Consider the following 57,671-nt stretch of genomic DNA (forward strand, 5'->3'; position numbering starts at 1 on the left):
GATATCCCATCCGAGAGGAGTAAGACCCCTTGAAGACTACAAGGAGATAGGCCGGAGGTGGAAGTGCAGCAATGCATGTAGCTGACCGGTACTAATAGGTCGAGGGCTTGTTCAAGGAAGTGAGAGGAAGAACATCGGAACACTGAGTTTGATATGCAGTTTTGAAGGTATAAACATACCTTATTTGGCTCCGTGGTACAGCTGGTTAGTACGTCGGCCTGTCACGCCGAAGGTCACGGGTTCGAGCCCCGTCGGAGTCGTTAGCTTAGAAATAAGCTAAAGGTAACGATACTCTGTATCGATAACCTGTTAAAATGGACGCTTAGCTCAGCTGGGAGAGCGTCTGCCTTACAAGCAGAGGGTCATAGGTTCGAGCCCTATAGCGTCCATTTTTTATCTGTCGAAGAGTTCATTAGAACTTCGTATGATACGCCAACGTGGCTCAATTGGCAGAGCAGCTGACTTGTAATCAGCAGGTTATCGGTTCGAGTCCGATCGTTGGCTTATGGGGGAATTCCCGAGTGGCCAAAGGGGACAGACTGTAAATCTGCTGGCTATGCCTTCGGTGGTTCGAATCCACCTTCCCCCACTCAATAATCTAATAGCTAAGCTATAGGTTATCAATATCGCGGGGTAGAGCAGTTGGTAGCTCGTCGGGCTCATAACCCGAAGGTCGGAGGTTCAAGTCCTCCCTCCGCAACTAAGAAAAGTCGCTTAAACACTGAGTTTGAGCGATTTTTTGTTATTGTAAAAATCGTCCCCATTTGTGGTAAAGACGTATCTGATCATGAAATGCTTTCGTGGGTAGCTGAGAGAGAGCGGAAGCGCGGTCATATATAGAATATATTAGAGTATATATGGATGCATCAGGTCTTGACAAGCAACAGGTCTTTTGTTTTAATGAACAAAGAATATTTTGGACTTATATAAGGAGATAAAACGATGCATTCTGGTTTAACATTAGAAAAACGAATTGCGGCAGAGCTCGCCAGCTATGATGGAATGATGGGCATATATCTGGATGATTTAAAGGGAAATGTAGTTGCGATTCATGAAGATGAGCCCTTTGAGACAGCAAGTACGATCAAGACGTATATATTGGCGGCGTTATATGAGCAGGTTGAGGAAGGAACGCTTTCATTAGAAGATTCATTGATATATAAGAAAGAGCATTTTGTAGAAGGCAGTGGTGTTTTTCGGGAGCTAAGCTATGGAGCTACGTTGACTGTCCGCGATGTTGCAAGATTGATGATGGTCATTAGCGATAATATTGCGACAAATATGATGATTGATTACATAGGATTGGATCAAATCAATGCCTGCATTCAGCGTTTGGGCTGTTTCGATACAATTTTGCATAATCCGATTGATTTTGAACGCTATGAGCGATTAGGTACCTCTACGCCTAAGGATTATGCGAGTCTATTTACTCGTTTGGCAAGGCGGGAGCTCATCAGCCATAGGGCGAGTGAGGAGATGATTGCAATTCTGAAACGGCAGCATTATAATTGTATGATTACCAGAGATTTTCCGCCCTATTTTCTTGACTGCGAGGATACGGGAGAGGAGGAGCTGATTTATGTAGCTTCTAAAAGCGGCTGCATGGACGCCTGTCGTAATGATGGCGGTATTGTGCATACGCCTTATGGCGATTATGTGATTGTGATGATGCATAAAAACTTTTCAGATTCGATCTATCATGACGAGCATCCGGCTTATGTTTTTGGCGCGAAGGTTAGCCGTATGATTTTAGATCAATATTTAGCGCTGGAGGGAAGGTTACGCCTTTAAGACAGAGCTATTGCTTTTTGGGATTTTTTTGTTATAATTTTAAACTGATGGAGATAAATTGACATCAAGTTTGGGTAAGAAATGGAGATTGACATGTTTCGGATTATTCATAAAGAGGTTTTAAATCCAACCGTAACGAAAATGGAGATAGAGGCTCCTCTAATTGCTAAAAAAGCGCAGCCGGGACAATTTATTATCCTGCGCGTGGATGAAAAGGGAGAAAGGATTCCGCTGACGATTGCAGATTATGACCGGCAAAAGGGAACGATTACGATTATTTTTCAGATTGTGGGAGCTACCACGGAGCGGCTCAATCACTTAAATGAGGGAGATGCCCTGCAGGATTTTGTCGGCCCGCTTGGAAAAGCCACAGAAACAGAGGGACTGAAAAAGGTTGCGGTTATCGGCGGAGGCGTAGGCTGCGCGATTGCGTATCCGGTTGCGAAGAAGCTGCACGAGGAAGGCGCCGAGGTGCACAGTGTAATCGGATTTCGCAGTCAGGATTTAGTGATTTTAGAAAGGGAATTTGCAGGTGTCAGTGATGAGCTGCGTATCTGTACCGATGATGGATCTTACGGCAGCAAGGGGCTTGTAACAGATGCTTTAAAAGAGCTGATAGCGGCAGGAAATGTATATGACGAGGTGATTGCCATCGGGCCTCTGATTATGATGAAGTTTATTTGCCAGCTGACAAAGGAGTATGGGATTAAAACAGTCGTTTCTATGAACCCGATCATGATCGACGGAACCGGTATGTGCGGCGGCTGCCGCCTGACAGTAGGAGGAAAAACACAGTTTGCATGCGTGGATGGACCGGATTTTGATGGGCATGAAGTAGATTTTGATGAGGCAATGGCGCGTGCGGCTATGTATAAGCCTTTTGAGAAAAAGGCGCATGAAGAGGCTTGTCATCTTTTTAAGCAGGCAGAGTAAAGCGGAGGCATCAGGAGTAAAATGGCAGATATGAAAATAGAACGGCAGGAAATGCCGGTACAGGATCCGCAGATCCGTTCTGGAAATTTTGAGGAGGTAGCACAGGGCTATACGAAGGAGCAGGCACTTAAGGAAGCCAGCAGATGCCTGCATTGTAAAAATAAGCCGTGTGTGGGGAGCTGCCCGGTGGCAATTGATATTCCGGAGTTCATTCAGAAGATTACAGAAGAGGATTTTGAAGGGGCGTATCAGATCATTCAGAGATCCAGTTCACTGCCGGCTGTGTGCGGCCGTGTGTGCCCGCAGGAGGTGCAGTGCGAGAGCCGCTGTGTGCGCGGCATTAAAGGAGAGCCCGTTGCGATCGGCCGGCTGGAGCGTTTTGTGGCCGATTGGCATAATGCAAACAGCAAAGAGACACCACAGCGCGTGCAAGGAAATGGTCACAGGATAGCCGTGATTGGTTCCGGCCCTGCCGGCCTTAGCTGTGCCGGAGATTTGGCGAAAAAAGGATATGAGGGGACGGTATTTGAGGCTCTGCATGTGGCAGGGGGCGTGCTGATGTACGGGATCCCGGAATTTCGCTTGCCGAAGACGATTGTGCAGCGGGAGATTGAGACGCTGAAGGCGCTTGGAGTCAAGATTGAAACCAATATGGTGATTGGCAGGGTGATGACGGTGGATGAGCTGCTGGAGGAGTTTGAGGCCGTGTTTATTGGGTCGGGCGCAGGGCTGCCGCGTTTTATGAATATCCCCGGCGAGGCGCTGAATGGCGTATATTCGGCGAATGAATTTTTGACGCGTACTAATTTGATGAAGGCGTATCGCAGTGATAGCCAGACGCCGATCCAGAGGGCGCGCAAGGTCGCGGTTGTAGGCGGCGGCAATGTGGCGATGGATGCGGCGCGCTGCGCCAAAAGGCTCGGGGCTGAAGAGGTGTCGATTGTGTATCGCAGATCGGAGACGGAGCTCCCGGCAAGGCGCGAGGAGGTGGAGCATGCGAAGGAGGAGGGGATCCAGTTTTGCATGCTGAGCAATCCGGTGCGTATTTTGAATGATGGACAGGGCTTTGTAGGCGGTATCGAGTGTATCCGCATGGAGCTGGGAGAGCCGGATGCATCCGGGCGGAGAAGGCCGGTGGAGAAAGAAGGGTCGGAGTTTGTACTGGATGCCGACTGTGTGATTATGGCTATTGGTACATCGCCGAATCCGCTGATTAAGCTTACAACGGACGGCCTGGAAACGCAGAAGTGGGGCGGAATTGTGGCAGAGGAGAGTACGGGACAGACATCAAGGCAGGGCGTGTTTGCCGGGGGCGATGCTGTGACAGGAGCGGCCACTGTGATTTTGGCTATGGGAGCTGGCAAGGCGGCGGCAAAGGCGATTGATGAATATATTCAAAATAAGTAGGAGGGAGGGGTGCTTAAGGCACCTCTTCTTTGCTGGGAGAAGAAAATGAAGACAGCAGTTTTGGTTGTCAGCTTTGGGACTATGCAGGAAGCAGCATGGGATAAGACGATTGGGCTCATGGAGGAGGAGATCCGGCAGGAATGGCAGGGGCGCTGTGATGTGTTTACTGCATATACCAGCCGCAGGGTGGTTGAATATTGGCGCGCGCAGGAAAGGAGTCTGCTCGATGAAGAGGAGGCGTTTGTCCTGTTGCGCAATCTAGGCTACGAGGCGGTGGTGGCGCTGCCGACTCATTTGGCGGCCGGGCAGGAGTTTACGAAGCTAAAACAGAAAGCGGAGCAGTATGAGGCGTGCTTTAAAAGGCTGATACTGGGCGTTCCAATCTTGGAGAAGGCTGTCTATAGGGAAAGGCTGGCAAAGGCGTTAAAAGATGAAATTATAGTTAGAGAGCAAGAGGCATTGGTGCTGATGGCGCATGGAGTACGCAAAGGGGATCAGCAGGTTTATCATCAGCTGCAGCGCGTGCTGAATGCGGACGGCAAAGAGCGTGTGATCGTGGTAGCGATGGAGAATAAAGAATTAGAGCCGATGGAGGGGGTCACAGTCCATAATCTGGTGCTGGCGCCGCTGCTTTTGACGGCAGGAAAGCATGTGACGCAGGATATGTGCGGCGCAGGAACCGGAAGCTGGCAGGGCTTTTTAGAATCGAAGGGATATGCTGTGCGGACGGTAAAGAAGGGACTGGCGGAATATCCGAAAGTGAGAGAGGTATATAAGCAGCAGCTAAGGGAGCTGTGCACATCCATATGAGAAAGGATAAAAATGCTTCAAGAGAAACTTTAATTCTTTTCTCTGCATAGAGTTTGTAGTATAATAAGCGCAGCCAGATATATTTTGGCTATTCAAGCGCTTGTGCTGCGCAAAGGCGGCAAGGCAATTTAGGCTAATCAAGTCCCTGAGCCGCCTTATGAGTTTGGCGTAAAACGCCAAACTCCGATATCGTCATGGTATCATATAGACATAAAATGATCGCAAGAATCCCGGAGGGATTTCTTGCCAGGTTCAGCGAAGAATGAGCTGAACTTGTATAATAAGGAGAAGTAGATGGAAAATCAGAGGATTAAGAAGGCAGGCAGGCTAAATGTGAAGCTGCTGGAGAGCCGAAAGGCATTGGGAGAGCTGGCGGCAGCGGAGGCTACCGAGGCGCTGAAGGCTGTGATCAGAGAGAAGGGAAGCTGTCATGTGATCTTTGCAGCAGCACCTTCACAGAATGAGTTTCTAGCAGCGCTGTGCGCGAGTGATGTCGACTGGACAAAGGTATATGCGTATCATATGGATGAATATATCGGACTTGCGGCAGATGCACCGCAGGGGTTTGGGAACTTTTTGCGCCGGAGTATTTTTGAGCGCGTTCCTTTTGCGGGGGTAGAATATTTGAATGGCGGAGCGGCAGATGTGGAGCAGGAGTTGCAGCGCTATGCAGCGCTTTTACAGGAGAATCCGGCCGATATTGTGTTTATGGGAATCGGAGAAAATGGTCATATTGCCTTTAATGATCCGCATGTGGCGCATTTTGATGATGTCGACTTAGTGAAAAAGGTTGCGCTCGATGAGCGATGCCGTCAGCAGCAGGTTAATGACGGATGCTTTGAAAAGCTGGAAGAGGTGCCTACCCATGCGCTTACCTTAACAATTCCGGCATTGATGCAGGCAAAGCAGGTGTTTTGTATGGTGCCAGCGGCCACAAAGGCAGAGGCTGTCGGCAAAACGGTGATGGGAGAAATTCGCGAACAGGTGCCGGCGAGTATTTTGCGACTGCACCTGAATGCTAATTTGTATGTGGATCCAGACAGCGGCAAGGAGCTGCTGACGGCCGGATGGTTATAAAAAGATAGAAGCTTAAAACGGAGGAAATCATGGCACTGGTAGTAGATCAATTATGTAAAACATTTGGGACAAAGGTGGCGGTGGATCATCTGAGCTTTCAGATGGAACGGCCGGGTATATTTGGCCTGATTGGCACCAACGGCGCGGGTAAGACAACCACGATTCGCATGATTCTTGGGATCATGCATGCGGATCAGGGGAGCGCTTCCTGGAATGGGACCGCCATTAGCAGAGATACGCTGAGCTTTGGCTATATGCCGGAGGAACGCGGCATCTATATGAAGAATAAGGTGATGGAGCAGCTGGTTTATTTTGGAATGCTGCGAGGGATGAACCGGACAGATGCCAGAGAGTCTGCGCTGAAATACTTAGAGCGTTTAGGGATGATGGAATATAAGGATATGCTGGTAGAAAAGCTTTCAAAAGGCAATCAGCAGAAGATCCAGCTGATTGCTACGCTGGTGCATAATCCGGAGCTGATCTTTCTCGATGAACCCTTCAGCGGCCTAGATCCGGTCAACACAGAGGTTTTGCGGGGACTTTTAGAGGATTTGATTGAGGAAAAGCGCTACATTGTGATGAGCAGCCATCAGATGGGAACGGTAGAGGAATACTGCGAAAATGTTTTGATTCTGCATCACGGGCAGACAAAGCTGCTGGGCAACCTGCGCGAGATTAAGCGCGGCTATGGGCATACCAACTTAATTGTAAGCTGTGATACAGATGTGGATGAAACGGCTAAGGGTCTGGGGCTGGAGATTTTAGAGAAGCGAGCGAATGAAACAGAGTACAGGATCCAGGGAGACGATATGGCCAATGCGTTGCTTTCACACATGGTTTCACAGGGATTTTATCCCACCAAGTTTGAGATTCGGGAGCCATCGCTGAATGAGATTTTTATTGAGAAAGTAGGAGAGGTTTTACAATGAGGCAGATTTGGACAGTATTCTTATATACACTCAAGGATGCAGTGCGTAAAAAAGCATTCAAAATATCGACGATTTTGCTGATGGTCGTGGTATTAGGAGGGTGCCTGATTCTGAAATTTACGGGAAGCGATTCCGGGGATGAGCCAGAAAAAGCTCCGGAGGCTGCAGTGCAGGAGGAAACACAGGAGGAAGTGGCACTGGAAGGGCGCTGCTATTATATCGATGTACAAAATGCCATTCCCGGCGGCATGCAGGCGCTGCAGGAAGCAATGCCGGAGATTGCTTTTGAACAGGGAGATGTTTCCAAAACGGAAGCCTATCATCAGGAGATTGCAGAAGACGCAGAGCTTTCTATGATTCTGATCGTGCCGGCGGAAAAGGCAAATGAGCCGCCAACGGTATCGATCATGACAAAGGATTTTATGTCCGGAGTATCCGGCAATCAGGCGGGAGATATCCTGACGCGTCAGTACATTGCCAATCAGCTGCAGGAGCAGGGCATTAAAAGCGAGTCAGTGGAGGCTCTCTTAAATGTGCAGCTGCCGGTGACCAGCGGCATTGCCGGCGAGATGGATTTATCCGGCTATATACTGGGAATTGTCATCACCATGCTGATTTTCTTTGCCATTTATTATTACGGATACGGCGTATCGATGTCAATTGCAACCGAGAAGACATCAAGAGTCATGGAAACATTAGTCGTATCGGCAAAGCCTTCTCGGATTTTGGTCGGAAAATGTCTGGCCATGGGCGTGCTGGGCCTGCTGCAGTTCGGCGGGATCATCGCCTTTGCTGCCATTTGCTATCATTATCTGGTGCCGGCTGACTATCTGATTATGGGCATGCCGATGTCGCTTTCCTGCTTTACACTGGAGAGAGCGATTATTATCCTCACGTATTTTGTTTTGGGATATACGCTGTATGCAGTCATGAATGCGGTATGCGGTGCATCCGTCAGCAAAATCGAGGATCTTAATTCGGCTATGATGCCGGTAATGCTGATTGCCATGATTTCATTCTATATTGGGTATTTTGCTGCTATCTCAGGATCAGGAGCAGATTCTATGCTGCAGAAGGTTGCCATATATATTCCCTTCTGTTCGCCGTTTATTGTCCCCTTTAAGATCCTGAACGGCGATGTGCCTGCCATGGATATTTTGCTTTCCATTGCGGCGCTGCTGGTAGCGATCGTGGCGATCGCAGCGGTTTCGATCCGCATTTATACGGCCTCGGTTTTGCATTATGGAAACCGGTTAAAACTCAAGGATATGTTTAGGATGAAGGTATGACAAACGAGCAGGTATTAACAATATTACGAGAGCCCAATGGTTCAGAGAAGCTCATGGCGAAGGCAGAAGAGGCCTTCGCCCCTTCTCTTTCCCTGCTGGCGCAGGAAGAAGCTGCTGCGGCAGCTTTTTTGGTACGGATTGCCAAACAGAAAAAATACCGGCAGGAGATTAACGAGTGGCTGGGTGACCGAAGTCTGCTCTACCGGCTGCTGCAGAGCGAGGACGCCAAGATGCGAAAAAACATTGCCAGACTCATGGGAAGACTCCTGGTGGTGAAAGATGCCAGACCGCTGATGATCGCACTGGAGCATGAACCCAAACGTCTGGCCAGACCCTCGATGATCTTGGCGCTTGGCGCGTTGAAAACGCCGCAGGCAGTTCAGTTTTTGAGCCGATATGAGGTGGAACCGGCTAAGGAGCCGGCAGAAGAAAAGCATGAAAGGGAGGAGCGGGAGGCCTTGGAAAAGGCGCTTTCGGGTGTTCAAAGAGGACCCGCGCATACCTTTGAGGATTTTTCGGAGCCGGCGGTGTTGGAGCTGCGGTGCGCGCGCGGGCTTGAGAAGAGACTGGCGGAGGAGCTAAGGAATGTGCGCCGCGTATTTCCGGGCGGCGTGACAGTGGAGGTAGCTTCCTGGAAGGCACTGCAGAAATCACGTTTGTGGAGAGAGGCGCTGCTTCCGCTGGCTGCAGGGACAGCGCGTCGTGCGGAGGCGATTGCAGAGGCAGCGGCTCAGAAGATGACCGCAGCGCTGCAGGCAGTGTATGGCGGAGAGGCTCCCTATGCGTTTCGCGTGGAGATTGCGGGCAGAGCGAATCCGAAGGCAGAGGTTTCTCGGGCGGATCTGGCAAAGGCGACCGCGCAGGCCGTTGTGAAGGCTGGCGGCGGCATGCTGGTCAATGCGCCGGCAAACTATGAAGCGGAGCTTAGGGTAGAGCCGCACAGCAAAAACCAGGAGCTGGTAAACCTGTATCTAAAATTATTTTTGCCTCCTGATCAGCGCTTTGCATACCGAAAGGGGACGATTCCGGCATCGATTCATCCGGCCAATGCGGCTGGAGTAATGCGGCTGGCAGGTGCTTATTTAAAGCCGGGCGCGGTCGTGCTGGATCCCTGCTGCGGAAGCGGTACGCTGCTGATTGAGCGGGCCATTTATGGAAAGGCGCAGGACAAGGCCTGCGAGCGCCTTGTTGGCGTAGATATCTATGGCAAGGCTCTGAAAATTGCCGAAGAAAACATAAAAGCGGCGCGCCTGGGAAGGCAGACGGCCGTGCGTCTTGTGAAGAGTGATTTTTTGGAATGGGATATGAAGGAACCCGTGGATGAGGTCATTGCCAATCTGCCGTTTGGCAACCGAGTGGGGAGCCACAGGGAGAACCTGCGCTTATATCAGGGATTGGCAGAAAAGCTGCCATGCTGGATCAAGCCCGGCGGCATTGCCATACTGTATACGATGGAAGGCCGGCTGCTGGACCGCTGCCTGGCCGATCAGCCCCGCCTTCAGGTTCTGGAGCGCAGCCGGGTCGAAGCAGGCGGCTTGGAGCCAAAGGTGTTTATCATCAGAGTTTTATAAATCGCGTATTAGGAGGAGTCTACATGCGTACCAGCGGTATTTTGCTGCCGATCACAGCGCTTCCGTCCCCTTATGGGATCGGAACGATGGGGCGCAGCGCCTATGAGTTTATCGATTTTCTGGCAGAGAGCGGCCAAACCTATTGGCAGATTTTGCCGCTAGGGCCAACAGGGTACGGCGATTCGCCGTATCAGTCCTTCTCCACCTTTGCCGGCAATCCCTATTTGATCGATTTGGAGCAGTTAATAGAGGAAGGGCTGCTTACGGAGGAGGAGTGTGAGCAGTTTATCTACGGAGAAGATCCGCAGCAGATCGATTATGGGCGTTTATATGGCTGCCGTCTGCGAGTGCTGCATATCGCATTTATGCGCGCACGGCGCGAAGAGGACGACGCATATCGGGCTTATCTGCAGCAGAATGCAGATTGGCTGCCAGATTATGCACTATTTAGAGCCGTCAAGGATCATTTTGCAGGTCAGTTCTGGCAGGAATGGGAGGACGATATCCGGCTGAGAACAGCGGAAGGGCTGGAAAAGTACCGGGCGCTCTTAAAAGAAGAAATCCAGTTTTATTGTTTTTTGGAATATACATTTTTTAAACAATATAAAAAGCTAAAAGCATACGCCAATGAAAAAGGCATTCAGATTTTAGGGGATCTTCCGATCTATGTGGCGATTGACAGCGCGGATGCGTGGGCACAGCCAGAGCTTTTTTATTTCGATGAGGAGATGGTGCCGATTAAGGTAGCCGGAGTGCCGCCGGATGCATTTTCAGAGACAGGGCAGCTATGGGGCAATCCGCTGTATGACTGGGCGGCGCATAAAAAGACGGGGTATCGTTGGTGGATCCGCCGGGTGCAGCACAGTATGGCGCTGTATGATAGAATCCGAATCGATCATTTCCGCGGTTTTGATGAGTATTATGCCATTCCTTACGGAGAGGAGACGGCGCTGACGGGAGCCTGGGAAAAGGGTCCGGGCTATGAGCTGTTTGCTGCTTTGCAGCAGGCGCTCGGCGAAATTCCGATTGTAGCGGAGGATCTGGGCGTGCTGACGCCGAGTGTGTATGCGCTTCTGGAGCAGACAGGATATCCGGGGATGAAGGTGCTGCAGTTTGCCTTTGAAGGCGGAGCGATGAATGATTATCTGCCGTATCGGCATGGCCAAAATAGTGTGGTCTATACGGGAACACATGATAATGATACGCTGATGGGCTGGCAGGCGCATATGCATCCTGGCCTGAAAGAGCATATTATGGACTTTTTGGGTATGAAGGAGGAAGCGGATTGGAATCAGACGCTGATTCGGACGGCGCTGATGAGCCGGGCGGATACGGCGATTATACCGCTGCAGGATTATTTGGAACTGGGAAGCGAGGCGCGCATTAACGAACCGGCGACGCTGGGGAGCAACTGGCGCTGGCGGCTGAGCGCGGATTGGCAGGAGCAGTATCCGGATTTAGCATGTCGGATCCGGCATATGACAGAGCTGTATGGACGGTGCTAGCAATAAAAAAGAAGGTTACATGAAGGGAAAGATCCCATCATGTAACCTTTTTTTATAAAAAGTCTGCACATCGTATCGTGTATCAGCCGCCGGTATTCTCGCCGTTAGGGCTGGAGCTGTTGCTGCCAGAATTGTTTCCGCTGTTATTGCTCGAAGAGGATTGATTGCCGCCGGGACGAGAAGAATTGTTGTTAGGCGGCAGGATGGAAGATTCCTGCGTCTTCTCATTGTGAATGTCACACTCTACGCCCTTATAAGGATTGATGCCGATATTGCTGGAGTTATTGTTGCTGGGGGTCGTGTTGGCAGAGCCATATACACAGTAATCGTGATCGGCAATTTTGGCGAGGTTAGCTTCACCGATTTCGGCAATTTCATCTGCATTTCGAGTAATAAAAACACTGGTTTTGGTAGACGGACAGTATTTATTCGCCAGTTTGCCGCTTTCAGAGCAGATCGTGACCTCTACATGCCGGTCACAGTACTGAGTCGGTTCATTTCCGATTTCACACCAGTCAGTCGTGACGCGATTACCACGCGCATCCTGAGAGCAGAGCGAGGTAGCGATTTTACCGCTGTCCTTACACAGCGTTACGGTAGTGAGTCCCTCGGGACGGACAAAATCGGTATACTCAAGCGGCTGGTGGATGGCGCTCATAACAGCGGTCCACAGCGTCTTGTGAGCGCCGGAATCAAGCATATAGGAGCCGTCAGGATCCAGACTGTAAGCGCCGAGACTGTTATAATACTGTTGCGGATATTTGACATAATCAAAGCCGGCCATGACCGTACAGGTATAATAAGGCGTATATCCGACAAAAGCAAAGTCATTAGAATCAGAGGTAGTACCCGTCTTTCCGGCGATGGGCATGGAAGGATCAAAATTACAGGCCGTTCCCGTACCGGAGGTAATTACGTCGCGCATCATATCTGTCAGCATAAAGGCTGTTGTTTCTTTAATGACACGGCGCGTTTCGGGAGAACGCTCAAACAGAAGATTTCCTTTGCGGTCGGTGATTTTGGTGTACAGTGTGGGTTCGATGTACTGTCCGCCATTGGCAATGGTGGCATAGGCGCCGCAAAGCTCGATATTGGTTACGCTGCCGGAGCCAAGGCACAGGGAGCCGACCATATCGGTGTTGCCATTTTCATCAGGCGTTTCACGAAGTGTGCTGATGCCAAAATTCTTTACGTACTGGAAGTTGACATCCACACCCACATCGCGCATGGCGCGAGCCGTGACGATGTTCATGGAATCACGGATGCCTTCGCGGATCGTACTAAAACCATAGTAGTAATCGCCCCACCAGTTATTGGGCGACCAGTCGCCCCAATACATGGGAGCGTCATCCTCGGAGCTGCCGGGACTCATACCGCCGACATCAAGAGCGGCCGCATAGCTGGCTAAAACTTTGAAGGTAGAGCCGGGCTGTCTTGTGGAGTCGATAGCACGGTTGACACCGAGGTTGGCCTGCTTTTCACCGCGGCCGCCGGCCAGAGCGACGACATGCCCTGTGGATTGCTCAATAACGGTCATGGAATACTGCGGCTCCTCTGTGATGGTAGTGCTCTCTACATAATGCACTCCCTCCACCATATCTTCGGTAATATACTGAGCCCTGAACTCATTTGCCGCTGCGCGGGCCTGATCCGGAGAATAAAAAAGTCCATAGGTGCCGAAGTTATCGGTAATATTGGGGTCCTTTTGATCATAGAGCGTCAGGCGGTAGTCCAGCTGGTAGTAGGTATATTCTTGAAAGTTGGACGGATCGGAGAAGGCGGCATCAACAATATTTTGAATCCGCGCGTCTTGTGTGATATAAACGGTGAGTCCGCCATAAAATAGAGTGTTAAAGGCTTCTAGCTCTGTGTAGCCAAGCTGCTTTTGGAGATCGGTCTGCACCTGTGAGATTACGCTGTCGACAAAATAGGAATAGAGTACGCTGTCATTGTTATGCTCATAGGTTTCGTTCCAAGCGGCGATGCGGCCAAAGACATCATCAGCCTTGGCTTCGTCATACTCAGCCTGCGTGATGTAGGATTGCTTAAGCATGGCGTCCAGTACTTGGAGCTGCCGCTCGCGGGAATGGTTTTCGTGGTTGATGATGGGATCATAAGAATAAGGGGCGTTAAAGAGGCCGGCAATGAGCGCGCACTCCGCGAGGTTCATTTCGCTGGCGTGCTTGCCGAAATAGCGCTGGGAGGCGGCTTCTACGCCGTAGGCGCTGTTTCCCAAATAGTTGTAATTAAGATAGGATTCTAAGATGAGATTTTTGGTACGCTCTTTGCCGTATTCTTCATTCATTTTGTATTCAAGCTGGAGAGCGAGATACCACTCCTGAATCTTTCGTTTCCATGTCTGATCGGAGGTAAGGACCAGCTTTTTGATCATCTGCTGCGTGAGGGTGCTGCCGCCCTCGGAGGTGCCGCCGGCTTTTAGGTTGGCGATACCGGCACGGAGGATACCTTCCAGATCGATACCGCTATGCTGATAAAAACGCGCATCTTCGATGGCGACAACGGCGTTGAGAAGATGCTGAGGCATTTCGTCGATAGAAATGGAGGTTCGCTGCTCGGCAGTCTGGATATCGGTGATTTTAGTGCCGTTTTGATCTACGATGGTGGAGGTCTGGCGATCGATGGTAAGTGAATTTAAAGAGACCTCGGGAACGCCGTCGAGCATGCCCATGAAGGTGCCGAGAAGGATGCCGGCTACGGCGAAGGTAGCGATGAGTACGGCAACGCAAATGACGCGGAGGCCGTACAGCCAAATACGGGAATAAAGCTTTTCATGATAATTGCCCTTGGCAATCTGTTTATTTTGGTTTTTCTGTTTGCTATAATCCATAAAGTTCTCCTTTTATTATATATCCATAACCATCTGGATTGTGTTTATTCATTATAGCAAGAAATCCCTACGGGATTCTTGCGGGATAAGCGCAGCATAATTGCTTGATTAGATGAAATATATCTATACTATGACGATATCGGAGTTTGCTGCTTCGCAGCAAACTCATAAGGCGGCAAAAGTTCGGCTCGTACCTCACCGAACTTAGCAAGAATCCCTACGGGATTCTTGCGGAATAAGCGCAGCATAAGCACTTGATTAGCCGAAATATATCTAGCTGCGCTTATTATATCATAGCGGCACGGGGATTTTCAAGCCAAATAGGAAAGCTAAGGAGGCCGACAGGCCGAAGCATATAAAATATAGAAAAGAGGAAAAGATGAAAAGAAAACGGAAAATAAAATGGATTTTTCTGATTCTGCTAGTATTGATAGGATTTTTTACAGTGCAAACGGTGAGTAAGATGCATCCGATTTTAAAGGCAATGGCAAAGATGAAGGCAGAAGCGCTTGCCACGGATATTCTGGCGGATACGATGCGGGATGTGCTGGAGGAGAGCGGTATAAAAAGCGAGGATCTGATCCATTATTATTATACGCCTGCAGGCGAAGCATTTGCCTATTCGGTTGATACGGTCACAATTGAGCGCCTGGCGGCGCTTGCCAATGCGAGAATGGGAGAATATCTGGAGCAAAAGAATGACTTTGTGTTAGACATTCCGATGGGACAATTAACGCATAATCCGCTGCTTGCAGCGCTCGGGCCGGACATTCCGATCCATGTACGCGTAGTCGGAAATCCGGGGGTAGACTATGGGCGCAGCTTTGAGTCAGTTGGCATCAATGAAATCAATCATCGGATCTGGATTAAAATGGAAGTGGTGATCCAGGTGGCAACTCCGCTTTTAACAGATGTACTAAACGCCAATATGGAGTTCACCCTTGTAGACCAAACCACATCTGGCAAGGTTCCGCTTACCTATATGGGACTTGATAAGGACTCCTAGATTCAGTATAATAAACATAGTATGAGTTTAACTGTGTTAAACTCATACTATGTTCCAAGTTTGCTTTCAGCAAACTTGAGACCAAGATGGGTTTACGTTTAAAATGGAGGAAATTTTGGTGAAGTACAAAACCGTTTGGGAACATGGTATAGACGAACATATTGAAAAAAAGTCTCGTTTTATCGGGCAGGCATGGCCGGTCCGCACAGAAGAAGAGGCCAGAGAAATCATCGAGCAAACGCGTAAAGAATACTGGAATGCCAGCCATAATGTGTTTGCCTATCGGACCGGAGACATTCAGCGCTTTACCGATGACGGAGAGCCATCCGGCACAGCCGGAAAACCGATGCTGGATGTGCTGCTGGGACGTGAACTGCAAAATGTTTTAGTCATTGTGACGAGGTATTTCGGTGGAACGCTGCTCGGCACCGGCGGACTTGTGAGGGCATACACCAAGGGAGCGCAGATTGCTGTAGATGCCGCCGGCATCATTGAGAAGGCTGTTTATTACCGGTATGAGATTCCGATGGAGTATACCTGGCTCGGCAAGATGCAGTATGTGATGAATCAAGAGAAATTTCCTGTTTTAGATATTGAATATACCGATCAGGTTACCATGAGAATGTTAATTGAGCATGATCAGAATGCAAAATTTTTGCAAACGGTAACGGAGGCCGGCGAAGGAAAGCTAGCGCCGGTAAAGGAAGAGGCCGTGTGGGCGGCAAAAAGGGGTGGGACGTTTGTCTTCTTCGAGGAGACAGTGAGTGAAACATAAGGAGCAAAAGCCGCGTTATGGGTATTTGATTTTCTTGTTTTTAACGTGCTTTTTTCTGATTTTGTAAGTTGAGCATCCATGATAGCTGTAAACTTAACGGAGATTTTCTCTGTTAAATTTGCGGGCAAAGCCCTGATATAACGTGCAAAAATGAAAAAAGGTACGTTAAATGCCATGGCAGAAAGAAATGGCAACGTGGACACGGTATTCCAAAAGTCAGTCAACTTTCCTATTGACAATTTTCGACCTTCGTTATATGATTGTAAAAACCATTTGAGGTGGAGAAAATGTTTCGAGGAAAACAGCGTAAGCATATTGCATGGATGGATAAAAAACGAACGTGAACATATAGGATAGCCATCCCTTCCGGAAGGAAGGAGTGGCTATCTTTTTGTGTGTAAGAAAGGGAGGAGACAATGTTTGAACTGCTAAACAATACAGTACTTGAGCCGGAATTTTCTGATCAGGGAGTGGATTGCTACCGGTTAAGCGGAAAGCAAATGCTGAATCAGTATTATATCGTTTCGGAGGAGGGAACGCGCAAGCTTTTGAATCAGCCGGAGGTTGTGGGCTATGAGGTATATCAATGTCTCTTAAATGCGACAACGCGGATGATGCAGCACTTTCATGAAAAGGGGATGGTGAGTTCAGCCAATATCCTTTCTATTTTGAGAGGCGCGCTGAACTATCCGATGGAAGAAAGCTGCTATCGCAGCGGTATCTGCGTGCATGATATCAGCTTCCTTTCTAGCGAAAGGGTATTTGAGGAGGATGAGATCGCCGGACTCGAAATTAAATACAGCAAGCTGGCGGCGGTGCCGGACAGCACGCTCCTGATCGGAGATATCATTGCAACGGGCGATACGCTTGTGCACTGTCTGCATTATGTGATGGACTATTATAAAAAACATCATGTGAGCCTGCGCAACATCATTGCCTTTACAATTGGGGGCAACACAGGCATCGAGATTATGGAGAAGCTTACGAAGGAGATTCGAAAGTTCTGGCCGGAGTTTGAAGGCTTTATCTGTGTTTATTATGAAGGCATTTTTAATACATATAAAGACAAGGGAGTTTCCGGCATCAACCTGCCGTATGTGGATTTCTACTGGAAGGATGGCGTTGTAGCACCGGCGTATCGCCGTCAGACGCTGCAGACAAGAAATACGCTTTTTGAAAAATGCATCATTTATGACGGAGGCGCCAGGCGGTATGAGATACAGGATCATATTCATGAGGTGCTAGAATACTGGGAGGGTATTTTAGCGCGTGCAGATCAGATTGATCTGAAGGCACTGACCGATGAAAAGCTGGGATATCAGACGCCGATTGATTTTGCAGAGTGGAAGCGGCTGAATCATTATGAAAAGCTGGCTGATGCAGAGCTGAAAGCGCTTTATCAGCAGGAACAGGCCTATTTAACAGGGCTGACAGGAGTAAGCGTACGAGAGATCGCTGAGCAGCGCATTGCGGAGTTTACAGCAGCGCTTAAGCAATATATTCTATAATTAAAAGAGGGGATAGATTGAAAAATAAGCTTGATAGCTTATTTTCAATCGGCTATTTGTGCCGGAGCGTCACAAATAAGCTGGGATGGCATACCCCGTCGCATACGCTTCGGAATGGAGGAATAAGATGAAGAACAACAAGCAAACAGTCGATGTAGATTATGCAGCATCCGCCGTGCCGCAGAGCGGACGCAGAAGCCTGATCACTATGTTTATGATCATGCTGGGTTTTACCTTTTTCTCAGCCAGCATGTGGGTTGGCCAAGAGCTGGCGGAAGGGCTCGATTTCGGCGGCTTTGTCGGAGCACTGATTGTCGGCGGCATTATCCTGGGCGTATATACCGGGCTGCTGGGCTATGTAGGCGCCAAAACGGGATTAAGCATGGACCTGCTTGCACAGCGTTCATTCGGTACAAAGGGTTCCTATTTATCCTCTGCGATGATCAGCTTTACGCAGATCGGCTGGTTTGGTGTGGGCATTGCCATGTTTGCCATCCCGATTGCTAATCAGCTGCTGGGCGGTAGCGTGGCGGCTGAGTGGATTCTGGTCATTGTGGCAGGCGTATGCATGACGGCCTCGGCCTATTTTGGCATTAAATCACTGACCATCATCAGCTATGTGGCGGTGCCACTGGTAGCGATTCTGGGCACAGTTGCCATGGTGATGGCAATTCAAAAGGGAGAAGGCACCATCATCGATCAATTTGCCGCCTCCAGCGGCTCGCTGAGCGTAATTGGCGGCGCCGGCCTGGTGGTGGGATCGTTTGTCTCAGGCGGTACGGCTACGCCGAACTTTTCGCGGTTTGCCAAATCGGGCAAAGCGGGGCTGGTCACGACGGTGGTTGCATTCTTTATTGGCAATTCGCTGATGTTCTGCTTTGGCGCGGTGTCCTCGATCTTTGTGGGCGGCAATGATATTTTTGACGTGATGATCCGGCTGAATCTTTTCTATCTGGCAGTGCTGGTGCTGGGGCTGAACATCTGGACGACCAATGATAATGCGCTGTATTCGGCGGGCCTTGGCCTGGCCAATATCTTCCATCAGAAGAAGAAGCCGATGGTGCTAATCTCTGGCATTATCGGTACGACTGCTTCGGTGTGGCTGTACTGGAATTTCTGTTCCTGGCTGAATGTGCTGAACTGCACGCTGCCGCCGGTGGGTATCATTCTGGTGCTGGGATATTTTATGCATAAGGATGAGTATGCAGAGGGCGCACAAAACACGAAAGTGGTGGATTGGTTTGCTGTGGCCGGCGTTGTTTTGGGCGCGGTGGTGGCCAATGTGGTAAGCTGGGGCATTGCCTCGCTGAACGGTATGGCGATTGCGGCCATTTGCTATGTCGCCGGCCAGCTGATCATGAAAAAGAAGGCATAAAACCGTTGCATGAAGCGGCATTTAGTGATAAAATATTGCGGTATTGATATTGATAAAAGGGGTTGTTAAGTTATGTCCGGACATTCAAAATTTGCAAATATTAAGCATAAAAAAGAAAAGACCGATGCGCAGCGCGGCAAGATTTTTACCAAGCTGGGGCGCGAGCTGATGGTGGCCATCAAGGAAGGCGGCCCGGATCCCGAGAATAACAGTAAACTGCGGGATGTGATTGCTAAGTGCAAAAGCAACAACATGCCTAACGATACGATTCAGCGCAGTATCAAAAAGGCCTCCGGCGAGGACAGCAGTATTGTGTATGAATCCATTACCTATGAGGGCTATGGTCCCGGCGGTGTGGCCGTGATTGTGGAGTGCCTGACGGAAAATAAGAACCGCACAGCGGCAAATGTGAGGCATGCGTTCTCTAAGAACGGTGGCAATCTGGGCACGACCGGATGCGTGTCGTTCATGTTTGACCAGAAAGGCCAGATCATTGTAGAGCTGCCGGAGGGCATGGACGAGGAAGAGCTGATGATGACGGCGCTGGATGCCGGCGCAGAGGATTTTGAAGCCGAGGACGGCACCTGTGAGATCATCACGGATCCGGCCAGCTTTTCAGAGGTGTATGCGGCGCTGGAGGCGGCCGGCATCGAGATTGCCAGCGGCGAGGTGACGATGCTGCCGCAGACAATGGCAGAGAGCGATGATCCTGCTGTTGCCGAGAGCATGGAGAAGCTGATCGACATGCTGGAGGACGACGATGATGTGCAGAACGTATGGCACAACTGGGAATAATCAGATAGTCAGCAGAGGATCTTTCCGGGGCTTCGGAAAGGTCCTTTTTGTATTGAAGGATAATATTATCTAAAAGTACTTGATTCACGGGCAAAGACAATGCTATCCTAATAGAAAATGAAAGGCATGGAGGGTCCAGATGATTGTTGCACGGGAGTTGACAAAGGTATATAAAATTGCGCAGCCGCAGGAAGGGCGGTTTGGCATGCTGCGCAGCCTGATAAAGCCGCAGTACACAGAAAAGCGCGCAGTGGATGGGATCGACTTTACGATAGAGGACGGCGAGATCGTGGGATACATCGGACAGAACGGCGCGGGAAAATCGACGACTATTAAAATGCTTTCCGGTATTTTAGTGCCAACGAGCGGACAGGTAGAGGTAAGTGGTCTGGTGCCTCACAAAGACCGCAAGCAGCATCTGCGCAATATTGGCGTGGTGTTTGGCCAGAAAACCTCGCTGTGGTGGGATGTGCCAGTGATCGACAGCCTGCGTATTCTGAAAGAAATGTATCAGATAGAGGACCGGCAGTTCAAGCATAATTTGGAGCTTTTTACAGATCTGCTGGAGCTGGGAAGCTTTATTCAGCAGCCGGTGAGGCAGCTTAGCCTAGGGCAGCGGGTCAGGGCCGATTTGGCAGCTGCGCTGCTGCATAATCCGAAGACGCTTTTTCTCGACGAGCCGACCATTGGCGTCGATGTGATTGCGAAGGAGAGGCTGAGAGAGTTCATTCAGGAGGTGAACCATACCCAGGGCGTGACGGTGCTTTTAACGACGCATGATGTGGTGGATATGGAAAAGCTGGTCAAGCGTGTGATTGTGATCCATACGGGGCAGATCATTTATGACGGAGATTTGCAGGGACTGCGCCAGCGATACGGCCAGGAGCGGCGCATGGAGGTTCAGTTTGGCGGGCAGTGCCCGCAGATTGAGCTGCCGGATGTAAAGACAGAGAGGATATCGGACACCCGGCTTGCAGTTACATTTAACCAGCAGCAGCTGAGCGTGAATGAGGTGCTTGCTTATATGCGGCAGACGGAGCAGACGGTAGAGGACATAGTGATACAAAATGCGGATATCGAACAGATTGTGCGGGATATTTATCGGGAGGGCGGCGGTAAAAAATGAGATGCTTCTTGGCCTTTTTGAAAATGGAGCGGCGCTCCAACGGGTTGTATCGCGCAGAATTTCTTTTAAAGCTGCTCTATAGCATGATCGCGATGTACGGCGTGCGGAGCCTGTGGGTGATTTTATATGCACAGGATCCGGCACTGGTGGGGCGGCCGCTGCCGTCGATGATTACGTATGCGATGCTGGCGGTGGCGCTGGATGTGATTTTTTATCCTTCTGCACTTGCCAGTGCGCCGCAGAATTATATTGCGCAGCAGGTGCGGACGGGCCGGATTGATACAGACCTTTTAAAGCCCATGAACCTGCAGCGGCAGCTTTTGCAGCGAAATGCTAGTGCAGCCGTTTTCGGCGCATTGTGGCTGGTACTGCCGGCGGGCCTGTTAGCAGTACTTTTTTTAGGCATGCAGCTGCCGGCATCCTTTTTAAGCAGCGGATTGTTTTTGGTCAGCGGCGTGCTGAGCTATGTGATCCTGTTCTCTCTTAATTTTCTGCTGGGAATGCTATGTTTTGTTACTACGAATATCCAGCAGATCAACATGGCGTATAGCGGGATGATTACGATTTTATCGGGAAAGCTGATTCCAAACTGGTTATATCCGGGATGGATGCAGCAGCTGATCAAAATGCTGCCGTTTCGCTGCATTTTTGAGACGCCGTTAAATATTTATACAGGCGCATATGAGGGCGCTCAGCTTGTTAATGAGCTTTTAGTGCAGGGGATATGGGCCTGCGCGCTGCTGCTGTTGGGGCAGGCGGCATGGGTAAAGCTGCACAGGCATTTAACAGTGCAGGGCGGATGAATCGGAGAGGAGGGGATGCATTTGAGACGGAATATCCATATGTATTTTTCGTTGCTTAAAATGACCATGCGCGGCATTTTACAGTACCGGGTAGATTTTTTGATGAGTCTGGTGAGTGTTGTCGTACTGAATGGAGCCAATATTGTGCAGCTTTCCGTGATTTCATGGAGATTTCACAGGCTGGGGAGCTGGGAGATTGGCGATCTTTTGGTGCTGTATGGGATTTATATGATTTCGTGGAGCATTTTTTCGGTTTTTTTCCGGAAGCTTTTGCGGATTGGCGATGAAATTCTTTCCGGAAGCTTTGATGTGTATTTGCTAAGGCCTGTGAGCCCCTTCCTGCAGCTTGTCGGCGGCGATATCAACTATACAGGGCTGTGCGATACGCTTATGGGAATTGCGCTGCTGGTGACAGGCTTATCGATGTCACAGGTCGTATGGGGAGCGGCGCAGATCCTCTGGTTTCTGATTTTTGTGGTTTCAGGCGGAGTGATCGTAGTGTGTATTCGGTTTATGATCGCCTGCGTAAGCTTTTGGACGCTGAAGGCGGGTGCACTAAACTCAGTTTTTACTCAGATTTATCTGCTTACACAAAAATATCCAATTACGATCTTTGGCACGATATTTAAGGTGCTGGTAACGGGAATCGTGCCGATCGCGTTTTTAAATTTTTACCCCACGGTTTTTCTGATGGGAAAGCCAGATGCTCCCGCGTGGCTTTGTATGCTGTCGCCGGTAGTTGCGCTGCTGCTGAGCGGCATAGCCGCCTGTATGTGGCACCGGGGACTGCGCCGCTACAATAGCAGCGGAGGGTAAGCCAGATGCATGTGATTGTATGCTTAGATGAGCAAAATGGAATGCTGTTTAACGGGAGACGGCAAAGCCGGGACAGAGCTGTGACAGAGGATATAATCAAAATGGCAGGAGGCGCGCTTTGGGCAGCTGAATATGCAAAAGAGCTGTTTGCAGAGGGAGCCGCGCATTTTGATGAGCAGATGCTGGAAAAGGCAGGGGCAGAGGCGTATTGCTTTGTGGAAAAGCAGGCTCTGAGGTCCTATGAGGACAGGATCAGTTCCGTCACGGTGTACCGCTGGCATCGGCGCTACCCGGCAGATCAAAGGCTCGATATTGCACTGGAAGATTGGAGACTGGAGAGTCAGACGGAGCTTGCGGGGTTCTCGCATGAGAGGATCAGCAAAGAGGTGTATCGAAGATGAGATGGAGTAGAAAAAGGCTGTTGATCGGCAGCTTAGCGCTTGGATTTGTGCTTGGTCTTATGGGCTGCATGCAGGCGCCAGCACCAGCAGAGCCGCAGCCGCAGAGCCTGGAGAGGGCCGCGGAGCGGCAAATCCCGGACTATACCGGAGAGCCCTATGTCGTGCTTGCGGAGAACGAGCCGGATTTTTCAGATGAGGAAAAAGTCACGGAGTCCTTTGAAGAGTATGGGGAGCTGGATGCTCTTGCGCGCTGCCGCGCGGCGTATGCTTGCCTGGGAAAGGATCTGATGCCGACGGAGCCGAGAGGGGAGATTGGCTCGGTGAGGCCAAGCGGCTGGCATACGGTGAAATATGATCATGTGGATGGAAAGTATTTGTATAATCGCTGTCATTTGATTGGGTTTCAGCTGGCGGGAGAGAATGCGAATGAGCGCAATCTGATTACGGGGACGCGGTATATGAATACAGAGGGGATGCTGCCGTTTGAGAATATGGTGGCGGATTATATTAAGGAGACGGAAAATCATGTGCTGTACCGGGTAACGCCGGTTTTTGAGGGGGATAACCTGCTGGCCGGCGGCGTGCAGATGGAGGCGTATTCGGTGGAGGATGAGGGCGCGGGCATCTGTTTTAACGTGTATGTGTATAACGTGCAGCCGGGCGTGGAGCTGGACTATGCGACGGGAGAGAGCCGACTGGCGGAGGAAGGGGCTCCGCTGAGTTTGGCAGAAGAGGGGACATACATACTGAACCGCAGTACGAGAAAATTTCATTTGCCGTCATGCGCGTCGGCGCTGGATATAGCGGAGACAAACCGTGAGGAGTACGAGGGCCCGCGCGAGGTGCTGCTAAGGGAGGGGTATGAGCCGTGTAAGCGGTGTAAGCCATAGGGTAATGCATATAAAAAAGGTGCGGCCTCGTATGTGAGGCTGCACCTTTTGAGATTGATGAAAGAAGTTATGCAAAGAAATCCTTGAGCGGCGGCTCATTGCTTGCCGGGACATAAGTAAGCGGATCGTATGCATAGTACCGCGGCAGGACAGAGATCTTTTGTTCAGGGTCAGGGTTTCGGTAATAATGCCACCGTATGCCGTAGAAATGGAATAAATCAGGAGAAATCTTCCAGTACCTACGGGCGCAGTAGGCAAGCATAAAAGCGACCATCTCATCGGATGACTGGAGATCGCGGTAGCCATAGTTTTTGAATAGAAAGGAAGGGCCGCCGCCATTTGTATAGCCTTCGGAATCGGAGTCCTTTTCGTAGCTGATGCCCCAGCGGCAGATGGCGGGATTGATGCAGGAGGGGAATTTCTCATGCTTTTCAATCTCGTTCATCAGTGGCAGTGCATAAAATTTCTTGGCCAAAGGAATAAAGCTGTTGAACCAGGTATGCATCTCATGGACACGCGTCATCAGAGCAGATTTTTTCAGCGTTTCGTAATCGGGTATAGAGATATATACAGATACATATTTGGACCAGTATCGGATCTGATAGGTAAAGCCATTTTTTTGGCAATATGCTTTGAGCTGGTCCTCTTCTACGGTTGTCTTGTTTAAAAGAAGGAATCCTGAATGCTGAACGTCATAGGTACAGGAAAGTGAAATATAAGGAAAAGAAGATGCTGACAGCGACGTGTCGAAGGCATCCGCACGGTAGTGTACTTTATAATTGATCTTGGGACTTCCGTCCATCCACCACAAAATAAAAACATCCTCGAGTTCGTGGATCATGCCGCGAAATCCGGGATATGTATTGCCGGTCATTCCTACCGCCTCCTTATTTGCGATTTTTGGGACTAAGTCCATCTACTATCTTATCAAAAAAGTAAATAAAAGTCTACTCTTTTTTTTTATTTTTGATACAATAATGAAAAAGGCTGCGGCTGGCCTGTTTCACGCGTTGCAAAGGTAAGCGAAAGGAGAAAGAATGAAACCGATTGAAAGAGACGAGCACAAGCACTTACAAGAAAGTTTGGCCATTATTCAGAGCAATATTGAGCGCTACCAGAAAAGGACGGAGGAGGTAAAAAGAGAGACCGAGGAGCTAAACGACAAGATCACACCCCGGGACAGGGAGCTGAACAGCCAGATGTTTATTCAGCTTTCGATTAGCAGCGCCATTTTGGAGCATGTGGAAAATTCGCTTAGAAAAAATAAAGCGGCTGCCGATAAGCCCTATTTTGGGCGGATTGATTATCAGGAAACAAAGAGCGGGCTTGAGGAGAGCCTGTATATTGGTAAAAACGGGATTCAGACGGCGGAGGATGATATCGTAGTCGTGGACTGGCGCGCGCCGGTGGCCACCGTATATTATGAAAATGAAAAGGGGCTGGGAGCCTATCAGGTGCCGGAAGCTGCGCAGGTTGAGATTGATCTGGCCTTAAAAAGGACCTTTGATATTGAGGGCGGACAGCTAAACGGATATTATGACAGCGATATTGCCTCTAACGATCAGCTTTTGGTTAAATATCTGGCTAAGAATAAGGATGTGGTGCTGGGCGATATCATTGCGACGATTCAAAAGGAACAGAATCAGATTATCCGCGATACGCCGTTTAAGAGCATGATTGTACAGGGCGTAGCCGGGAGCGGCAAGACAACGGTTGCGATGCACCGTATTTCTCATATTTTGTATAACTATGAAAAAAGGTATGCGCCGGAGGATTTCTGCATTATTGGCAGCAATGATATGCTGCTGTCATACATTACCAGCGGACTGCCAGAGCTGGACGTCCGCAATGTGAAGCAGCGCCGGATGGATGAATTTCTGCGGGATCAGCTATACGAGGACTGGAAGAAAAAATACAGGCTCATTCCGGCTCTGCCGGAGCACTCTTGGAAATGCCGCATGCACTATGTGCTGGTGCTGGACCAATATCTGCGGCAGGTGTGGCATAAGCTTCTGAAGCCGCGCAGTGTGCGCGATCCGGAGCTGGGGGAGATTTTGAGCCGTGAGCAGATGTATGAGCTGCTGCACTACCGGCGCGACTGGTCGCTGCAGCGCGTAGAGGTGCTGCTGAATGAGACAATTCAGCGTCGGATTCGTTTTTTGACGGATTATACGACCGATGATGATGAATATCAGTATTGGCGCGCGCTGCGCAAGAAAAAGCTGAAGGAGTATAAGCAGTATTTTAAGCCGACTAAGGAATGGTTTGGCGTGCTGGAGACCTATCAGCGCTTTGTGGGGCTGTATGCGCAGAAGCAGGGGATCGATGCCTCGGCGGTGCTGGCCAATCTGGAGAGGGGGCGGCTGGATGTGTATGATTTGGCAGCGCTGACTGTGGTGCGGCGCTGGATCAGCGAGGATATGCTGCCCAACACGTTTGGACAGATCATTGTGGATGAGGCGCAGGATTTTGGCGAGATGATATATTATGTACTTAAGCGCCTGCAGCCGGGCTGCTATTTTACGATCATGGGGGATGTTTCGCAGAACATTCATTATGAAATGGGCATGAATGAGTGGGAGGCGCTGCGAGAATATGTTTTCAATGAAAAGGCTGACAGCTTTCAGATTTTGGCCAAAAGCTACCGAAATACGATCGAGATATCGGAATATGCGGGGCGCGTGCTCGAAAAGGCTTCGGCTGGCGCCTATAAAATCGATCCAGTGATCCGCCACGGAAGTCCGGTAGCCACATATCAGCTGAAAGAAGAGGAATTATTGCCGCAGGCGGCAAAATTGATCGAGGAGATCCGCAGCCGGGGATATCGTACAATTGCGGTTGTATGCCGGCTGCAGGAGGAGGCGGATGCGCTGCATAAGGCGCTGGCTAAAAGTATTGGCGATGAGGGGGAGGGCTTTCAGCAGGGGCTGATGGTCCTGCCGATAGAGCTGACGAAGGGTCTGGAGTTTGATGCGGTTATTTTGTGGAAGCCTGACGAGGCACATTATGGCAATACGCCGAAGGAGGCTAAGCTCCTTTATGTTGCGATCACGCGGGCGCTGCATGAGCTGCATCTGCTGAGCAGCGAGCCATTTACGAGTCTGTTAGAATAAGAGGGTAATAAAAGGAGAGCGGCCTTCTCTGGGTTTGAGAGGGCCGCTCCGGAGGTAAATTGTCAGGAATTTCATTTGATTTTTTTTGACGGTCGCATATAATATAAGCAAGTAGGGAAATTCCTACTTGCTTATATTTTAGGAGGTGAAAGACATGTTAGCAAACACTTTTGTTGATAATGCAAAGGTTATGGCCAAAGGGCAGGTTACAATCCCAAAAGATGTCCGCGAAGTACTTGGTGTGGCAAGCGGAGACCGGATTTCTTTTATTGTGGAGGGTAGCAATGTTCGCATTGTTAATTCGGCTGTTTATGCCATGCAGATGCTCCAGAGAGAAATGGCAGGTGAAGCAGAGCGGGCGGGTCTTGCATCTGACGAGGATATTATGGCGCTTGTAAAAGAATCGAGGAATGAGGATGAAGACGCGTGAGAGTGCTGATTGATACGAATGTCCTTATATCTGCGGCGCTCCGTGCAAATAGTGTCCCATATCAGGCCTATGTGAAAGTAGCCTCTTACCCTAACCATGGGTTGATCTGTGAGCAGAATGTAGATGAAATGAAACGGATATTCAATAAAAAATTTCCTAAAACGTCTGGCAGCATTAGATAAATTTCTTTCAATGGCTTTACTGACGCTGGAATTAGTATCCATACCAACAGATGAAAATATGTCGGAATTACAGGTTAGGGATGCAGATGATCGCCCTATTTTAAGAGCAGCCATTGCGGCAAGGGCAGAGATTCTGCTGACCGGGGATAAAGATTTTTTGGAATCAGGCTTGAAGAATCCAAGGATTATGACACCAGCTGAATTTCTCAATATGAGTTAAAATAGCTTTGTATTGTAAAGGACCGGAAATTGTAATAGTTTCCGGTCCTTTATTTATCTACCGTAATCGATAAGCACTAAAATGCTCCCTTCGTTATTTAGATACAAATACTTTAGGATTTGTTTACTGGATTTTTCGGAAGAAGAGAGGTATAATAATCATCAGTTAGTGTAAATGAAACTAAATGTGAAAAACAAGAAAGAGGAATGGGAATTGAAAAACACAGAAACATTGGCAGACAAGTGGAATGAGATGGAATGTGAAGCGAATGATGCGATTGCCCTATATGACATGGGGTATCGCGATGATCAGCGGGTAATCCTGCAAAAGATATGGAATACCTTTAAAAGAGAGTTTGAAGTTTATGAGAAGCGGCAGGTGATCGGGGATTCCTATCAGCAAACGATGGATATGATGCTTAACCGGTTATATCTGGACATAGATGACCGGGGAAATCAGCAGGAGCTATGGGACTTTTGCTGGGAGGTGTGCCGAATTTTCAGCCCGAATGAGCTGTGGCTGGAGGATTATGTAGGCTGTATTGGGATGTTAATGGAGAAAAAGGGCTGGCATACGGATTGCGACGAGTGGTTCAGCCGGTATCATGCCTTGGAACCGGAGCAGCCGGTTTATATGGCGCGATGGGCCATGTGCCTCTTTCACCGCGGCAATGCAGAGAAAGCCGGCAGCCTGCTGGATGAAATTCTGGACCAAGATCCCGATTGTGACGCTGTTTATCTCAATTTCTATTTTATTGCATGGAAATTATATGAGATGATGGGCGAAGCATCCAAAGCACAAATTTGTAAGCAAAAAATCATTGATCTGGATGAGTATATGCTAGAGGATGCGGATGTGATCTTTAGTGACGGACATCTCCTGTAACAAGGTAGTCAATGGTAACATTAAAAAAGGCAGCCAGCGCTTTTAGCATGGAGCAGTCCGGATTGCGCATATCCTGTTCGTAGGACGCATATGTGGTGCGGGCAATATGCAGCTCATCAGCGACCTGCTGCTGCGTTAGTTTGCGGTCGTGACGGAGCTTTGCCAGCCTTCCGCCCAAAGTATTTTTTAGGGGTTTCATAGGGGAACCCTCTCTTTCCTGTATAATTTTAACGGAACGTTTCAATCATTTTAGCATAAAACAAAGTAAAAGACAGGAAATGACACAAAACGAGTAAAATAAAAATATTGTGATTTTTTTAGCGGCGGCGGTGGCAGCGATCGGAAGCGCAGCGGGGTGGCTTACGGCAGGCGGGCCTTTGCTTTAGCTTAAAGGCACCATACAAAAGGGTGAGGGCAGCGCTGCATAGTAGAGCGGAAATCCAGGCATAGCAGATCAAAACAGAGATGAAAAAGAGCACAATGCCTGCGCACAGGAGGAGCGGCCAAATGCGGTTGGAAAAAAGAGATTCGGCCCGGCTGACAAAAGGCTCGCATACAATCACTACAGAAAAACAGATTACACTGAAAAAAATCCCCTGAAAATACATTTCATCCTCCATTTCGAAGCGTTTTAACGCTGAGGCCGCGGCGCAAATATCGAATTTGCGCCTGTGATAAAAGCTATTAATAGGATATGCGGCCCGGAGAGGAAAAGTACTTCAAAAGCTTTACACAATGCGGGCTGCATGATATAATTTGGAATGCAAATGATGAACGAGACTAAGCGGATGGCTTGGATTAAAAATGAGGAGGTACAGCATGTCTGTCAGACGGGTATATGTGGAGAAAAAGCCTGGGTTTCGGGTGGAGGCCACAGGATTATTAAAGGACTTAAAAGATAATCTGTATATGAAGCAGCTGGAGGAAGTACGCATTCTGCATCGATATGATGTAGAGAATCTCTCGGAGGAGGTCTATAGGCAGGCAATCGAGCGGATTCTGTCAGAGGCTCCGGTAGACGAGGTCTATGAGGAGGCCATGCCGGAGGATGTGAAGGGATGTTTTGTTTTTGCCGTAGAGTATTTGCCCGGTCAGTATGATCAGCGGGCTGATTCAGCAGAGCAGTGTATCCGTATTTTAAAGGCAAGCGAAGAGCCGGCGGTCGCCTGTGCAAAGGTATATGTGCTAAAAGGCACCTTATCAGAAGAAGAACAGCAAAAAATTAAAAGCTACTGCATCAATGCGGTAGATTCGAGAGAAGCTATGCTGGAGAAGCCGGCTACGCTCAAAATGGAATATGCCCTGCCGGATCACGTTGAGGTGCTGGAGGGATTTACTGCTAAGAGCGAGCAGCAGATAGAGGAACTGCTCAAAACGCTGGGGCTTGCTATGAGCAAGGCCGATCTTTTACATACGCAAAGCTATTTTCGCGATGTAGAAAAGAGAGAGCCCACTATCACAGAAATCCGCGTGCTGGACACCTATTGGTCGGATCATTGCCGGCATACGACCTTTGCCACAGTGATCGAAAACGTACAGATCGAGAACAGCCCTTTGACGCAGCCGATCCGGCAGGCGTATGAGCAGTATAAGGCAGGCAAAAAGGCACTGGGCCGCGAGGATAAGCCCGAATGCCTGATGGATATCGCCCTGATGGCTATGCGGGAGCTCAAGGCAGCCGGCAAGCTTGAGGATCAGGAAAAGTCAGACGAGATCAATGCCTGCAGCATCGTAATTCCCGTGGATGTCAATGGCTATGAGGAAGAATGGCTGCTCATGTTTAAAAATGAGACGCATAATCACCCGACTGAGATCGAGCCGTTTGGCGGCGCAGCGACCTGTCTGGGCGGCGCGATCCGCGATCCGCTGAGCGGTCGCTCCTATGTGTATCAGGCAATGAGAATTACAGGCGGTGCAGATCCTACGGCCGCAGTGAAGGATACAATCAGCGGCAAGCTGCCACAGCGTAAGATCGGCCGCGAAGCGGCAAAAGGATACAGCTCCTATGGAAATCAGATTGGCCTTTCCACCGGATATGTAAAGGAAATCTATCATCCCGGCTATACGGCGAAGCATATGGAGCTGGGAGCGGTGATGGCGGCAGCGCCAAGAAGCAATGTGATCCGTGAAAAAGCGGAGCCCGGGGATATTATTATCCTTTTGGGCGGACGTACAGGCCGAGATGGCTGCGGCGGTGCAACGGGATCCTCCAAAGCGCACACCGAGGAATCGATTCATACCTGCGGTGCTGAGGTGCAGAAGGGAAATCCTCCGACCGAAAGAAAGCTGCAGCGCTTATTTAGAAATCCCAAAGCAAGTCATTTGATCAAAATCTGTAACGACTTTGGCGCCGGCGGCGTATGCGTGGCAATCGGAGAGCTTGCGCCCGGCCTGAATATCAATTTGGATCTGGTGCCTAAGAAATACGCAGGTCTGGACGGTACAGAGCTGGCTATTTCTGAATCGCAGGAGCGCATGGCCGTAGTAGTGGAAGCGAAGGATGAGGCCGAGTTTATGCGCTATGCAGCGGAGGAAAATCTGGAAGCGACGGTAGTGGCCAAGGTGACAGAGCAGGCCAGACTGGTGCTGCACTGGCATGGACAAACGATTGTGGATATGAGCCGTGAATTTTTAGATACCAATGGTGCGCCCAGCTATACAGAGGTGATTGCGGAGGCGCCGGCAGAGACGATGCCGGAAAGCCTGCCAGAGGCGGCCGCTCAGAAAGAAGGCTTTGCCGAGCAGGTCAAGACCGTGATGTCAGATTTGGCTGTATGCAGTCAGAAGGGGCTGGTGGAGATGTTTGATTCCTCCATCGGTTCTTCGACTGTGCTGATGCCGTTTGGCGGAAAAAGACAGATGACGCCTATTCAGACAATGGCGGCGAAGATTCCTGTGGAAAATGGGGAAACCAAAACAGCTTCTCTCATGGCATATGGATATGATCCCTATGTGTCTTCCTGGAGTCCTTTCCATGGCGCGATGTATGCGGTTGCAGAGTCCGTTGCGAAGATTGTAGCTGTGGGCGGAGATTATAAAAAGATTCGGTTTACCTTCCAGGAATTTTTTGAGCGGATGACCAATGATTATACTAGGTGGGGAAAGCCCTTTGCTGCTCTTTTGGGAGCCTATAAAGCGCAAATGGATTTAGGCCTTCCGTCTATCGGCGGAAAGGATTCGATGTCGGGCAGCTTCAATGAAATTGACGTGCCGCCCACCTTGGTATCGCTGGCTGTCGACACGATCACCACAGATGAAGTTATCAGCCCTGAATTTAAAGAGGCCGGTCATCCAGTGGTGCTCTTAAGCGCGGAGCTTGATGAGGATAAAACAATTCGATTTGATCAGCTTACAGGCCTGTATGATCAGGTGCTTGCCGCTATGAAACGCGGGCAGGTGTATGCTGCGTATGCGGTGACGGCCGGAGGCGTGATCGAGGCCGCTGCGAAGATGGCGATGGGCAATGGCTTTGGCTTTACCTTCCGTGAGGAAGCTGCGGATATTCTGGCGCAGGCGCCGACATATGGAAGTCTGGTGGTTGAAACCACAGATGAGGCATTGTTAAAAGAAGGAACGGTGCTTGGAACGGTGACGGAAGAGGCTGTATTTGCGCTGGGCGCGGAGACCATCAGCCTGACAGAGGTAGAGCAGGCTTATACAGCGCCGCTGGAAAAGGTATATAAAACGCAGGTGCCGGCTGCTGAAGGAGCCGGAGACGCGCAGCTGTTTACGGTGCAGGATAAGAAAGTATATGCCGGTAATAAACAGGCGGCAAAGCCGAGAGTATTTATTCCGGTATTTCCGGGAACTAACTGCGAATATGATACGGCAAGAGCCTTTACGCTGGCCGGAGCTGAGCCCGATGTATTTGTATTTCGCAATCTGACGCCGCAGGATATTGAAGAGTCTATTCAGCAGATGGTGCAGCGGCTTAAGCAGGCGCAGATTCTGATGCTGAGCGGCGGATTCTCCGCGGGGGATGAGCCCGAGGGTTCCGGCAAGTTTATCGCTACGGTATTTTCTAATGAAAAGGTGCGGCAGGCTACGATGGAGATGCTGCAGCAGCGTGATGGTCTGGCGCTGGGAATTTGTAATGGCTTCCAAGCGCTGATCAAGCTGGGGCTGGTGCCGTATGGTGAAATCAGACCATTAACAGCAGAGGCGCCTACGCTTACCTACAATACGATTGGCCGCCATGCTTCCTGCATGGTGCGTACGCGTGTGACTTCTAATCTGTCGCCATGGCTGAGCAGCAGTGAGGCGGGCGATGTGCATACGATTGCCATCTCTCATGGAGAAGGCCGTTTTGTAGCTTCTGAGGAGATGCTGCGGCAGCTGGCGCAGCAGGGACAGATTGCTACGCAGTATGTGGATGCGCAGGGGCAACCGACGATGGACATTGCTCATAATCCGAATGGTTCCATGTGGGCCATTGAGGGTATTACATCGCTGGATGGCAGAGTGCTGGGCAAGATGGGCCATTCCGAGAGAATCGGCAACAATGTGGCAAAAAATATACCCGGTAGGAAGGATCAGCAGATCTTCCAAAACGGAGTTCGGTATTTCTTATAAATCAGGAGGGATTGTATGACAGTCGCAGAAAAAATAGCCTGCCTTCGTCAGATCATGGCAGAGAAAAATGTGGATACCTATATTGTGCTGTCTTCTGATGCACATCAGAGCGAATATGTGGGCGGATATTGGAAGGCCAGAGCCTATATCAGCGGTTTTACCGGGTCAGCCGGCACGGTAGTCATCACGAAGGACAAGGCTGCATGCTGGGTGGACGGCCGTTATTTCCTGCAGGGGGCAGAGCAGCTTTCCGGTACGGAAATTGAGATGATGAAAATGGGCGAGCCGGGCGTACCGACTTATGAGGAATGGGCGATCGAAGAGACGCCGGAGCACGGCGTGATCGGCATTGATGGCCGTACGATCGGATGCGCGCAGGTGGAGGCGCTGCGGCCCCGCTTGGAAAAGAAGCAGCTTACGCTGTCCTGTCAGGACGATTTGATCGGCATGGTATGGACGGACCGTCCCAGCTTGCCGATGGATCCGATTTTTGATTTGCCGGTAGCGTTTACCGGCGAGAGCCGGAAGGAAAAATTGGCGCGTCTGCAAAAGCATATGGTGGAGCTGGAAGCGGATTATTATCTGCTGGCATCGCTGGAGGATTCGGCTTGGCTGCTGAATTTCCGCGGGCATGACATCAGCGGCACACCGGTAGCGTATGCGTATACGCTGGTGGGAATGAAGAAAACGGTTCTGTTTATAGAGGAGGCGAAGGTGCCGGAGGAGATGCGGCAGCTGTTTGCGCAGGATCAGATTGAGGTGCGCCCTTACGGTGAGCTGCCGGCATATTTGCAGAGCCTTCCGCAGAGCACGGTGGCCTGCGATCCGAAGCTGATTAACCAACTGCTGATGGAGAGCATTCCGGGTGAATGGAAGATCGTAAAAGAGAATGATGCCGTGATTCAGATGAAGGCGGTCAAAAATGAAACGGAGCGCGAGAATATCCGCAAGGCGCATGTAAAGGATGGCGCAGTGATGGTGCGCATGCTGAAATGGCTGAAGGAGACCGTGCAAAAAGAAACGATTGATGAGGTAGAGGCGGCGGAGCATCTGGATCAGATGCGCTGCGAGCAGGAGAACGGTCTGGGAATCAGCTTTGGCACGATCGCAGGGTATGGACCCAATGGGGCGATTGTGCATTATGGACCGCAGAAGGAGACCTGCGCTAAGCTAAAGCCGGAGGGATTTTTGCTTCTGGATTCGGGCGCACAGTATAAAGAGGGAACGACGGATATTACGCGCACGATTGCACTGGGACCGCTTACGGAAGCGATGAAGCGCGCGTACACGCTGGTGCTGAAGGGTCATTTGGCGCTGGGGCATGCGGTATTTCATGAGGGAGTCACCGGTACGCATCTGGATGTGCTGGCGAGGACGCCTCTGTGGGAGCACGGCATGGACTATAAGCATGGAACGGGGCATGGCGTTGGCTTTGTGCTGGGCGTACATGAAGGGCCGCATAGTATTTCTTCTGGAATCAATACGACCAAGCTGGTGCCGGGAATGCTGGTGTCTAATGAGCCGGGCTATTATGAAACGGATCAGTTTGGCGTGCGGATCGAAAATCTGGTTATGGTAAAAGAGAAGGAAAAGACGCAGTGGGGGCAGTTTTATGAGATGGAGACAGTAACGCTGTGTCCCTATGAGAGAGAGGCCATTGATAAGAGTCTGCTTACTGAAAAGGAGATTCAGCAGATCAATGCTTATCATGAGCGTGTATATCAGACCATAGCGCCGCTGCTTGATGAGGAGACAAAAGACTTCTTGAAGGAGCAGACGAAGGCCATTTAAGGAGCAGGAGGACGGGCATGAAACGGGTGCGGTATTTGCTGCGCGTGATACACGAGTGCAGAATGCAGCAGTTTTGGCAGGCTGTAGGCAAGGTCTGCAGGAGAACGGGCAGATCAAAGCTTAGAGTGGCCGGCGATATGTTTCGCTGTGCGCTTCGGTATGGAGCCGGGTATCATGATTATCTGATCTATGAGTTTGAGCATATTAACCGGCAGGGCCGCAGAACGTATTTGACAAGGATTCAAAATAAAAAACTGATCAGCTTGGTTAACAACCCGAAGTATGTGATGGTTTTTGAGGATAAAGCAAGGTTTTCGCGGTGTTTTTCGGAGTATTTAGGCAGGGAGTATCTGCTGATGGAGGATGCATCGGAGGAAGAGATCGAGGCTTTTCTGCAGAAGCAGGAGGTTGTATTTGCAAAATCCAGAGAAGGCGGCCGGTATATGGAGCGTCTGGTGGTGAGCGAATTTGAAACCGTGCATAAGCTGGTGCATTATGTGATGAATCCGATTAAAAATTTTACGGTACTGGAAGCGCAGGTGCAGCAGCATGAAGCCGTTGCAGGTTTGTATCCCTGTGGAGTGAACTGTCTGCGTATGGTAACGCTGATCGATGATAATGGAGCGCCGCAGTGCTTATATGCCGTACTCAAAATGGGCAATGCCGGACGCTGGACGGATAGCCGCCGGGAGGATAGCCTGGTGTGTCCCGTGGATCTGGAGACCGGGCGTTTAAAAGGAAGGGCATATACGCCGGATATGCAGAGCTATGAACAGCATCCATATACGGGGGCTGTCTTTAAAGACTATGAACTTCCTTATGTTTCCGAGGCCATCAAGCTAGTGAAGGAGGTAAGCCTGATTGTGCCGCAGATGCGGTATATGGGCTGGAATATTGCGCTGACGCAAACAGGACCCGTTTTGATGGAGGGCGTGCCGTATCCCGAATATGATTATGGACAGCTTCCTGAATTTACGCAGGAGCGCAAGGGGCTTTTGCCTCAGATTCAAAAGTATGTAAAAGGTATGTAGAAGGTATGTAGAAGAAAAGGAATGGCGGAAGGATTTCCACTATACACAGGTTCTGGGAACCGGGTGGTGAGAATCCTTCCGCCTTTTTATCGTCCATTTCCGCCGGTGGCGGCTGGAAAGCCTATACACAAAGAGAAATATCGAGAGATCCAAATCCCCACTGTTCGTTGGGATAGCGCATATCCAGACGGCGGGTCGCGCAGCGGATGAGCTCTGCCTGCAGGGTAAGGGTGTTGGTCTCCAGCTGATTGCCCTGTACAATATTGCGCTGCAGGATAAGTGCGGCAGCGCCGGAGGTAAGGGCTGCGGCCGCACTGGTGCCGGAGATGGCGCGGTAGGAATCGCCGGCTGGACCGTAGATGCCAACGGCCGGGGCTACGATGGTGGGACGGGGGCTGCCATAGCGGTTAGGACCGCGGCCGGAGTTTTCATAGATGCTGTTATTGAGCGGCTGATATCCGCCGATGCTGAGAATGCTTGGCTGCGTCCCCGGGCTTGTAATGGTGCCGTTTGGCTGCGGCCTTAAAAAACGCGTTTCAGGCAGGCTGAAGTTTTGGATGGGGAGCCAGATGTTATAATTGCCGGTGATCACGGCATCTCCGTACACGTGGAGCTTCCAAATGCCGGCCGTGGGGGCGTCAATGCGCACATAGGCAGAAGGACAGCCCTGATTGTAATAGCGAATGGAGACGCGCGAGGTTTCGCGCGGCAGCTGGTACTGGTTGAGCCGGACAGCAGAGCGCGGCAGGCGTTCAACAATGCCGCCAACCGGTGAGTCAAGGGAAAGGCTGAAAAGATCAGGACTGTATCCCCAAATATTCAGCAGAACCGAGGACTCTCCTTCTGCGACAAAAAATTCAACGGTATCATCATCAGAAAGACGGCCGGAATAATGCTTACCGGCGCTGGCCTCATTGCCGGCGGGGGCAACAACGCACACACCGGTTGCATACGCGAGACGGCCAAGATAGGAAGAAAGCGGGTCATTGATTTCATGGGATCCCAGATTGGTGGCGAATGGCAAAAGGATCACGAGGGGGCGGTTAAGCTCACCGGCCCTTTTAAGCAGATATTGAATCCCCAGCGTGATATCTGCCGAGCTGTAAGCCTCGGCAGACGCAGGGATTCCATAAAACTGCCGCAGATTGTTTTTGGCCGGCCGCAGCTTAACGCAGAGCAGGTCGCTGCCGTAAGCAGCGCCGGAGAAGCCATTTTCCGGATCCGGCTGCCCGGCGGCAATGCCGGCCACATAGGTGCCGTGTCCATTGGTATCGGTAAGAGGCAGCGGGGTATCGCTGTCCAAGGCCTCCTGAATTTCGTCACGTGTATAGATGCGGTCCTGCGTTTGATCCCAAACGCCTTCCAAAATGGTCTGATTGCCGGTGCGAAGAAAGGCTGGATGCCGATATTCGATGCCTGTGTCGAGGATGCCGATCAGGACACCGGAGCCATCCAGCGGATTAAGGGGCCGCCTAGTCACAGGACCGATGCCCGTGACTTCCAGCGCAAGCTGGTTGGAAAATACCTGGTTCATATTGGCAGCGGCCAGTCCATATACAACTGGGATCTGGCGCTGGCCAAAAAAGGAATAGCTGCTGGCAGGGTCGCTCCCAGGCGGCAGGCGGTAAAAGTTCAGATACTGATCGGTGCCGAGATTGATGCGGCACTGGTTTTCAAGGCCGGGCGTGTTGGCGTCGGTGATCAGATCCAGATAGTTTTCATCGGTGACGAGGTCAGCGCAGGATTCGGGAGCCTGCGCAAAGACGGGAATAGCGGCGGATGGTTCGTTATAGCTCTGGACAGCGGCCTCAAAAGCGCGTGCGAAGCAAAGCGTTCCATATCCAAAATCTGGATTGGGGTACGAACGGGCCGGGCTCCTTTGCGCGCCCTTGAGCAGATAGGCCTTGAGGCGCTGGCCATAAAGAAAGAGATCATGACCGCGTATAATCCCCCATTCCATAAGGAGTGCGGCACAGCCGCAAACAAAAGGGGCGGCCATGCTGGTGCCGGAAAGATTTTGATATCCGCCGCCGGGCCAGCAGGAGGTAATATTGACGCCGGGAGCGGCTAAATCGGGTTTGATAGCGTTGTCTGTGCGTGTGTATCCCCGGCCGGAAAAATCGGCGATGGCATTGGTGGCGGCATTATAAGCGGCCACACTGATAGGACGGATGGTAGTGGAGGGCAGGGTAATGGTGACGGATTCCTCGGGAGTAAGAAAGTAGGTTTGGCCGCGCTGAGCCTCGGAAGCGGTCATCCATATATTGCAGCGGCCGTCTACGATCTGGCCGGTCTGCAGCGTGAGCGTCCAGATGCCGGAGTTCATGGGAGCTCCGGTGAGCTCAACCAAAATGGAAGAAGAAGCGGTATAGGGGGAGGGAGGACTGTTGTAGACTGCGATTTCTGTCCCCTGCAGGCGGCCGTGGAATACATAGCCGCCGGTGAAGATTTGTCCGGTGGTGCTGCCGTTTGGAGAGGTAATACCGATGGTAAGCTCATCGGAGAAATTTTTCCAAAGCTGAAGGGAGAGGGAGGACTGCAGGGGGCCAACGCGAAACTCCAAAGTCTGTGTTTGTTGAGCGGTCAGAGAAGGTGCTGCGTGAAAGCGGGCATTGCCCTGATTGCCGGCAGCTACGATGATGCTGGTAAGCCCTCTGGTAGCCATATCGTCTATGTAGGTTTCAAAGAGAGAAAAACCATCGTGGCCGCCGTCGTTGGTGCCGAGGCTCATGTTGATGGCCAGAGGACGGCCGGCAGCGGAAGCGGTCTGAATGACAAATTGCAGGGCGCGCATCAGGGAGGTGGTTTTGGAAAATCCATAGCCGTCGCTGTTAGCCAGTTTGACGATTAAAAGCTCTGCCTGAGGAGCAGCGCCGACATAGCGGCCGTTGGATGCCCGGCCGTTTCCGGCGGCAATGCCGGCCACATGGGTGCCGTGGCCTAGCGTATCGCGTGAAGGGACGAGCAAAGGATCGGTGAGCGCTTCATTGATCATCTGCTGCGTATACAGACTTCCAGTGCGAAAACCAGGAGGAGGCGGCTGTGTGCCACCGGTTTGATCCCATAGATACAGGATGCGGCTGCTTCCATCGGGAGAAATAAAATCGGGATGCGTATAATCGATACCGGAGTCAAGAATAGCGATGAGCGTGCCCTCGCCGTAAAGCTCGATGCCAGAGAGGCTGCGCGTAGGCTCGATACAGGTATCCAGCAGCTGTGCCTCTGAATTTAGGATCAATCCCTTTGGTTTTTCGAGATATTCGATTTCTATAAAATGAAGAGCGGCATCAATCTGAGCGGCGCTAAGCTCCATGATGGCGTATTGCTCTGTTAAAATTTCTGGTGGCGGAGCGCCGAGCTGATCAGCAACGCGGAAGAGATCGCCATGATATCGGACGATGATTTCCCATAGCTTGGCAGAGGGATCATATCCAACCTTCAGCGTTTGCGATTCATCCAGTTCCGTTTCATTCAGAGAGAGAGCCATGCTTAAATCGGTGTCAAGTTGAGCCATTGCAGCGGCCTCCTTGTAATTATGTTGATAAAGTATATGCGGCAGGGAGAATTTTTTATGAAAAATTCAGGTTGACAGGTGACAAGACAGCTCCTATAATAACACTGAATGGTGACGGACTCACATAGAGAGAGACAGGAGGAAGAGGAGTATGACGCAGCAGGAGCAGCTGCTTTTGGCCGCGGAGCGAGCCAGAAAACGACTGCGCCAAGGGATCGGAACACAGAGCGAGCGTATGGTACATAGTACGGTAAAATATTTTCTGGAACCGGATGAAAGCTGTCATGAGGTAAAAATCGGCTCTTATGTAGCCGATATTTTTCAGAAGGACTGCGGCCGCATCATAGAAATCCAGACAAAGGGGTTTGACCGTCTGAGGAGTAAGCTGGAAAGCTTTTTAGAAGACTTTGAGGTTACGGTCGTTCATCCAGTCATTCGAGAAAAGTATCTGTGCTGGGTTCATCCTGAGACCGGAGAGATTGTCTCCCGGAGGCGTTCACCAAGAAAGGGCAGTGCGGCGGATATTTTACCGGAAATTTACTGTCTGCCTAAGCTGCAGAACCATCCCAATCTAAGCTTTATGGCATTGATGCTGGATGTAGAGGAATACCGGATGCTGGATGGATGGGATCAGAAGAAAAAAAGAGGCTCGCACCGGATGGAACGTCTGCCGCTGGCAGTTGGCGGAATGGTGCTGCTGAAGGAAACGGAGGATTACGCAGCTCTCCTGCCGGAGCTTTCAGAGGGGTTTACCAGAAAGGAGCTGGCACAGGCGGCGCATTTGTCTGCAGGAGCCGTTGCCCGTGCCGTACGAGTATGGGAACGCGCAGGCGTCATTTCTCAATGCGGAAAAAGAGGCCGGCAGTATATTTATCAGCGAGAGGCATAGGAATGCCATCGCGAATGGAGGAAAACAATGTTTACAGACCAAAATATGACTTTATTGACGGATCTTTATCAGCTGACCATGATGCAGGGCTATTATAAATACGGCAAAAAGGATAAAACGGCCGTATTTGACCTGTTTTTTCGTGAAAACCCGTTTCATGCCGCTTTTTCTGTCACAGCGGGATTGGATCAGCTGATTGACTATATAGAGGGGCTTCATTTTACGGATGAGGATATTGCGTATCTGGAAAGTACGCATATATTTGAAAAGGAATTTCTGGAATACTTAAAGGATTTTCATTTTACAGGAGAGATATATGCCATTCCGGAGGGCAGCATTGTATTTCCGGGAGAGCCGCTTGTGCGCGTAAAGGCGCCGATCATTGAGGCGCAGATGATTGAAACTACGATTTTGTGCTTGATCAATCATCAGAGCCTGATTGCCACAAAGGCAGTGCGTGTTAATTGGGCGGCCAAGGGAGATCCGGTGATGGAATTCGGACTGCGCCGGGCACAGGGACCGGACGCCGGCACGCTGGGAGCCAGAGCGGCAGTCATCGGCGGATGTGTGGGAACCTCCAATGTGCTCTGCGCACAGCTATTTGATGTCGCTCCTAAGGGGACGCATGCGCATAGCTGGGTGATGAGCTTTGATACGGAGATTGAGGCTTTCAGAGCGTATGCAAAGCTGTTTCCGGATATGTGCATTTTATTGGTCGATACGTATGATACGCTGGGCTCTGGTGTGCCGAATGCGATTCAAGTGTTTAAAGAGATGCAGGCGGCCGGAATTTCTTCTAAATTGTATGGAATTCGTTTAGACAGCGGAGATCTGGCTTATCTTTCTAAGGAAGCGCGTAAGATGCTGGATGAGGCTGGGTTCAAGGATGCTATCATCTCAGCATCCAGTGATTTGGATGAATATTTGGTGAGGGATCTTAAGCTGCAGGGAGCACAGATTAGTCTGTGGGGTATTGGTACAAAGCTGATTACAGCGCAGGACAATCCTTCCTTTGGCGGCGTGTATAAGCTTTCGGCAGAGGGAACGGACACAGGAGAGCTAAAAGCAAAAATTAAGCTTTCGGATAATCCGGCCAAGGTGACGAATCCCGGATATAAGAAAATTTTGAGAATTTATGATAAGGCAACTGGAAAGCTGAAGGCAGACTTGATTACGCTGGAGGAAGAAACCTACAGTGAAGACGAAGCGCTGACGATCTTTGATCCAACAAATACATGGAAAAGGATGACATTCAAGGCGGGCAGCTATTGTCTTCGGGAAATGCTGGTGCCGGTATTTATAGATGGAAAGTGCGTATATGAAAGACCGAGTGTCAATGCGATCCGCAGCTATTGCCAGCAGGAGCTGGAAACGCTGTGGCCGGAGAGTAGACGGCTGGTTAATGCACAGACAATTCCGGTGGATTTGTCAAAGCCTTTGTATGATCTGAAGCAGAGCATGCTGCATCAGTACGGAAAAGAATAAGATATAAAAAGAATGCTGCAACGCTGGTATCCATCAGCGCTGCAGCATTCTTTTTAATACGCAGAGTTCTTCGTTTTGCAGAGCTAGCCGTTTTAAATAAGAGGGAATGGGTTATTCTATTCACTGAATCGAGAACATGAAATTAGGAGTGGAAAAAAGTAGCAGGAGGGGTTATAATATAAAAGGGAAAGTAGTTCTTATAGGAGGAATGGTAACAATGTGGATGGATAAGCTGGAACGAAAATTTGGCCGCTTTGCGATTCCAAATTTGATGAAATATATTATCTTCGGCAATGTGCTGGTTTATATTTTAACGCTTTGGCAGCCGAATGCATTGCTGTATATGGCGCTGCTGCCGGATGCTGTTATGCAGGGAGAGGTATGGCGGCTGCTTACCTTTATTTTTATCGCGCCCACAGGCAATGTTTTGCTGACGGCGCTTTCGCTGTATTGTTATTATTGGATCGGCGGCGCACTTGAAAATGCATGGGGCGCTTTCCGGTTTAATTTATATTATTTGATTGGTGTGCTGGCTACGATTATCGTTTCTTTTATTTTTAAGGTACCGGGCGTGCCCACCTATATCAATCAGACAATGTTTTTAGCTTTGGCGTCTTTGTATCCGGAAGCGCCGATCCGTATGTTTTATATTATTCCGATGAAGGCGAAGTGGGCCGGGATTGTAGGTGCTGCCTCTTTGGCCTATGACTTTATTATTGTTGGATCGATTGCGCCCAGCATTCGCTGGCTGATTCTGGCATCCCTGGTCAATTATATGCTGTTTTTCCTGCCGCTTGTTTGGCAGCGGATTAAAAATAAACAGAGAAGAAGAGCCTATGAGAGTCAGATTGCGCGCGGGCGCGCCTCGAAGGCATCATCAGAATACCGGCGGGCCGGACAGAGGCCGGCGGCCCATAAAGAGGAAACGGGAAAGATTATTAAAGGGGTAGCGTTCCACCGGTGTCATGTGTGCGGTATCACCGATGTGGATGATCCGAATATGACATTCCGGTATTGCTCACAGTGTAACGGAAATTATGAGTATTGTGAAAATCATTTGCATAATCATGAGCATGTTCAGTAAATAAGGAGGAAGAACCAATGCGTCTGCCGGAGGAGCATGAGAGCTTTAAAGAGCGGGTGACGATCGTAAGCCGGATGATCTTTTTGGTGATCGTGGGCACATTGCTGATGACCTTTATCATCTATCGGTTTAAAGATGTGAAAGAAATGGTGGATGGAGTCGGCAGTATTTTAAGTCCGATTTTTTATGGAATTGCCATTGCGTATCTGCTGGACCCGATATGCAAGAGTCTTCAGCAGCGGTTACTGCCCTTGCTGAAGAAAAGGGCTAAGGGAGAGAAGATTGCAAAAGGACTCTCCATCACCATCGGCATGGCGATTGGGATTGCGCTGGTCGCAGTTTTGATTGGCATGATCGTACCGGGCCTCATGGAAAGTATTACGACGATTATTGAAGAGATGCCCAAGCAGGTAGAAAATTTTATTCATTGGCTGCAGCAGACAGCACACGGCGATACGCAGGCAATGGAGACATTCAGCACGGTCATCGCCAAAGCAACGGATGCCGTAGAGGACTGGCTTAAAACCGATCTGGTCTCCACAATGGGCAATGTTGTGACAGCAGTTACAACAGGCGTAATTGATGCAGTTATGTTTGTCTTTAATTTTCTGGTGGGTCTTGTGGTTGCTGTGTATGTGCTGGTGGACAAGCAGAAGTTTCTGGGGCAGAGCAAAAAACTGGTATACACCATATTTAAGCCTAAAACAGCGGACACAGTGATCGACACAGCGCGGCACGGACATAAAATATTCGGCGGATTTTTGTATGGAAAAATTCTCGATTCAGCCATCGTAGGGGTGATCACCTTCATTGTGCTGACCATTTTAAAAACGCCCTATGCATTGCTGGTCAGTGTGATCATTGGCGTTACCAATATCATCCCCTTTTTCGGGCCCTTTATCGGGGCGATTCCTTCGGCGATTCTGATTTTGTTGGCAGAGCCCATACAGGGTCTGTATTTCATCATTTTTATTATTGTTATGCAGCAGATCGACGGCAATATTATCGGACCGAAGATTCTGGGAAATACAACGGGCATATCGGAGTTTTGGGTAACCTTTGCCCTGCTCCTGTTTGGCGGTATTTTCGGATTCTTAGGCATGATCGTAGGCGTACCGCTGTTTGCGGTTGTATATTATGTGGCTGTACTGCTGATCAATAAGCAGCTGGAGAAAAAGCAGCTGCCTACAGATTCAGCATTATATCGCGAGGCAGAAAATATAGAAGATTTAAGAAAACGGCAGCAACAAGAGAAAGGAGAGCAAAATGAAGATTTACGGACATAGGGGAGCCAGTGGGCATGCGCCCGAAAATACGATGGAGGCCTTTGAGCTGGCGGCAAAAATGGGAGCGCATGGAATTGAACTGGATGTGCAGCTGACCAAGGACCATCAGCTGGTGGTCTTTCATGACGGCAGCATGAAGCGCACAGCCAGATGGAACAAAACAACGGAGGAAGGCAAGCAGGGGGATCCGGTTGAAGGCATGGTCGGAGACTATACGCTGGCACAGATTCAGGAGATGGAGGCTGGCAGCTGGTTTGGCGAGACCTGGCGCGGCGCTCGGATTCCGACGATGGAAGAGGTATACCGCTGGATGCAGGGAAACAAGCTGGAGGTCAATATCGAGATCAAGGTTTCTGATAACAGGTATTTTGCTGAATTGACAGAAAAAACATTGGCGCTGGCGGATCGCTACGGAGTCAGCAGCCGCCTTCTCATTTCTTCTTTCTGTCATCCTGCGCTGGCGGAGAGCCAGAAACTTAAACCGGAGATTCCTACCGGGATTTTATATTCCGAGCTGTTTTATCGGCCGGAGGGATATGCGCAGATCGTAGGAGCTAAAGCGCTACATCCTCATTTTAAGCAGATCACGGCAGAGGATATACAGAGAAGCCATGAGACCGGCGTGATGGTCAATGTCTGGACGCCCAATACCGAAGAGGAGCTCGCGGACTGTATGGCGATGCAGGCAGACGGCATTATTACCAATTATCCCGATCGTGCGTTAGCGCTTAGCCGGGGAGAGTGAGCAATGAGAATGCGATGGGAAGGCTATGAGGCGATAAAGCTTTGTGCCGCTGGATATACAGTGATGGCTGTGCCGGAGCTGGGTGCTCAGGTGATTTCTTTGGAGAAAAATGGGGTGCCCCTGCTGCATGCGCCTGAAAACAGACAGGCGCTGGAAAAGGCTTCGACATCCTATGGACTGCCGATTTTGTTTCCGCCCAATCGTATTGACGGCGGCCATTTTCAGGCGGGCGGCCGTGAGTATGATTTTCCGGTTAATGAGGCGGCACGAGGAAATTCGCTGCATGGCTTTTTGCACACAAGACCATGGCAGGTAGGGGAAATTACAGAAAATACGATGACTATGCAGTATGAAGCCACAGAGCAGAGTGATTTTTATGCCTATTATCCGCATGCCTTTAAAGCCGTGCTGCAGTATACGCTGGATGAAGATGGACTGCATCAGCTTGTCACAATTGAGAACAGGAGCGATCGGCCTATGCCGGTTGGCCTGGGCTTTCATTCTGCGTTTGCGGTTGATGCCGAGAGTCGTGTCCGCATTTCGGCAGGAAAACGGATTTTAATGAGTGAACGCATGCTGCCGACAGGGGAAGTGAGAGCGCTCAGTGAGCAGGAGCAGAGACTGCGAGCAGAAGGGCTTGCGGCGACGGCATGGGCTATGGACGATCATTATACAGCAGAGCCGCTGGCCCCGTCAGGATTTCATGGCGCTGTGGTTGAGCGCAGAAAAGGCCGGGTATTTTATGAAGTAGACCCCTTCTATCAGCATTGGATGATCTGGAATGCAAATCAGGAGGGAAGCTTTATCTGTCTGGAACCGCAGAACTGGCGCGTGAATGCGCCTAATCTGGCAGCCCAGGGAGTCAGCGATGAGGAAACAGGATTTTGCATGCTGGAAAGCGGCAGGAGCCTGCAGGCAAGAGCAAGAATTTGGATGGAAAACAGGTAAAAGGAAAGGAGTATCGGCATGTATGAAAAGATACTCGTAGTAGATGATGAAGTGAGCATTGTCGATATTCTGAAATATAATTTAGAAAAAGAGGGCTATCGGCCGATTCCTGCGTATGATGGCTATGAGGCGATGCAGCTGTTTGAAAAGGAGATGCCGGCGCTGGTTATTTTGGATGTGATGATGCCGGGGGCAGACGGCTTTCAGGTGTGCCGCAAAATCCGTGAAAGCAGTAATGTACCGATTATTATGCTCACAGCGCGCGCCGAGGAGATGGATACTGTGCTGGGACTGGAAATGGGCGCAGATGATTATATGACAAAGCCCTTTAGTATGCGGGAGCTGATGGCCCGTATCCGCACCAGTCTGCGGCGCTACAGTGCGCTCACGCAGCAGGGTGAAGGCGGTAATGAGTCTTTTACGGCCGGAGAGCTGATTTTGGATGTAGACCGGTTTGCGATTCGCAAAAGAGGAAAAACCGTTGATTTGACGCAAAGAGAAACGGAGCTGCTAAAGTTTTTTATGAGCCGCCGCGGTCAGGTGTTTTCGCGGGCGGCGATTTTGGAACGGGTCTGGGGCTATGAAGCGCTGGGAGATGAGCGGACTGTCGATGTCACAATTCGGCGGCTGCGGGAAAAGATTGAGGATGAAGCCAGCGCTCCGGAATATATCTTAACGAAACGAGGCGTAGGCTATTATTTCAATGATAAAATGAGATAAGGGAAGGGAGAGCAGCGTATGGGCAGCATCAAATGGAAAATGGCCAGTCTGTATATGATCCTGGTTGTGACCGTATTGGTCGGATGCGGTACGCTGATCTTATTTAACCTAAGAAGTAATGCATATGAGGACGCCTTTAAAGAGCTTGAATATACAGCAGAGCGAATCGTAGATGTGCTGTCTACGGAGAATTTGACGCGCGGCCAGGAACCGCAGGAGATTTTTGGGGAAATCTTAACGGCTTTGATGCTGGAGTCCATGAATACAGATGTCATGGCCATCGGCGGAAAAGCCGTCTATCTTTTAGACGAAGAAGGTCAGCTATTATACAGCCGGGAAGGAGAGCTGACGGATGCAGTGCTGGCCTCCCGGGCCGTCATTGATGTGCGTATGGGCAGTTCTATGCAGGAGCTGTATATCCATACGGCTTATGACGGACAGGAAAAGGTTGCCGATTATGCGCTGCGCTTTGAGCTTGCGCAAAGCGGAAAGGCGTATATTATTTTGATCCGGCAGTCGGTGGGCACCATACAGGAGAGCTTAAAAAATGCCGCCTATACCATCTTTATCAGTACTCTGCTGGGAATCGTGATTGCCGGCGTGCTGGGATATTTTTTAGCAGTCAACATATCAGGGCCTATTTTGCGGCTGACAAGAAAAACTCAGGAGCTGGCCTCCGGCAATCTGCAGATTGCCGAAACGGAAAATGCAGATCTAAAGACAGAGGGCGATGAATTGGCTCATTTGGAGCATCATTTTGATCATATGGCGCACGAGCTTTCCGGGATGATTTTGGAGCTGCAGCAGATGGAGCAGATGCAGAAGGATTTTGTGGCGAACGTATCCCACGAGCTGCGGACACCTATCACAACGGTAAAAAGCTATGTAGAAACGCTTTTGGATATGGAGGCAGAGGATCCCCAGCTTGTCAAGCGGTTCTTATCCGTGGTCAGTCAGGAATCAGACCGGATGGCTATGCTGATTGCTGACCTGCTGGAGCTTTCTAAGCTGGACTCTCATCAGATAGAGCTTGTCAAAGAGCCGGTAGAGCTTGGCGAGCTGCTGCGCGACAATCTGCAGCGCTGTGAATGGGAGGCGAAAAAACGCAGTCAGTGCGTCCGCTGGATTGCGGACGGGGAAGACGGCGATAAGGCGGAGCGCATGAACGGGTTGCCGGCGCTGCCGGAAGAGTTTTGGGTGCCAGGAGAAAAACGGAAGATTGAGCAAGTATTTAGAAATTTGCTGACTAACGCGATGAAATACAGCCCGGACGGAGCGATGATTGAGGCGGGCATCTATGAGGAGCAGGGCGAGGTCAGGGTGGTGATCCGGGATAATGGCGTTGGCATTAGCGCAGAGGATCAAAAGTATATTTTTGATCGCTTTTACCGGGTGGATAAAGCTAGATCAAGATCGATGGGAGGTACGGGACTGGGCCTTTCTATTGCGAAGGAGATGATGGAGCTGCACGGCGGCCGGATCTGGGTTAAAAGCGAGCTGGGAAGGGGCAGTCAGTTCTGGCTGGCATTTCCTAAGGAGGGATGAGAGGATGAGAAGCGGCGTGGCGTTTTTGCTTGTGACGCTTATACTGCTGATGGAAGCAGGATATGGAGCGCAGGAGCTGAAGGAATACAGTACGCTGGAGAATCAGACGTTTATAACAGGAAGCGCAGAGGAGGGTACGCCGATTATCTGTAACGTATATGTAATGGAGGATGAGGCGGCGCTGCTGTATCATTCGGAGCAGGAAGTGAAAGAGAGCGGTCTATATGAGCTGACAGTACCGCTGCCCGTGCTGGGGCGGCAATGCGTGGTAGTACAGGTGGGCGAGCAGACGAGTACGTATATATATCATCGGTATCGTAAGCAGCTGGCACAGGATTTAAAAGGATATTATCTGAATATTTATGAAGTGCTGGAAGGAAGGCCGCGATGAAGCGTTCAATCAAAACGAGAACATATCTGACAGCGATTGCGCTGCTGTTTGTGCTGGCGGTCTATCAGATGGTTTTGATTTTCTGGGAGATGCCGGGCGGAGGCAGCGGTGAAAAGCAGAGGGATGAGCAGGAGCTGCTGAGTACGAATTTGCTGCGGCCATATGTGATGTACATTACACTGGGCGGCAGCGAAAGGGGCAGCTACGCAAGGTTGGATCAAGAGGATGAAGGCTTTGAGGCTGTGTTTGAACAGGGATATGAGGTTCTGGAGCGGCTGTGGAGAGAGAAAGGCCAAGCGCTTTTGATTTCGGAGGAGGCACTGCCATGGGAAAGGGAAAAATGTATTTTTACTTACACCTTTCAGCCGGATACTGTTTTGATAGAGGCGCAGCTGACGGACGCCGAGACTGTTCTTCCGCAGGAAAGCTGGCAGGAAATCTGGATTCTGCCTTCGCAGTCGGCTTCGCAGCCGGTTGAGATATATTTTATTAACGCACAGTCCGAGCAGTATGCTAAGCTTGCGGGGGACGGCGGATGGCGCTGGGAGGAAAATCAGCACCTTTTGGATATTTTGCTGCAGCAGGGGACGTTACTTAAAAAGGAGCATTTGGCAACAGACTGGGCATGGCCGGGAGCGTTTGAGCAGGCCGGCTATGTGCTGGAGCAGACGCAGAGGGAGACGGCCTATCGGGTAAAAGCGGAATCTGCCTTTTTACTGGACGGAGAAATGAACAGGGAAAGAATGCAGCAATATGCCATGCAGTTTTTTGAATATCCGGAAACGGTATCCACGAAGGAAACCGATAATACGATGCTGTATATCAATGAGAAGATGACGGTGAAAATCGATGCTTCGGGGAGGCTGCAGTATGTGGAAACGCTGACAGATGCGGAGAAGGAGCAGATTCCGATGCAGGAAGCGTATCAGCTGGCGGTAGAATTTTTGCAGCAGGATATAGAACGCTCTCAAACAGGAGATGTACAGTGCGTATTTTCCGGCTGCGAGCGTGCAGGTGGCAGCTATGTATTTTATTTTAACTATCTGATACGGGGGATCCCCTATCGGATGGAGCCGGTGAAGACGGTAGAATGGCGGATGGAATTTCCTATAAAGATCACGGTCGAAGGCAAAAGGGTTAGACGGTATGAACGGTATGTCATTGATATAGAGGTTGAAAAGGATAGCGCTTATGAGCTGCAGAGCACGTGGCTTGATGCGGTGGATCTGCTGGAGAAGAGAAGCTGGAGGCTGAAAGAGGCTCCCAGGCTGACCTATTATTTATCGGGAAACCGGCTGGTACTGCAATGGGAGGCAGAGACCAGAGAGGGAAGGGCATGGACGATGGCCAGTTGATTTTATAACGGCAGAAAAGAAGGAGGGAGCAGATGAACGGAAAAAGAATGACGGTGATAATCCTGATATTGCTGCTCTGTTTGAACTTGTTTTTGTGCGGTTATTATGTATATCAAAGGGACAGGATGAATCGGGTGCCGGCAGAGAAGATCCAGCAGATTGTGAATTTATATGAGGAAAACCAGATTGATTTTGCCTTTGAGCCTGAGGGAGAAAGCGCGCAGGGAAGGTATCTGCTGCTGGGCGAGGCTGATTTGGATAAGCTTGCAGAAACGGTGCTGGATACGGGATATGATAAATCTTATATATATGGATCCAAGGTGCAGTACAGAGCAGGGAGTGTAACGGTCATTACGGACTGGCAAAAGCATCAGATTGTATATACGGATGAGACCGGGGAGCCGGCCGAAAAGGAGAAAAATAGCTGGCAGGAGAAGGAGCTAAGTGAGGAGGAGCGGCAGCAGCTTTTGCTTCCGATTGCCCGCAGCTTTGCGCAGAAATGGCTGGGAGAACAGGTATATTTTGCAGAGAGCGAGAGACGAGAGGACAAATTTTACTTTGTTTTTTGTCAGATGCGGGAGGGAGCCGTTTTATATTTCAATCAAATTGAAATCTATATGGCGCCTCAGGGGGTGACGAGCGCTGTGCTGACATATTGGGGGATAGAAGGCGAGTCGGAAAAATCTTACAATTTATTGCCAATGGATGAAATTTTATATGCGCAATTGGGCATGATAAAAAAAGAGATGAAGGAGGACACACGGGAGACGGTTGTGCAGGTGCTGGAAGGGTATGAGCTCGCAAGTAAAGAGAAGGAGAGCCTAGGGGTCCCTGCCCTGACCATTGTGCTGGAATCTGGCAAAAAATACCGGATGAGACAGCTAGAGTAAAAAAAGGTTGATTTATTTTGAGTTTATGCTATAATAACTTAGATTTAGATAGACTCATTGATTGAGGTGGCAATTTTGGAAAAGATCATAATTCACGGGCAAAAGCCGCTGCATGGCGAGGTAGTCGTCAGCGGTTCCAAAAACGCGGCTGTAGCAATTATGCCGGCGGCGCTTTTGGCAAATGATATAGTTATATTAGAAAATGTTCCTGATATCGCAGATATTAAAAATCTGGTTCAGATTATGCAGGACATGGACGTCAAGGTAGAGTATTTGGATCAGCATACGCTGCGGATTGACAGTCGATATATGCACAATGGTTGTGTGGATTCAGAGCTTGTATGTAAAATGCGGGGCTCTTATTATTTCTTAGGGGTATTGCTGGGCCGATTTAAGCATGCGCAGGTAGCGTTTCCCGGCGGATGTGATTTTGGAGTCCGTCCCATTGATCTGCATGTAAAAGGCTTTGAAGCGCTGGGAGCGGAGGTTAATACCAAGACGCTGATCGAAATGAAGGCGCGGGAGCTCGTGGGGACCAATATCTTTTTGGATGTGGCCAGCGTGGGTGCGACGATCAATATTATGATGGCTGCCGTTTTGGCCAAAGGAACAACGGTGATTGAGAATGCGGCTAAGGAGCCGCATGTGGTGGATACGGCCAGCTTTTTAAACAGCATGGGAGCTGATGTAAAGGGAGCCGGTACCGATGTGATCCGTATCCGCGGCGTACAGAAGCTGCATGGGTCAGAGTATGCGATTATCCCAGATCAGATTGAGGCTGGCACCTATATGATGGCCAGTGCCGTTACCGGAGGCGATGTGACGATTACAAATCTGATCCCGCGGCATATGGATTCTATTTCTGCGAAGCTTCGCGAGATTGGCGTTTCGGTAATGGAGAGGGATGAGAGCATCCGGGTGGTAGGTAGTGAGCATATGAAGCCGACCAAAATTAAAACGCTTCCTTATCCGGGCTTTCCTACGGATATGCAGCCGCAGATGATGGTGCTTTTGTCCATGATCCCGGGAACCAGTATGATTAACGAGAGCATTTTTGATTCGCGCTTCCGCTATGTAGAGCAGCTGAAGCGTCTGGGCGCCAAAATAGATGTGGAGGGTCATATTGCCGTGATTGAAGGCGTGGATCAGCTGCAGGGCGGAGAGGTGCAGGCCACAGACCTGCGCGCCGGCGCTGCTATGGTGCTGGCAGGACTTGCCGCAGAGGGCAGTACGGTCATTTCAAATGTAGGATATATCGACAGAGGCTATGAAGGTATGGTGGATAAGCTGACAAAGCTGGGGGCCTGCATCGACCGAATTAATGATGACGACCCGGGACTTCATCCGGCGGAGGAGCATGCCGGCTGAAAAAAGGCCGGATTTGGCATGAGTTAAGTAAATAATGAGAGGTCGCTGCTGAGCAGGATAGCGGATATGCTTTCTGCGAAGAGCGGCCTTTTTTAGTTAGGGGGACCGGAGATAAAATGCAAATTACATTGATTACTGTGGGAAAGATCAAAGAGAAATACCTGCGTGAGGCCATAGCCGAATATGAAAAACGGCTTAGCCGGTATGGCAAGCTAAAGATGATCGAGGTGGCCGATGAAAAAACGCCGGACGATGCGGGAGCGCTGCAGGAGGAGAAAATCCGCGACAAAGAGGGAGAGCGCATTTTAAAACAGCTGCCGGAGGACGCTTATGTGATCACATTAGAAATTGAAGGCCAGATGCTGGATTCAGTGCAATTTTCTAAAAAAATGGAGCAGCTTGGCATCCAGGGCAGGAGCCATCTCTGTTTTGTGATCGGCGGCTCTATTGGTTTGGCAAAGGCAGTGCGGCAGCGCTCGGATTATGCACTCAGCTTTTCTAAAATGACATTTCCCCATCAGCTGATGCGTGTGATCCTGTTAGAGCAAATTTATCGGGCTTACCGCATTCAGATGAACGAGCCCTATCATAAATGAAGGAGGAAGACCGGATGGCAATCAATTGTGAGGAATGCATGCATTATGCGTATGATGATGAATATGAAAGCTATGTCTGCGAAATGGATCTGGATCAGGATGAGATGGAGCAGTTTCTGCGCGGAACCTTTAAAAGCTGCCCGTTTTATGAGCCGGGCGATGAGTACAAGATCGTCCGCAAGCAGATGTAAGGCTTTGTTTTGAGCGGCGTTGACATACGCTGAGCAGCAGATTATAATACAGCTATAGAAAGCAGGATTTAAAAATTCTAAATAGAAGCAGGAGACGAGTATGAAAGTATTAGTCATCGGTGGAGTAGCCGCCGGCACCAAAGCAGCGGCCAAGCTGAAAAGAACGGACCGCAGCGCACAGGTTACCCTGATTACAAAGGACCAGCATATTTCCTATGCGGGCTGCGGCCTGCCCTATTATGTGGGCGGCCTTATCGAAAATCAGGAGGAGCTCATCGTCAATACGCCGGCAAAGTATGCCGCGCTTACAGGGGTGGAGGTGCTCACACGCCGGGAGGCGATAAGCCTGAATCCGCAGACCAAAACAGTGCTTGCGCGCAATCTGGAGACAGAGGCCAAAGAAGAGTACAGCTATGACGCCTGTGTGATAGCCGTGGGCGCTTCTGCGGCCGTGCCGCCGGTTCCGGGCACAGAGCTTGCGGGTGTGTTTACGATGCGCACGCCTGAGGATGCGGTCAATCTGCGCGCTTATATCAGCGCCAAGGGCGCAAAACGGGCGCTGGTGGTCGGAGCAGGCTTTATCGGCTTGGAGGCGGCTGAGAATCTCAAGGCACAGCATCTTTCTGTTACGGCTCTGGAGCTTGCGCCGCAGATCATGCCGGGCGTGCTGGATGAGGAGATGGCGGCCTATGCTAAAAAGCATCTGCAGAAAATGGGAATTCGCATAATGACAGGCACCTCTTTGATAAGTCTTGAAGGAGAGGAAGCGGTGAGCGGCGCCCAGACGAGCGGCGGAAGAATTCCGGCAGATGTAGTTGTGCTGGCTACCGGCATCCGGCCGAATACGGACTTTTTGAAGGACAGCGGCTTGGCGATGGAAAAGGGACTGATTGTAACGGACGAAAAGCTGCGGACCAATCTGCCGGATGTGTATGCGGCCGGAGACTGTGCGCAGGTGCATAACCGGCTTACCGGGAAGCCTCAGTGGTCGCCTATGGGCTCCTCCGCTAATTATGAGGGGCGCACACTGGCGCAGGTGATCGGCGGAAATGACAAGACGTATGCCGGTGTATTAGGAACCGGCGTAGTGAGACTGCCACAGCTGAATGCCGGCAGGACGGGGCTGACAGAGGTGCAGGCTAAGGCAGAGGGATATGATGCAATCAGCGCTTTGTGCGTGACAGAGGATAAGGCGCATTATTATCCGGATGCGGCTTTCTTTGTGACCAAGCTGGTGGCAGACCGGGGCAGCCATAGACTGCTGGGCGCTCAGGTGCTGGGCCCGGGCAGTGTGGATAAGATGATTGATATTGCAGCAGTGGGTATTTCGATGGAAGCAGCGCTGGAGGATTTTGAGAACATGGATCTGGCGTATGCACCGCCGTTTTCCACAGCGATTCATCCGTTTGTACAGGCCATTTATGTGCTGCAGAATAAGCTCAGCGGAGAGCTTGAAAGCATGACGCCGGCAGAGTATGCCAGCGGGGCGGCAAAGGGCTATACAGTGCTGGATGTCAGCAAGGCGCCGAGCATCCCCGGTGCGCGGTATGTGAATCTGAATCAGGTAAACGGACCGCTGGAGGGGATCGAAAAGGATGAAAAGCTGCTGCTCGTGTGTACCCGAGGCAAACGGGCCTATTTCTTGCAAAACCGCTTAAAGCAGTATGGCTATACTCATACACGCGTACTGGAAGGTTCTACATTCTTTAATGATGTGAAAGTAGAGGGCGTAAAAGCCAGTGTGTCGGCGGAGGATATTACGAGAGTTAAGGCACTGGGCTTTTTACGCGATAAGCGTACGGCCGACTGCTTTAATGGCCGCGTGATTACGAGAAACGGCAAGATCACAACGGAGGAAAGCAGAGCGATCGCGGAGGCTGCTGAAAAGTTCGGCAGCGGAGAGATTACGATGACCTCCCGCCTGACCATGGAGATTCAGGGTGTTCCCTATGAAAATATCGAGCCGCTGCGCGAGTATCTGGCGCAGTATGGGCTGGAGACCGGCGGTACGGGCTCTAAGGTGCGCCCGGTGGTTTCCTGTAAGGGCACGACCTGTCAATACGGCCTGATCGATACCTTTGATCTGTCAGAAAAAATTCATGAGCGCTTTTATCATGGCTATAGCAGCGTCAAGCTGCCGCATAAGTTTAAAATTGCCGTTGGCGGCTGCCCAAATAACTGTGTAAAACCAGATCTGAATGATCTGGGGATTATCGGACAGCGCGTGCCGGAAATCAATCTGGAGAAGTGCCGCGGCTGCAAGGTGTGTCAGGTGGAAAATAACTGCCCCATTCAGGTAGCGCAGATGGCGGACGGCAAGATCACGATTGATCCGGACAGCTGCAACCACTGCGGACGCTGTCTGGGCAAATGTCCGTTCCATGCAGTAGAGGGCTATACAAATGGATATAAGATCTATATCGGCGGGCGCTGGGGCAAGAGAGTGGCGCAGGGACGGCCGCTTGAGAAAATTTTCACCAGTGAGGACGAGGTGCTGGATGTGATCGAAAAGGCGATCTTGCTATTCCGTGAACAGGGAAATACAGGAGAGCGCTTCTCCGATACGATTGCCCGGCTGGGATTTGAAAATGTGCAGGAGCAGCTGCTCGGTGATGAGCTGCTGAGCCGCAAAGAGGAAAATCTGGCGGCGCAGAAGCATTTAAAGGGTGGTGCAACCTGCTAAAAGAAAAAGAGGTAAGCAGATGAGAATCTGCTTGCCTCTTTTATTATTCACTCATGCTTTGCCGCAGCCGCAGCAGAATCTTCTTTTCCATGCGTGAAACCTGCACCTGCGACATACCCAAAAGCCGTCCTGTTTCGGTCTGTGTTTTGTTTTGAAAATAGCGCAGGCGAATCAGCGAATCCTCCTGCGGCGAAAGATGCTGCAATGATTCTTGCAGGGCAATGCGCTCCACACGTTCCTGTTCACCGGGCCCGCGATCTGGCAGCATGTCCTGCACCGTGAGCTCCTTGCCGGCACGGCCGGAAGGGGCTGGCGCGTCAAAGGAGACGGCGTCGCTGCAAGCGGCGAGGGCGGCGGAGATATCGGCGGCAGGTCGTCCAAGATGCTTGGAAAGCTCGGACAGGGTGGGAGAACGCCCCAGCTCCTGATCGAGCTGCTGACGGGCCTTTAGGATGGCAGCGGCCTGCTCTTTTATGCTGCGGCTGACCTTGATGAGGCCGTCGTCGCGTAAAAAGCGGCGGAGCTCGCCGAAAATGAGGGGGACTGCGTAGGTGGAAAAGGCGGTGCTGTAGCGTGTGTCGAAGCGGTCGATGGCCTTGAGGAGGCCGATGACGCCGATCTGAAAGAGGTCGTCGGGGTCATAGCCGCGGCGGCCGAGGCGTCTGACACTGGCCCAGACCAGGCCGGTGTTTTGGGCGACGAGCTGCTCACGGCTCTGCGCATCGCCCTGCTGCGCTTTGCGGATCAGCTCCAGAGTCGGCGGTTTCTTCGGGGAGGAGACGAAAGGATTTGCGCATCACCACCTTTGTTCCCTGATTGGGGATGGAGTCGACGGTGAGCTCGTCCATAAAGGTCTGCATCATGGTAAAGCCCATGCCGGAACGTTCCTCTTCGGGCTTAGAGGTGTAAAGCGGCTGCATGGCCTGATCCAGATCGGCGATACCGATGCCGTGATCCTCTACCGTGATGGTAAGGGTCTGTCCCTCAATGCGGCAGCACAGATGGATGCTGCCCTCTTTGCCGGCATAGCCGTGAATGATGGCGTTGGTGACGGCTTCGGATACGGCGGTGCGTACATCGTCCAGTTCCTCCAGTGTGGGGTCGAGGCGCGCGGCGAAGGCCGATACGATAACGCGGGCCAGGCCTTCGTTTTCGGAGCGGCTGCTGAGCTCGGCGTTGATATAATCGCTCGTATATTCTTTAGGCATGCTGCTTCCCTCCTTCCAGCGCTTGGATGGCACTTTCGGTATCATCGGATTTTTGAATGATCTTATATAGGCCGGACATGGCAAGGACGCGGTCAAGCTGCTTGGATACATGAGTAACAGCTACTCGCCCGCCGAGGGAAGCAGCTGTTTTATAACGTCCCATGATGAGACCGAGGCCGGAACTGTCCATAAAATTCATTCCTTTACAATCAAAAATTATGTGAATGGCGCCCTGCACATGGTAGGCGTCGTCAATTTTGCGCCGGATGAGATCAGAGGCGTGGTGATCCATTTCGCCCGAGAGGGCAACGATCAGGCAGCGCCCGGATTTTCGGCATTGTACCTTCATAAGCTTCCTCCGTTCTGTGTTTAGTAAATGGAAATAACTGGTAATATTGTAGCGCAAAGCAGGCGAGGATGCAATAAAAAGTCTTCGACAAATTATGCAGAGGGTAGGGTTGATAAAATAAAATATTCATGCTATCATAAAATTAGGTATTTCAGTAAAGAAAAGAGTAGTCTCCGCTGTTTCCTAAAAGATTGCATAAACATTTATTTTGTTTTTGGAGAGACTCCTTCATTTGTTAAATTTAGTATAGCATAAAGGGCTGAAAGCCTGCCGCAAATTTAAAACATAACTTTGGCACTGCCACTGCTCTTTGCAGTGTAGAATATAAAAAGAAAAGAGGAAAAACAAATGAAAAAAGCGTTACCCTTACTTATGGCCTGTTTACTTTTTGTCCTTTTTGTAACTGGCTGTAGCAGCTCCAATATTTCTCAGGAGGATTATGATGCCGTTGTAGCGGAGCGCGATTCTCTTTCTAAAGAGCGGGATTCTCTTTCTAAGGAAAATGAATTTCTCAAAAACAAGCTAGAAAAAAGCCAGGATTCTTC

Annotated in this window: 48 protein-coding genes, 5 tRNA genes, 1 rRNA gene and 1 pseudogene; 47 read left to right on the forward strand and 8 right to left on the reverse strand. The window is 50.4% G+C overall.

Annotation, left to right across the window (positions count from 1 at the left end):
- The 15 genes from HFE64_04685 to malQ all read left to right on the forward strand — a co-directional run.
- Positions 1 to 115: ribosomal RNA gene (locus tag HFE64_04685) — 23S ribosomal RNA — on the forward strand; the annotation flags it as partial.
- Between the two features lie 71 nt (positions 116 to 186).
- A tRNA-Asp gene (locus HFE64_04690) sits at positions 187 to 260 on the forward strand.
- A 56-nt stretch (positions 261 to 316) separates the two neighbouring features.
- Positions 317 to 389: transfer RNA gene (locus tag HFE64_04695), tRNA-Val, on the forward strand.
- A 42-nt stretch (positions 390 to 431) separates the two neighbouring features.
- Positions 432 to 504 (forward strand) — tRNA-Thr (locus HFE64_04700).
- Between the two features lie 3 nt (positions 505 to 507).
- Positions 508 to 589, forward strand: a tRNA-Tyr gene (locus HFE64_04705).
- 38 nt (positions 590 to 627) lie between these two features.
- Positions 628 to 700: transfer RNA gene (locus tag HFE64_04710), tRNA-Met, on the forward strand.
- A 242-nt stretch (positions 701 to 942) separates the two neighbouring features.
- A complete protein-coding gene (locus HFE64_04715; protein ID MCI8632766.1) occupies positions 943 to 1,791 on the forward strand; it encodes a serine hydrolase in 849 nt (282 codons plus the stop codon).
- A gap of 93 nt (positions 1,792 to 1,884) precedes the next feature.
- On the forward strand, positions 1,885 to 2,724 hold the full coding sequence (locus HFE64_04720; GenBank protein ID MCI8632767.1) for a sulfide/dihydroorotate dehydrogenase-like FAD/NAD-binding protein: 840 nt from the start codon (positions 1,885 to 1,887) through the stop codon (positions 2,722 to 2,724).
- Positions 2,725 to 2,745: 21 nt separating this feature from the next.
- The gene (gene gltA / locus HFE64_04725) at positions 2,746 to 4,131 is read left to right on the forward strand and encodes an NADPH-dependent glutamate synthase (protein MCI8632768.1); all 1,386 of its coding nucleotides are present in this window, start codon (positions 2,746 to 2,748) and stop codon (positions 4,129 to 4,131) included.
- Between the two features lie 45 nt (positions 4,132 to 4,176).
- The gene (locus tag HFE64_04730) at positions 4,177 to 4,941 is read left to right on the forward strand and encodes a hypothetical protein (GenBank protein ID MCI8632769.1); all 765 of its coding nucleotides are present in this window, start codon (positions 4,177 to 4,179) and stop codon (positions 4,939 to 4,941) included.
- 294 nt (positions 4,942 to 5,235) lie between these two features.
- The gene (locus HFE64_04735) at positions 5,236 to 6,018 is read left to right on the forward strand and encodes a glucosamine-6-phosphate deaminase (GenBank protein MCI8632770.1); all 783 of its coding nucleotides are present in this window, start codon (positions 5,236 to 5,238) and stop codon (positions 6,016 to 6,018) included.
- Positions 6,019 to 6,047: 29 nt separating this feature from the next.
- Complete coding sequence (locus HFE64_04740) at positions 6,048 to 6,947, forward strand: ATP-binding cassette domain-containing protein (protein ID MCI8632771.1); 900 nt, start codon at positions 6,048 to 6,050, stop codon at positions 6,945 to 6,947.
- A complete protein-coding gene (locus HFE64_04745; protein MCI8632772.1) occupies positions 6,944 to 8,236 on the forward strand; it encodes an ABC transporter permease in 1,293 nt (430 codons plus the stop codon). Before HFE64_04740 ends, HFE64_04745 begins: the two co-directional genes overlap by 4 nt.
- Positions 8,233 to 9,807 (forward strand): N-6 DNA methylase, encoded by a 1,575-nt coding sequence (locus HFE64_04750; protein MCI8632773.1) that lies wholly within the window; start codon positions 8,233 to 8,235, stop codon positions 9,805 to 9,807. The genes HFE64_04745 and HFE64_04750 overlap by 4 nt, the downstream gene beginning before the upstream one ends.
- A gap of 23 nt (positions 9,808 to 9,830) precedes the next feature.
- Positions 9,831 to 11,312, forward strand: coding sequence for a 4-alpha-glucanotransferase (gene malQ, locus HFE64_04755; GenBank protein MCI8632774.1), 1,482 nt, complete (start codon positions 9,831 to 9,833; stop codon positions 11,310 to 11,312).
- A gap of 82 nt (positions 11,313 to 11,394) precedes the next feature.
- On the opposite strand, the gene HFE64_04760 is transcribed toward malQ, so the two are convergent.
- Positions 11,395 to 14,160: a glycosyl transferase gene (locus HFE64_04760; protein ID MCI8632775.1), complete on the reverse strand. Its 2,766-nt coding sequence runs from the start codon at positions 14,158 to 14,160 to the stop codon at positions 11,395 to 11,397.
- A gap of 379 nt (positions 14,161 to 14,539) precedes the next feature.
- Here HFE64_04760 and yunB point away from each other — a divergent pair, with 379 nt between their 5' ends.
- The 10 genes from yunB (at position 14,540) to HFE64_04810 (ending at position 23,655) form a co-directional block, all read left to right on the forward strand.
- Positions 14,540 to 15,166 (forward strand): sporulation protein YunB, encoded by a 627-nt coding sequence (gene yunB, locus HFE64_04765; protein MCI8632776.1) that lies wholly within the window; start codon positions 14,540 to 14,542, stop codon positions 15,164 to 15,166.
- Between the two features lie 118 nt (positions 15,167 to 15,284).
- Complete coding sequence (locus tag HFE64_04770; protein ID MCI8632777.1) at positions 15,285 to 15,941, forward strand: YigZ family protein; 657 nt, start codon at positions 15,285 to 15,287, stop codon at positions 15,939 to 15,941.
- Positions 15,942 to 16,357: 416 nt separating this feature from the next.
- On the forward strand, positions 16,358 to 17,449 hold the full coding sequence (locus HFE64_04775) for a hypothetical protein (protein MCI8632778.1): 1,092 nt from the start codon (positions 16,358 to 16,360) through the stop codon (positions 17,447 to 17,449).
- A 127-nt stretch (positions 17,450 to 17,576) separates the two neighbouring features.
- Positions 17,577 to 18,824 (forward strand): cytosine permease, encoded by a 1,248-nt coding sequence (gene codB / locus HFE64_04780; protein MCI8632779.1) that lies wholly within the window; start codon positions 17,577 to 17,579, stop codon positions 18,822 to 18,824.
- A 72-nt stretch (positions 18,825 to 18,896) separates the two neighbouring features.
- Positions 18,897 to 19,619 (forward strand): YebC/PmpR family DNA-binding transcriptional regulator, encoded by a 723-nt coding sequence (locus HFE64_04785; protein ID MCI8632780.1) that lies wholly within the window; start codon positions 18,897 to 18,899, stop codon positions 19,617 to 19,619.
- A 139-nt stretch (positions 19,620 to 19,758) separates the two neighbouring features.
- The gene (locus HFE64_04790; GenBank protein MCI8632781.1) at positions 19,759 to 20,745 is read left to right on the forward strand and encodes an ATP-binding cassette domain-containing protein; all 987 of its coding nucleotides are present in this window, start codon (positions 19,759 to 19,761) and stop codon (positions 20,743 to 20,745) included.
- Positions 20,742 to 21,548 carry a hypothetical protein gene (locus HFE64_04795; GenBank protein MCI8632782.1) on the forward strand — a complete coding sequence of 269 codons (807 nt, stop codon included), beginning with the start codon at positions 20,742 to 20,744 and terminating at the stop codon, positions 21,546 to 21,548. The genes HFE64_04790 and HFE64_04795 overlap by 4 nt, the downstream gene beginning before the upstream one ends.
- Positions 21,549 to 21,569: 21 nt before the next feature.
- Positions 21,570 to 22,364 carry a hypothetical protein gene (locus HFE64_04800; GenBank protein ID MCI8632783.1) on the forward strand — a complete coding sequence of 265 codons (795 nt, stop codon included), beginning with the start codon at positions 21,570 to 21,572 and terminating at the stop codon, positions 22,362 to 22,364.
- Between the two features lie 5 nt (positions 22,365 to 22,369).
- Positions 22,370 to 22,765 (forward strand): hypothetical protein, encoded by a 396-nt coding sequence (locus HFE64_04805; protein MCI8632784.1) that lies wholly within the window; start codon positions 22,370 to 22,372, stop codon positions 22,763 to 22,765.
- Positions 22,762 to 23,655 carry a hypothetical protein gene (locus HFE64_04810; GenBank protein MCI8632785.1) on the forward strand — a complete coding sequence of 298 codons (894 nt, stop codon included), beginning with the start codon at positions 22,762 to 22,764 and terminating at the stop codon, positions 23,653 to 23,655. The genes HFE64_04805 and HFE64_04810 overlap by 4 nt, the downstream gene beginning before the upstream one ends.
- Positions 23,656 to 23,722: 67 nt before the next feature.
- Here the strand turns inward: HFE64_04810 and HFE64_04815 are convergent, their stop codons facing one another.
- Positions 23,723 to 24,529, reverse strand: coding sequence for a hypothetical protein (locus tag HFE64_04815; protein ID MCI8632786.1), 807 nt, complete (start codon positions 24,527 to 24,529; stop codon positions 23,723 to 23,725).
- Between the two features lie 163 nt (positions 24,530 to 24,692).
- Here HFE64_04815 and HFE64_04820 point away from each other — a divergent pair, with 163 nt between their 5' ends.
- The 4 genes and pseudogenes from HFE64_04820 (at position 24,693) to HFE64_04835 (ending at position 28,485) form a co-directional block, all read left to right on the forward strand.
- On the forward strand, positions 24,693 to 26,768 hold the full coding sequence (locus HFE64_04820; GenBank protein MCI8632787.1) for an ATP-binding domain-containing protein: 2,076 nt from the start codon (positions 24,693 to 24,695) through the stop codon (positions 26,766 to 26,768).
- Positions 26,769 to 26,922: 154 nt separating this feature from the next.
- The gene (locus tag HFE64_04825; protein MCI8632788.1) at positions 26,923 to 27,198 is read left to right on the forward strand and encodes an AbrB/MazE/SpoVT family DNA-binding domain-containing protein; all 276 of its coding nucleotides are present in this window, start codon (positions 26,923 to 26,925) and stop codon (positions 27,196 to 27,198) included.
- Positions 27,195 to 27,600: pseudogene (locus HFE64_04830) on the forward strand (putative toxin-antitoxin system toxin component, PIN family). Before HFE64_04825 ends, HFE64_04830 begins: the two are co-directional and overlap by 4 nt.
- A gap of 174 nt (positions 27,601 to 27,774) precedes the next feature.
- Positions 27,775 to 28,485: a hypothetical protein gene (locus HFE64_04835; protein MCI8632789.1), complete on the forward strand. Its 711-nt coding sequence runs from the start codon at positions 27,775 to 27,777 to the stop codon at positions 28,483 to 28,485.
- Here HFE64_04835 and HFE64_04840 read toward each other — a convergent pair.
- A complete protein-coding gene (locus HFE64_04840; protein MCI8632790.1) occupies positions 28,463 to 28,684 on the reverse strand; it encodes a helix-turn-helix transcriptional regulator in 222 nt (73 codons plus the stop codon). The two genes, HFE64_04835 and HFE64_04840, sit on opposite strands and share 23 nt — an antisense overlap.
- 118 nt (positions 28,685 to 28,802) lie before the next feature.
- On the reverse strand, positions 28,803 to 29,093 hold the full coding sequence (locus HFE64_04845; protein MCI8632791.1) for a DUF4491 family protein: 291 nt from the start codon (positions 29,091 to 29,093) through the stop codon (positions 28,803 to 28,805).
- Positions 29,094 to 29,304: 211 nt separating this feature from the next.
- On the opposite strand from HFE64_04845, the gene HFE64_04850 reads away from it, so the two are divergent.
- From HFE64_04850 to HFE64_04860, 3 genes are read left to right on the forward strand one after another with little or no spacing between them, the layout of a single operon-like run.
- The gene (locus tag HFE64_04850; protein MCI8632792.1) at positions 29,305 to 33,057 is read left to right on the forward strand and encodes a phosphoribosylformylglycinamidine synthase; all 3,753 of its coding nucleotides are present in this window, start codon (positions 29,305 to 29,307) and stop codon (positions 33,055 to 33,057) included.
- 15 nt (positions 33,058 to 33,072) lie between these two features.
- Positions 33,073 to 34,848: an aminopeptidase P family protein gene (locus HFE64_04855; GenBank protein ID MCI8632793.1), complete on the forward strand. Its 1,776-nt coding sequence runs from the start codon at positions 33,073 to 33,075 to the stop codon at positions 34,846 to 34,848.
- 17 nt (positions 34,849 to 34,865) lie between these two features.
- The gene (locus HFE64_04860; GenBank protein MCI8632794.1) at positions 34,866 to 35,879 is read left to right on the forward strand and encodes a hypothetical protein; all 1,014 of its coding nucleotides are present in this window, start codon (positions 34,866 to 34,868) and stop codon (positions 35,877 to 35,879) included.
- A 121-nt stretch (positions 35,880 to 36,000) separates the two neighbouring features.
- Here HFE64_04860 and HFE64_04865 read toward each other — a convergent pair whose 3' ends face one another.
- Positions 36,001 to 39,393: a S8 family peptidase gene (locus tag HFE64_04865; protein ID MCI8632795.1), complete on the reverse strand. Its 3,393-nt coding sequence runs from the start codon at positions 39,391 to 39,393 to the stop codon at positions 36,001 to 36,003.
- A 151-nt stretch (positions 39,394 to 39,544) separates the two neighbouring features.
- On the opposite strand from HFE64_04865, the gene HFE64_04870 reads away from it, so the two are divergent.
- The 15 genes from HFE64_04870 (at position 39,545) to HFE64_04940 (ending at position 55,569) form a co-directional block, all read left to right on the forward strand.
- Entirely contained in the window at positions 39,545 to 40,282 is a 738-nt protein-coding gene (locus HFE64_04870; GenBank protein ID MCI8632796.1) for a hypothetical protein, read from the forward strand.
- A 27-nt stretch (positions 40,283 to 40,309) separates the two neighbouring features.
- A complete protein-coding gene (locus tag HFE64_04875) occupies positions 40,310 to 41,767 on the forward strand; it encodes a nicotinate phosphoribosyltransferase (protein MCI8632797.1) in 1,458 nt (485 codons plus the stop codon).
- Positions 41,768 to 41,984: 217 nt separating this feature from the next.
- Positions 41,985 to 42,851: a rhomboid family intramembrane serine protease gene (locus HFE64_04880; GenBank protein MCI8632798.1), complete on the forward strand. Its 867-nt coding sequence runs from the start codon at positions 41,985 to 41,987 to the stop codon at positions 42,849 to 42,851.
- A gap of 17 nt (positions 42,852 to 42,868) precedes the next feature.
- Complete coding sequence (locus HFE64_04885) at positions 42,869 to 44,137, forward strand: AI-2E family transporter (GenBank protein ID MCI8632799.1); 1,269 nt, start codon at positions 42,869 to 42,871, stop codon at positions 44,135 to 44,137.
- Entirely contained in the window at positions 44,118 to 44,882 is a 765-nt protein-coding gene (locus HFE64_04890; protein ID MCI8632800.1) for a glycerophosphodiester phosphodiesterase, read from the forward strand. The genes HFE64_04885 and HFE64_04890 overlap by 20 nt, the downstream gene beginning before the upstream one ends.
- Before the next feature lie 3 nt (positions 44,883 to 44,885).
- Positions 44,886 to 45,830, forward strand: coding sequence for an aldose 1-epimerase (locus HFE64_04895; protein ID MCI8632801.1), 945 nt, complete (start codon positions 44,886 to 44,888; stop codon positions 45,828 to 45,830).
- 18 nt (positions 45,831 to 45,848) lie between these two features.
- Positions 45,849 to 46,550 (forward strand): response regulator transcription factor, encoded by a 702-nt coding sequence (locus tag HFE64_04900; protein ID MCI8632802.1) that lies wholly within the window; start codon positions 45,849 to 45,851, stop codon positions 46,548 to 46,550.
- Between the two features lie 18 nt (positions 46,551 to 46,568).
- Positions 46,569 to 48,095, forward strand: a complete 1,527-nt coding sequence (locus HFE64_04905; GenBank protein ID MCI8632803.1) for a cell wall metabolism sensor histidine kinase WalK — start codon at positions 46,569 to 46,571, stop codon at positions 48,093 to 48,095.
- A 4-nt stretch (positions 48,096 to 48,099) separates the two neighbouring features.
- A complete protein-coding gene (locus HFE64_04910; GenBank protein ID MCI8632804.1) occupies positions 48,100 to 48,486 on the forward strand; it encodes a hypothetical protein in 387 nt (128 codons plus the stop codon).
- Positions 48,483 to 49,841 (forward strand): hypothetical protein, encoded by a 1,359-nt coding sequence (locus HFE64_04915; GenBank protein ID MCI8632805.1) that lies wholly within the window; start codon positions 48,483 to 48,485, stop codon positions 49,839 to 49,841. The genes HFE64_04910 and HFE64_04915 overlap by 4 nt, the downstream gene beginning before the upstream one ends.
- Before the next feature lie 32 nt (positions 49,842 to 49,873).
- Positions 49,874 to 50,731, forward strand: a complete 858-nt coding sequence (locus HFE64_04920) for a hypothetical protein (GenBank protein MCI8632806.1) — start codon at positions 49,874 to 49,876, stop codon at positions 50,729 to 50,731.
- Positions 50,732 to 50,806: 75 nt separating this feature from the next.
- Positions 50,807 to 52,099 carry a UDP-N-acetylglucosamine 1-carboxyvinyltransferase gene (locus HFE64_04925; protein MCI8632807.1) on the forward strand — a complete coding sequence of 431 codons (1,293 nt, stop codon included), beginning with the start codon at positions 50,807 to 50,809 and terminating at the stop codon, positions 52,097 to 52,099.
- 116 nt (positions 52,100 to 52,215) lie between these two features.
- Positions 52,216 to 52,695, forward strand: coding sequence for a 23S rRNA (pseudouridine(1915)-N(3))-methyltransferase RlmH (rlmH, locus tag HFE64_04930; protein MCI8632808.1), 480 nt, complete (start codon positions 52,216 to 52,218; stop codon positions 52,693 to 52,695).
- Complete coding sequence (locus HFE64_04935) at positions 52,692 to 52,886, forward strand: hypothetical protein (GenBank protein MCI8632809.1); 195 nt, start codon at positions 52,692 to 52,694, stop codon at positions 52,884 to 52,886. Before rlmH ends, HFE64_04935 begins: the two co-directional genes overlap by 4 nt.
- A 100-nt stretch (positions 52,887 to 52,986) precedes the next feature.
- The gene (locus HFE64_04940; protein ID MCI8632810.1) at positions 52,987 to 55,569 is read left to right on the forward strand and encodes an FAD-dependent oxidoreductase; all 2,583 of its coding nucleotides are present in this window, start codon (positions 52,987 to 52,989) and stop codon (positions 55,567 to 55,569) included.
- A gap of 43 nt (positions 55,570 to 55,612) precedes the next feature.
- Here HFE64_04940 and HFE64_04945 read toward each other — a convergent pair whose 3' ends face one another.
- Genes HFE64_04945 through HFE64_04955 form a run of 3 tightly spaced genes read right to left on the reverse strand, consistent with a single transcriptional unit; the run spans position 55,613 to position 57,126 of the window.
- Positions 55,613 to 56,323 (reverse strand): sigma-70 family RNA polymerase sigma factor, encoded by a 711-nt coding sequence (locus tag HFE64_04945; GenBank protein MCI8632811.1) that lies wholly within the window; start codon positions 56,321 to 56,323, stop codon positions 55,613 to 55,615.
- A complete protein-coding gene (locus HFE64_04950) occupies positions 56,277 to 56,777 on the reverse strand; it encodes an anti-sigma F factor (GenBank protein MCI8632812.1) in 501 nt (166 codons plus the stop codon). The genes HFE64_04945 and HFE64_04950 overlap by 47 nt, the downstream gene beginning before the upstream one ends.
- Positions 56,770 to 57,126 carry an anti-sigma factor antagonist gene (locus HFE64_04955; GenBank protein MCI8632813.1) on the reverse strand — a complete coding sequence of 119 codons (357 nt, stop codon included), beginning with the start codon at positions 57,124 to 57,126 and terminating at the stop codon, positions 56,770 to 56,772. The genes HFE64_04950 and HFE64_04955 overlap by 8 nt, the downstream gene beginning before the upstream one ends.
- Positions 57,127 to 57,671: the final 545 nt, after the last annotated feature.

This window comes from Lachnospiraceae bacterium (assembly GCA_022794035.1).
Classification (GTDB): Bacteria; Bacillota; Clostridia; order Lachnospirales; family Bianqueaceae; genus CALWPV01.

Excerpts from the sequence above, each read along its gene's own strand:
- HFE64_04715 (MCI8632766.1), top strand. The coding sequence starts at position 943 with ATGCATTCTGGTTTAACATTAGAAAAACGAATTGCGGCAGAGCTCGCC.
- HFE64_04720 (MCI8632767.1), top strand. The coding sequence starts at position 1,885 with ATGTTTCGGATTATTCATAAAGAGGTTTTAAATCCAACCGTAACGAAA.
- gltA (MCI8632768.1), top strand. The coding sequence starts at position 2,746 with ATGGCAGATATGAAAATAGAACGGCAGGAAATGCCGGTACAGGATCCG.
- HFE64_04730 (MCI8632769.1), top strand. The coding sequence starts at position 4,177 with ATGAAGACAGCAGTTTTGGTTGTCAGCTTTGGGACTATGCAGGAAGCA.
- HFE64_04735 (MCI8632770.1), top strand. The coding sequence starts at position 5,236 with ATGGAAAATCAGAGGATTAAGAAGGCAGGCAGGCTAAATGTGAAGCTG.
- HFE64_04740 (MCI8632771.1), top strand. The coding sequence starts at position 6,048 with ATGGCACTGGTAGTAGATCAATTATGTAAAACATTTGGGACAAAGGTG.
- HFE64_04745 (MCI8632772.1), top strand. The coding sequence starts at position 6,944 with ATGAGGCAGATTTGGACAGTATTCTTATATACACTCAAGGATGCAGTG.
- HFE64_04750 (MCI8632773.1), top strand. The coding sequence starts at position 8,233 with ATGACAAACGAGCAGGTATTAACAATATTACGAGAGCCCAATGGTTCA.
- malQ (MCI8632774.1), top strand. The coding sequence starts at position 9,831 with ATGCGTACCAGCGGTATTTTGCTGCCGATCACAGCGCTTCCGTCCCCT.
- HFE64_04760 (MCI8632775.1), bottom strand. The coding sequence starts at position 14,160 with ATGGATTATAGCAAACAGAAAAACCAAAATAAACAGATTGCCAAGGGC.
- yunB (MCI8632776.1), top strand. The coding sequence starts at position 14,540 with ATGAAAAGAAAACGGAAAATAAAATGGATTTTTCTGATTCTGCTAGTA.
- HFE64_04775 (MCI8632778.1), top strand. The coding sequence starts at position 16,358 with ATGTTTGAACTGCTAAACAATACAGTACTTGAGCCGGAATTTTCTGAT.
- codB (MCI8632779.1), top strand. The coding sequence starts at position 17,577 with ATGAAGAACAACAAGCAAACAGTCGATGTAGATTATGCAGCATCCGCC.
- HFE64_04785 (MCI8632780.1), top strand. The coding sequence starts at position 18,897 with ATGTCCGGACATTCAAAATTTGCAAATATTAAGCATAAAAAAGAAAAG.
- HFE64_04790 (MCI8632781.1), top strand. The coding sequence starts at position 19,759 with ATGATTGTTGCACGGGAGTTGACAAAGGTATATAAAATTGCGCAGCCG.
- HFE64_04795 (MCI8632782.1), top strand. The coding sequence starts at position 20,742 with ATGAGATGCTTCTTGGCCTTTTTGAAAATGGAGCGGCGCTCCAACGGG.
- HFE64_04805 (MCI8632784.1), top strand. The coding sequence starts at position 22,370 with ATGCATGTGATTGTATGCTTAGATGAGCAAAATGGAATGCTGTTTAAC.
- HFE64_04810 (MCI8632785.1), top strand. The coding sequence starts at position 22,762 with ATGAGATGGAGTAGAAAAAGGCTGTTGATCGGCAGCTTAGCGCTTGGA.
- HFE64_04815 (MCI8632786.1), bottom strand. The coding sequence starts at position 24,529 with ATGACCGGCAATACATATCCCGGATTTCGCGGCATGATCCACGAACTC.
- HFE64_04820 (MCI8632787.1), top strand. The coding sequence starts at position 24,693 with ATGAAACCGATTGAAAGAGACGAGCACAAGCACTTACAAGAAAGTTTG.
- HFE64_04825 (MCI8632788.1), top strand. The coding sequence starts at position 26,923 with ATGTTAGCAAACACTTTTGTTGATAATGCAAAGGTTATGGCCAAAGGG.
- HFE64_04835 (MCI8632789.1), top strand. The coding sequence starts at position 27,775 with ATGAAACTAAATGTGAAAAACAAGAAAGAGGAATGGGAATTGAAAAAC.
- HFE64_04840 (MCI8632790.1), bottom strand. The coding sequence starts at position 28,684 with ATGAAACCCCTAAAAAATACTTTGGGCGGAAGGCTGGCAAAGCTCCGT.
- HFE64_04845 (MCI8632791.1), bottom strand. The coding sequence starts at position 29,093 with ATGTATTTTCAGGGGATTTTTTTCAGTGTAATCTGTTTTTCTGTAGTG.
- HFE64_04850 (MCI8632792.1), top strand. The coding sequence starts at position 29,305 with ATGTCTGTCAGACGGGTATATGTGGAGAAAAAGCCTGGGTTTCGGGTG.
- HFE64_04855 (MCI8632793.1), top strand. The coding sequence starts at position 33,073 with ATGACAGTCGCAGAAAAAATAGCCTGCCTTCGTCAGATCATGGCAGAG.
- HFE64_04860 (MCI8632794.1), top strand. The coding sequence starts at position 34,866 with ATGAAACGGGTGCGGTATTTGCTGCGCGTGATACACGAGTGCAGAATG.
- HFE64_04865 (MCI8632795.1), bottom strand. The coding sequence starts at position 39,393 with ATGGCTCAACTTGACACCGATTTAAGCATGGCTCTCTCTCTGAATGAA.
- HFE64_04870 (MCI8632796.1), top strand. The coding sequence starts at position 39,545 with ATGACGCAGCAGGAGCAGCTGCTTTTGGCCGCGGAGCGAGCCAGAAAA.
- HFE64_04875 (MCI8632797.1), top strand. The coding sequence starts at position 40,310 with ATGTTTACAGACCAAAATATGACTTTATTGACGGATCTTTATCAGCTG.
- HFE64_04880 (MCI8632798.1), top strand. The coding sequence starts at position 41,985 with ATGTGGATGGATAAGCTGGAACGAAAATTTGGCCGCTTTGCGATTCCA.
- HFE64_04885 (MCI8632799.1), top strand. The coding sequence starts at position 42,869 with ATGCGTCTGCCGGAGGAGCATGAGAGCTTTAAAGAGCGGGTGACGATC.
- HFE64_04890 (MCI8632800.1), top strand. The coding sequence starts at position 44,118 with ATGAAGATTTACGGACATAGGGGAGCCAGTGGGCATGCGCCCGAAAAT.
- HFE64_04895 (MCI8632801.1), top strand. The coding sequence starts at position 44,886 with ATGAGAATGCGATGGGAAGGCTATGAGGCGATAAAGCTTTGTGCCGCT.
- HFE64_04900 (MCI8632802.1), top strand. The coding sequence starts at position 45,849 with ATGTATGAAAAGATACTCGTAGTAGATGATGAAGTGAGCATTGTCGAT.
- HFE64_04905 (MCI8632803.1), top strand. The coding sequence starts at position 46,569 with ATGGGCAGCATCAAATGGAAAATGGCCAGTCTGTATATGATCCTGGTT.
- HFE64_04910 (MCI8632804.1), top strand. The coding sequence starts at position 48,100 with ATGAGAAGCGGCGTGGCGTTTTTGCTTGTGACGCTTATACTGCTGATG.
- HFE64_04915 (MCI8632805.1), top strand. The coding sequence starts at position 48,483 with ATGAAGCGTTCAATCAAAACGAGAACATATCTGACAGCGATTGCGCTG.
- HFE64_04920 (MCI8632806.1), top strand. The coding sequence starts at position 49,874 with ATGAACGGAAAAAGAATGACGGTGATAATCCTGATATTGCTGCTCTGT.
- rlmH (MCI8632808.1), top strand. The coding sequence starts at position 52,216 with ATGCAAATTACATTGATTACTGTGGGAAAGATCAAAGAGAAATACCTG.
- HFE64_04935 (MCI8632809.1), top strand. The coding sequence starts at position 52,692 with ATGAAGGAGGAAGACCGGATGGCAATCAATTGTGAGGAATGCATGCAT.
- HFE64_04940 (MCI8632810.1), top strand. The coding sequence starts at position 52,987 with ATGAAAGTATTAGTCATCGGTGGAGTAGCCGCCGGCACCAAAGCAGCG.
- HFE64_04950 (MCI8632812.1), bottom strand. The coding sequence starts at position 56,777 with ATGCCTAAAGAATATACGAGCGATTATATCAACGCCGAGCTCAGCAGC.
- HFE64_04955 (MCI8632813.1), bottom strand. The coding sequence starts at position 57,126 with ATGAAGGTACAATGCCGAAAATCCGGGCGCTGCCTGATCGTTGCCCTC.